Origin of the sequence: Marinobacterium jannaschii DSM 6295 (assembly GCF_000620085.1) — a bacterium.
In the GTDB taxonomy this organism is placed as follows: Bacteria; Pseudomonadota; Gammaproteobacteria; order Pseudomonadales; family Balneatricaceae; genus Pontibacterium; species Pontibacterium jannaschii.
Window position 1 is genome coordinate 16,563 of sequence record NZ_KK211065.1, and the last position, 57,671, is coordinate 74,233.

Sequence of the window (57,671 nt, forward strand, 5' to 3'; positions counted from 1 at the left end):
GGAAAGCGGAAAGCGGAAAGCGGAAAGCGGAAAGCGGAAAGCGGAAAGCGGAAAGCGGAAAGCGGAAACAGCGTGGCGGCAAAAGGCTGCCCATGCAGCCTATTGCCACCATTGATCAGATCTGCAGGATGTTCTGCGTCACCGTATTCAGGGTCTCCAGTGTCTTGGAGTTCGCCTGGAAGTTACGCTGCGCCTCAATCAGCCGCACCAACTCCTCAGACAAGTCGACGTTGGACTGCTCCAGCGCCGCCGAACGCAGCGAACCATTAAGCCCCGTGCCCGGTGGGTTCAGAGTTGCCGCCCCGGAAGTCAGGGTCGCGGTCCATTCAGTGTCCCCTACCGCAGCCAGACCCGACTGGTTCTCAAAGGTCCCCATCGCCACAACGCCCAGAGAGCGGTTCTGACCATTGGAGAAGCTCGCCACCATTTCACCTGACTCACTGAAAGACACACCGATCAGATCACCTTTAGTGTAACCATCCTGGGAGGAAGTCTTCACGATAGAGGCGGAGGCAAACTGAGTCGTGCCGGTCAGATCCAGCGCGATCGTGGTCGCCGGGTTCGCCGGGTCGGCCCCTGCTACCGTCAGTTTCGGAGCATCAGCATTTGGCGCGATGGTCGTACCGTTAATCTCACTCAACAGGCCATTGGTCGAGTTAAATTTAATAGTAACCGGGCCCGGTTCAGACGGGTTGCTTGCATCACCAAAGCCCAGGAAGCCCGACTCACCCGGGTCAACATCCTTACCAATATCCAGCAACTCACTGCCATTCAGGTAGGCATAGAGTCGATATACGCCGTTATAGCTGCTGTCACCATTAACCAGGCCGGTACGTTGCAATACCGGAACCTCGGTGCCATTGGCAGGATCGCCATCGGCATCACCCATACTCACCAGCAAGCCGGTATCGTTATTCAGGTCTCCGACTTCCGCCTTGAAGGTCAGAACCAGCTCATTACTGCTGTTAAAGGTGACCGATTCCAGATCCGGGTTGGAGTCCAGAATAACCTGCTGGAAGGAGACAATGGTTTCGTTAATGCTGGCCGGTGACGCCCCCTGAGTCAGAGGGATATCGACACTACCAATCTTGATATTGGTACGCGCAGCCAGTACACCACCATTAAAGGCAGCATCATTAAAGGAGTAGGTGTGAACCTCGTTGGCATCCAGCGAGGTCGATGAGATGTCCACATCGGTACGCAGGCTCTTATCAGTACTGTTACGTACCTGCACCGGATCGACATCCGTAGCATCGGCGCGGAAGCGCAACTGCACCTCAAACGCAGATCCGTCGTCACTTTCTGCAAATTCTATCTTCGCAATTCGCGGGTCTGCCGTGGTCAGGGCGCTCACGGCGCCACCAACATTGATGGTATTGGTCGTCACAGCACCGGTCGGGTTACCGGCAGCATCCTGCGGCTCCCATTCAGTACCAATCAGGTTAGATTGCGCAACGGCTGCGCCCGGGGCAGTACCTGCCAGGAAGGAGCCTACGGCTGGTGCCGAGCCGCGATCATCAAACTGGAACAACAACTGCTGGCCAGCCGGGTCAGACGGATCTCGCGCCACACCCAGCAGACGTGGCGTATCCGTGTCGGTATCAGGGATAGAGGCATTATATTTAGACACGATATCCGCTTCCAGCGCGCCGTCGAACAATGCAGCCAGCTCACCGGCCGTATCGTAGTTCACCCCTGGCGCAACACCGGCCGTATTGCCATTATCCACGCTGGCAGTGTAGTTAAAGCCACCAATGGTCATACCAACCGTGATGGTATCAGCATCTGCCGTACCCGCATCCAGCCGTACCGCACGCACCTGCCCCACATCACCGGCACCGGCTGGCAAATCAATCATCTTCTGCAGCGTCAGCAGGTTTACTGGCGTGCCGCTGATATCCACACTGGAGTTGTACTGGTAGTCAGCAGTGTTAGCCTTGGCAAACGCCAGCGCCTGAACTTCACGGATTGGCGGCTGCTCTACCAGGTTATATTTGATGGTATGCTCATTACCCAGGCTATCGAAGGTACGAATGGTCGAACTGTAGGTAAAGGAGCCGGATTCGTCCTTATTGTAGGGCTGCTGCAAGGTACTGGCATCGGCACGGCTATCGATATTGAAGGACAGATCAATAGACTCAGTCGACTTTGGCGGACTCTCTTTCTCAGAAACCTGCAGATTTCCGATCGGCAACTGGTTACCCTGGCTATCTAAACCAAACCCCTGCAGAAACTTACCGTTTTTGGAAACGATAAAGCCATCTTTATCCAGCTCGAAAGAACCGCCTCGGGTATAGGTTACGCCCCCGAGACCATCGTCCAGCTGGAAAAAGCCGGAACCATTGATAGCCAGGTCCAGGTTATTGTTGGTGAACTCGATAGTACCGGCTTTAAAGTCCTGCGCTATATCACTCACCGTTACACCTGAACCGGCCACGTTTGCCGAGCCGTTACCCACAACTGCGGTAGCGTAGATATCGCCAAATTCGGTACGAGAAGCCTTAAAGCCAACCGTACTGGAGTTCGCAATGTTGTTACCAACTACATCCAGACCGGTTGTCGCCGCTTTCAGACCGGTAATTGCTGTATTAAATCCTGCCATTTATCTGTCCTCAAACTCCGATCTGTCGGATTTTACTGCTGTCAAAAGTACCGGCACTGGTGTTAACGCTCATACCAATTCCGTTTTCACCCAGGGTCACGCTATTTACCCGGAACGCCAGCTGAACATCGTCAACGGCTTCCCAGACACCATCATTCGATTGCGTCTCTACCAGAAAACGATATTCACCAGGTTCGCTGACGCCATTTTCAGGATCGGCCGAAAGCCCCCAGTAAAATTCATCCTCACCTGGAGGCTTAGCCCCGAGCTGAACAGAATCCACCAGCTCGCCATCTTCATCGAAGACCTTAATACGTACATCAGATGCCGATTCTTTCAGATTGAAAGAGCCGCGGGCAAAGCTGTCATTGCCATCGATACCCACCGGAGCCGTATCCTGCGGCACGAAAACAGAGCGCCCAACCATCGACGAAGCCTGCAATGCTGCCTGGCTGGTCATCATCGAGCTGGTCAGACTGCCAATGGATGATTGCAGGTTATTGATACCCTCCACCATCGACATCGAAGAGATCTGCTCCATGAACTGGCCGGTATCAGCAGGGCTGGTCGGGTCCTGGTTTCCCAGCTGCGCCACCAGCAGCTTCATGAACATATCACTGTCCTGCTGTGCCTGACTCTTTTCGGTCGATGCAGTGGACTTGCTCTTGTTGGTCTGGTTTATCTGCTCGAATACATTCGAGTTAACACCATCGATACCACTCATGGTCGCCACCCTGATATCTGATCAGTCATTAGCCCTGCCCCATCTGCAGCGTACGCTGCATCATCTGCTTGGCTGTATTCATTATTTCCGCGTTAATCTGGAAAGAACGTGATGCGGAAATCATATCCGCCATCTCCTCCACCACCTGAACATTCGGGTAGTAGACATAGCCCTCTTCATCAGCCATTGGATGAGTCGGGTTGTATTCAGGACGCAATTCAGCGTCACTCTCGACAATGCCAAGTACCTGCACCCCCTGCCCTGCAGGCAGGCCATCCGGATTCTCTATAGGCGCATCCGGCTCTGTCGGCTTTAGGGCAAAAACCGGCTTACGCGCACGATAGGTCTCATCAAGACTGGAGCTGACACTCTCTGCGTTAGCCAGGTTACTCGCTGTTGTGTTCAAGCGGATGGTTTGCGCACTCATTGCCGAACCGGCAATCCCAAACACATTAGTTAGTGACATAGTTATTCAGCCTTCAGTGCTTTGATGAGACCCTGAAACTTTTTGTCCAGGAAGGTAAAGGAGGATTCGTAGGCAAGGGAGTTATCGGTATAGGATGCCATCTCCTGATTGACCTCAACGGTATTGCCGTCGACCGATGCCTGATGCGGAATACGGTACATAAGCTCCGCTGCCATATCAGGACTGGCCAGGCCCGGCTGATGGGATGCGTCTGTCACCGCCATCTGAATCGGCTGCTCCATCTCGCCGTTAAGAATCGCCTTAAAGTCGATATCGCGCGCCTTGAAGTTAGGCGTATCAGCGTTGGCAATATTGTTAGCCAGCACCTCTGCCCGACGCGCACGCAATAGCAGTGCATCGTCATGTATTCCAAGCGCGTTATCGAAACTGATAGACATACCTTTGCCCCTTATTTACCTTGAGGTAATAAATGCAAAGCATGTGCCAAAAAGAAAAAACCCCGTAAATACGGGGTTTCTGGTAGAGAATGATCGCTCGCTGCGGCAAAGCGGCAAAGCGGCACCGCTTATATTGCCGCCTGACGGCAATCAGATTGCCTTATAGATGATGCCGGGACGGCAATGGATCATCTGATAACAGTCACTCAATCCGGACAGGGACTCAGAGGCCCCCAACAACAGATAGCCCCCCGGCCTGAGCGCTTTATGCATTTTACGGAGTATCTCAGTCTTTCGTTCTGCGGAGAAATAGATCAGGACATTGCGACAGAAGATAATATCAAACTGACCAAGCCCCGAATAACTCCCCAGAAGATTCAGATTCTGAAAGCGAACCCGGGACTTTATAGGCGCCTTTACGCCCCAGCACCCATCTGCCTTTTCATCAAAATAGGTCTCCAGGCGGGAACGGGAGAGCCCTCTCCCTAGCGCAAGCGTTTCATAAACCCCCTGACGCGCCTGTGCGAGAATATCGGTCGATATATCGGTAGCGACGATCTCCTCACCTCCTTTTAACAAGGTCGGATTTCGCTTCTTGAACTCATCGATCACCATACTGATCGAATAAGGCTCCTGACCACTGGAACATGCTGCCGACCATATCCGGATTTTGCCAAAGCGACTGCCCTCCGCCACCTCTGGCAACAGACGCTTGGACAATATCTCATAAGGATGATTATCCCGGAACCAGAGAGTCTCATTGGTTGTCATCGCATCGATAACCTGATCTCTCAGGCGATTGCCGGCAGGCCCGTTCAGGCGCTTAACCAGATCAGGCAACACCTCGCAGTTCTGTTCCTGCATTATCCGGCCAAGCCGACTCTGCACAAGATACTGCTTATGTTTTGCCAGCAGAATGCCGCAGCTATCCTCCAGAAAGCGACTGAAGGTCTCAAAGTCGCTTTCGCTGATATGAAAGCTGCGCGGCGCTACCCTGCCTTTTGACAACGTATCAGACACCAGGCTCAGTTCCTTCCTTCTAACTGCCCTATACGACTTACCACTGCCGCCGCCAGGTCATTCGGGTTGAACTTAGCCAGGAAACCATCAGCCCCGACCTTCTTAACCATCGAGACATTAAAGCCACCGGAAAGGGAGGTGTGTAATACGATATGCATACGCTCCATACGCGGGTCTTCACGAATCATTGCGGTCAGGGTGTAGCCATCCATCTCCGGCATCTCGATATCTGAGATAATCATCAGATAGTGATCCAGCACATCAACACCGCGATCGGCCATGCCACAAAGAAGGTCCCAGGCAATCCGGCCGTTATTGGCCGACGTAACCTTTAAGCCAAGACCTTCCAGGCTGCGCTGCATCTGATTACGAGCAACAGAAGAGTCATCGACAATCAGCACATGGTGCTGCTTCGCCCGCTCCCTGACCTCTTCGTTGGCCACTTCGCGACTAACATCTGTCGACATCGGATAGAGATCAGCAAGGATCTGCTCGACATCAAGAATCTCGATCAGCTTGTTTTCGTGTTCGAAGATCGCTGTCAGGTAGTTTTCGACACCAATTTCGGTGGGCGGCGCCATAATCTGATCCCACTGGGTATTCAGGATACGATCGACCTGACGCACCAAAAAGGCCAATGTGCGCTTGTTATACTCCGCTACGATCAGGAAGCACTTATTGCGCTCACTCTGAGGCACAGAGGAGCGACCTATCGCTTCCGACAGGTCAAGCACCGGGATGGTTTCTCCGCGGATATGTGCCATCCCTTTGATGGCAGACGTCTGACGCGGAACTTCAGTCAGCTCAGGACATTGCAACACTTCGCGTACTTTAAATACGTTAATGCCGTACTGCTGCTCTGTCTCAAGACCGAACAACAGCAACTCCAGACGGTTTTGCCCCACCATCTGCGTCCGCAGGTTTACACTATCTAGGATACCTGACATGATTTACCAATCCCGTGGATATTACTGGACTCATTATTTAAACAGTTATAGTCCCGCGGCTTACAGGAAGCCAACGTGAGTATCATTAATTTAACACGTCTTTTTCTGCTAACCACTCTTTTCATCGCAAATTGGCTTCACGCCGGGCAGTTGAGTGATATTGAGCAAGAAGTATATAACCATCTGCAGCGCTACTATCAAGACAGTTACGCAAACGCCCGCACAGAGATTAAGGTAAAACCCCTCAACCAGAGCCTCAATCTTCCCCGCTGCAGACAACCTCTGACTCTTACAAAGCCTCGCGGTAAGAGTTCAAGGGTTTCAGTCAAGGTCTCCTGCAGTTCTCCCCGCTGGAAACTCTATGCCAGCGCAACCCGCCAGCATCTGCTCCCTGTTCTGGTTGCGGCAAGAGCCCTGCAACGAGGAAAAATTCTCACCGCAGACGACATGGTGCTCAAAGAGACTGATATTACTGCACTTAAGGGCGCGTTCTACACCGATAAAAACGCGCTGATCGGATGGCAGGTGAAGCGTAGCACCAATCGGGGCAAGCTGCTTAAGCCCAGATCACTGAGCGAAGCACCGGTCATTCGTAAGGGAGACAGCGTCATTATTGAAGCCCGTCGGAACAGCCTGAGCATCAGAGCCAGCGGCACGGCTCTGGAGAATGGCAAGAAGCGACAGCAGATCAGAGTTCGTAACAACAAATCAGGCCGGGAGATCAAAGCGATCGTCATAGCGCCCGGTCAGGTACGCACTCCCTGACTCTGATCTGGCCCGGCTATCTTTGAGGCCCCGCGCATTCTAGATCTCAGGCACCGCTTACTCAGAGGCAATGATACTTTTTACCGGCTGCTATACTGATCAAAAATTGTTAAATTATTTCTAAAGCCCGGCGTAAACCTGCCGATACCTGTTCACAGAGCAAATGTTTGAGGATTAGACTCATGGTTACAGATCTCACGAGCCTGTCATCGTCCCAGGCGACAAGCACTCGTGGCCGGGTAACTGAGCACAGCAATACTGCCGCGCGTAGTACAAATGACAGCGGCCAGCCCGCTGCATCACCTAGCGGCGACACTGTTAAGTTGAGCAGTGCAGCCCAGTCACTGCAGAATGTGCAAAGCAAACTCGCAGACACGCCGGACGTAGACCAGAACAAGGTTGAGCGACTTAAAGCCGAGATTGAAAGCGGCAACTATCAGGTTAATGCCGAAAAAGTCGCTGCGGGTATGATGTCGTTCGAAGATATGCTTAAGTAATACGCTTAAGTATTTGGATCTGATATGACGACTGAACACCTGAATCAGTTTAATGCCCTGCTTTTGCAGGGCATTAAACTTTTGCACAGCCTTGATACCCTGATGGATCAGGAACTGGACGCGGTTGCCCGCAGAGATACTGCCCTGCTTGAAACCACCTGCATGCAAAAGCGCACAGTGCTTGAAGAGTTTCAGCACAACACTTTTGAACGCGCAAAGATTCTCGGTTTCATGCAGCTGGAGAATAAAGAGTCCGGCGTACAGAAACTCATCAGCCAGGCTTCTGAAGCAGCTGCCACGCAGCTAACGGATAACTGGGAACAGCTGAAAAAGGAACTACATTCAGCCAGCGAGAAAAACCGCCGAAATGAACAAGCGGTACTGCGCAATAAGCACAATGTAGATAAGCTTCTTTCTATCATCCGCGGACAGAAGACCCAGGACAGCATCTACAACACCCAAGGTTCTGCAGGACATTATCGCGCCCAAAGCCGCATCGGCAAAGCCTGACCCGCCCGAACACCGACAACCTTATTTGTTTATCAAAAATTTACCTGGCATTGCCATTATAGATAGTGACTAGCGCGGGCAATGTCAGTAGAATTTCGCGCTACTATCTGCAGCGTCCCAGTAGCTCAGGTGGATAGAGCGGTCCCCTCCTAAGGGACAGGCCAGGGGTTCGAATCCTCTCTGGGACGCCATTCTTTACCTCACTTCATAGAAAGAACCTGCCCACGGCTAATCAAGCCAGCAACTCCCCCAGACTTCCGGCAGGAAGATGCTCTATATCTGAACCCCGTAGCTTTCTGAGCCGAACCATCTTTGCGTGACCTTCCGCGTCCAGCCGATGGCCTGAAGCCAGCTTCAGGTAGCGGTCAACCATACGCAGACGCTCCTGACGCTTTTCAGTATTGTCACGCGCAGATTCAAGGAACACTTGCGCCAGATTCAGCGCAGCACGACTATTTGTCAGGTCGTACTCGATAGCAAGCCCGAAACACTTGAGAGCCTGCGGCATTTTTCCGCCAACATAGTGCTGAACGCCCAACCCGTTTACTTTAAGGCTCATATCATGAGCCTTAGAAACAGGCGGCTTATCCGACTTACTTGCGACCGGTTCCGGTGGCTTTTTACCTTCACCACCACGCAGCAGACTAGCCCTTTGCTGCTCCAGATCGAGCGCCTGAGACAACTCCTCATTCGCAATCTGCGCCAAGCGCAGTTGCCGGGTGGCCTCATCCGTATCGCCCACTTCCTGAAATGCCTCGCTGCGCAGCAGTGCTGCCTGCACCACCAGAGACTGATCGCCACGAAAGCGCTTAACCGAATGATCCAGTAGCTGATCCAGCTCTCCCATCAGCTCCTTCTGTTTTACACCTTCAGTATTTCTTAACTCAAGGCGGCGTATATTAGCCAGTCTCAGATAAGGCTCCGGCGTACCGTAGCAGCTGCGGCTCCCCAGCTGGATAGACTTCCTGTAGGCACCCGCAGCCAGCTCATACTCATTGGTGTGCGCCGCCAATCGCCCCAACTCCATCTGCCTGGGTATACCGAATGGCGAACGCCTGGCCGCCAGCTGGATGGTATCTCTGGCAACGACCACCTGCCCCTGAATCTCCTGCACTTCAGCCAGCAGATCGTATGCGGGTAAAAACAGAGGGTACTGCGCCAGAAGCTTCTCCAGCTCTTCGATCGCCTCTGCATAACGATGCTGTCGGTAGATCGCATCTGCCAGGGCTAAGCCAGCCTCTTTATTTAAAGTACGCCAGTAGACCTGCTCTGCCAGCCGCTCTGCACGGGATAACTCGCCGCTTTCTATCAGTAAACGACAAGCCAGCACCTGAGCCTCCTCGGCACTGTCATCGTATCGATCAGCCGCTGCTAAACACAACCGAAGAGCCTGCGCATCATCACCCTGCGCCCGGGCCTGATAGATCGCTTTCATCCCCTGCTTACGCTCCAGGAGCTGATCAATCCGCTGCTTCAATTCATCGACAGAGAAAGGCTTAGTCAGCAGAAAATCAATTTTGCAGTCAATCGCATGCAGTACGGTCGCCTGCGAGGCATCGCTGGTCATAAAGATCCAGCCGGTTTCCGGCCCGCTCAGTTGTCTGAATCGAACCTCTTCCAGAATCTGCATGCCATTAAACACGTCGCTGACGTTATAACCCAGCAAAACCACGTCAAACTCGCGCTCTTCAAGCAGTTCAAGAACTCTGCGGCTGGCAGTCACTGCCACAAGGTTATCGATACCCAGACCACGCAACATATGAGAGATAGCAGAGCGCATATTGCCACTACTCTCCACCAACAGGACGTGCTTATCAGAATAATCGATACGGGACACTGCCACTCAACCAGCCCAGCCATATAAATTGCTAAAAAAGAACCCAGGCGCTAAGTATACTGCCTCACAGCCAATTCAAGGAACAGAAGCGGCGCTGAGATCAGTTATATTGGAAAGTAGTGGCTCAGAACGGAAGTTACAGACAAAAAAAAGCACCGAGTGTAGGGTGAAACACGCGGTGCCAAGACAGTTCTATGCTGTGGAATCAATCCTAACCGCTGAGTGCGGTTTGACTAATGACACAGATCAAGAAACCACCAGCGGCACATGGTTTATAACTGAAGAGTAGACGATTGATCTACATAACGTAACCAAGGACTTGGTTACACTAACCAAAAATAAAATACAGCAAGGGATTATGACTACAGCATATATCACCCACGATGACTGCTGCCTTCATAACATGGGGCCAGAACATCCGGAAAGCCCGGTAAGACTGCAGGCCATCAGAAAAGTACTGGGCCGCACAGGTCTGCTGGACGAACTGCAGCAGCAAACATCCGTGCACATATTGCCCGACCAGATCCAGCTTGCGCACGCCAACCTGCACCAGAAGCGCCTCGAACTAAAGCTTCCGGAAAGCGGTGTCGTCTATACCGACGAGGATACGGCGCTCTGCCCCGACTCCCTGCATGCCGCCAGCCTTGCAGCAGGCTCCGGTATACTCGCCGTAAACCGGGTATTAGCAGGCCATAGCAAGAATGCCTTTTGCGCTGTTCGCCCTCCCGGTCATCATGCCGAGCACAATATCCCAATGGGGTTTTGCTTCTATAACAACATCGCCATCGCGGCGATTCACGCCCTGCAACAACCCGGCATCAACCGCGTTGCCGTGGTCGATTTCGACGTCCATCACGGCAACGGCACTGTGGATATCTTTAAGGACAGACCAGAAGTGCTGGTCTGCTCAACCTTCCAGCATCCTTTTTATCCTGAACGCTACAGCGAAATCCTGCGCGACAACATCATCAACTGCCCGATGGATGCACACAGCGGCAGCCTGGAGTTTCGTAACCTGGTCGAGGGCCGCTGGCTACCCGCCCTGCAGCAGCACAAACCGGACATGATCCTGATCTCTGCCGGATTCGATGCCCACGCCGAAGACCCGATGGCCGATATAAACCTCGGTGAAGAAGACTATCGCTGGGTCACTCAGATGCTACTCGATACTGCCCGCACCTATTCCGACAACCGGGTTATCTCGATGCTGGAGGGAGGCTACAACCCGGTATCTTTGGCGTTTAGCGTACAGGCACATATTGAAGTTCTGGCTGGCCACTGACCTCTGTGGCTGCCTTTATCCCCTAATGGCAGCCTGCTTCCTCCCCGTACAGCAATCTGGAAGAACCCCACCTGAGACGCCCTTCGCAAGCTGACCCGACAGTAACCGGCGAGCACAAAAAAGGCTGCCCGAGGGCAGCCTTTTTTCGTTCAGCGAGCTGATTAGCCAACGAACTTGATCATCACACCTGCCGCAACAGCTGAACCGATTACACCGGCCACGTTAGGGCCCATCGCGTGCATCAGCAGGAAGTTCTGCGGGTTAGCTTCCAGACCCAGCTTGTTGGATACACGTGCCGCCATTGGTACTGCAGATACACCTGCAGAACCGATCAGCGGGTTGATCGCGTTACCACCCTGCATACGGTTCATGGCTTTCGCCATCAAGACACCACAGGCAGTACCGATACCGAAGGCAACAATACCCAGTACCAGGATACCCAGAGTCTCTACGTCCAGGAATTTATCTGCAGACAGCTTGGAGCCAACAGACAGACCCAGGAAGATAGTTACGATGTTGATCAGCGCGTTCTGAGCGGTGTCGCTCAGACGGTCAACCACACCACACTCACGCATCAGGTTACCGAAACAGAACATACCCAGCAGTGGTGCCGCATCCGGCAGCAGCAACGCAACCAGAATCAGCAGCAGGATCGGGAACATGATCTTCTCAGTCTTGGTGATGTGACGCAGCTGTACCATAGAGATCTTGCGCTCTTCCTCTGTAGTCAGAGCTCGCATGATCGGCGGCTGAATCATCGGCACCAGCGCCATGTAGGAGTATGCTGCTACAGCGATCGCACCCAACAGATGTGGAGCCAGCATGCTTGCTACATAGATAGCAGTAGGACCGTCCGCACCACCGATGATACCGATCGCGGCAGCATCCTGGATGCTGAAGTCCATGATACCCAGCGTGCTCAGCAACACCGCACCCAGCACAGTGGCGAAGATACCGAACTGCGCCGCAGCACCCAGGAACAGAGTCTTAGGATTCGCCAGCAGCGGACCGAAATCGGTCATCGCCCCTACACCCATAAAGATCAACAGTGGCGCAGCGCCAGATGCAATCGCAATGGAGTAGAAGTTGTACAGCATGCCGTTGTTATAGCCATGATCCATTGCTGCATTAGCCGCCGCTGCGTGAACAGTTGCGTTAGCGCCGTGGTACGCATGTGCCACATCGTGTGGATCAGTAGAAGCAATACCCAGTACTTCAGCCAGGTGTTTCATCACTTCCGGTTGCGCGAAGTGCACCGCATTCTCTACAGCAGAGAATGCCAGGCCCGCTTCAGGGATATTCGCCATAATACCGCCGAAGCCGATCGGCACCAGCAGCAGTGGCTCGAAGTTCTTACGGATGGCCAGGAACAGCAGAAGCAGGCCAACCGCGATCATTACAAGCTGACCGAACCCCATATTGTAGAGGCCGGACGCTTGCCATAGCTCAAGCAGCTTATCCATTCGAGCTTACCCTTACGCCAGTGTCAGCAGGCTATCGCCCACCTGAACGGCATCGCCTTCTTTAACGTCAACAGAAACAACGGTACCAGCACGTGCAGCACGTACTTCTGTTTCCATCTTCATCGCTTCCAGGATAACCAGCACGTCGCCTTCCTGAATAGCCTGACCTGCGCCAACCTGTACTTTCCAGATGTTACCTGCCAGAGGAGCTGGAACCGCTTCAGCATCACCCGCAGGAGCCGCTGGTGCAGCCGCTGCAGGAGCAGCCGCTACAGAGGAAACGTCACCACCTTCGGTTACCTGAACTACATAGTTCTGACCGTTAACAGCGATAGTGTAAACTTCTGGGCCGGATTTCTTAGGTGCAGCCATTGCTTGTGCGTCCTCTAGAGTCGGTGCAGGTTCAAATGCATCAGGGTTGTTACGGTTTTCCAGGAATTTCAGCGCAATCTGCGGGAACAGCGCATAGGTCAGAACGTCATCAATTTCGTTCTCACCGGAAGCCAGCTCAATGCCTTTTTCCTTAGCCGTTGCACGCAGCTCTTCAACCAGCTTATCCATTTCGGAGTTCAGCAGATCAGCCGGACGACAGGTGATAGCCTCACCACCATCCAGAACACGCGCCTGAAGTTCAGCATTGTAAGGGGCCGGCGCAGCGCCGTACTCGCCTTTCAGGATACCCTGAACTTCTTTGGAGATCGTTTTGTAGCGCTCACCCATCAGAACGTTGATAACCGCCTGGGTACCGACGATCTGAGAAGTAGGTGTCACCAGTGGAATCAGACCCAGGTCTTCACGTACACGAGGGATCTCAGCCAGTACTTCGTCGAACTTATCGGCAGCGCCCTGCTCTTTCAGCTGGTTTTCCATGTTGGTCAGCATGCCGCCCGGAACCTGAGCAACCAGGATACGGGAGTCAGTACCACGCAGAGAGCCTTCAAATCTGGCGTACTTCTTACGTACTTCACGGAAGTAGGCAGCGATCTCTTCCAGCAGATTCAGGTCCAGACCGGTATCACGATCGGTACCTGCCAGTGCGGCAACTACGGATTCGGTCGCGGTGTGACCATAAGTCATAGACATGGAGGAGATAGCGGTATCTACACGGTCGATACCTGCTTCTACAGCCTTCAGGATTGTCATATCAGACAGGCCGGAAGTTGCATGCGCGTGCAGTTGAACCTCAAGAGAGGTCTGAGCCTTCAGTCGGGATACCAGATCAAAAGCATCGTAAGGCGTCAGGATGCCTGACATATCCTTGATGTTGATGGAATCTGCGCCCAGATCTTCCAGGGTCTTGGCATACTCAACCCACATATCAGTGGTATGCACTTCACTCTTGGTATAAGAGATTGTGCCCTGTGCATGCTTGCCGGTTGCTTTTACCGCCTTGATCGCGCGTTCCAGGTTACGTGGATCGTTCATCGCGTCGAAGATACGGAAAACATCTACACCGTTGACTGCAGCACGTTCTACGAACTTGTCTACAACGTCATCTGCGTAGTGGCGGTAGCCCAGCAGGTTCTGACCTCGCAGCAACATCTGCTGCTTGGTGTTTGGCATCGCCTGTTTCAGCAGACGGATGCGTTCCCACGGGTCTTCGCCAATAAAACGGATGCAAGAGTCAAAAGTAGCACCGCCCCAGCTTTCAAGGGACCAGTAGCCTACTTTATCCAGCTTCTCCGCGATCGGCAGCATGTCTTCAACTCGCATACGAGTAGCAAACAGAGACTGATGTGCGTCACGGAGTACTACATCTGTGATGCCAAGAGGTTTCTTTGCGTCGGACATGGGTAATGGCCTTCTGTCGATTTAATGCAGGTTATTCGTTATTACGCCGTTCTTATTACTTTGAACGGTATTTATGAACCGCAGCGGTCAATACTGCGACTAACTCGTCATTGCTTCCACCTGCCTTGGACGGTGCAGCTGCAGCACGGGGCTTAGCAGGCTGTGGCGCTGGCTCTGGTGCGTACTTGGCGACGAACTTTGACATTCCGCCTGTAGCAAATACGAGCAACGTCAGAAAGACGAAGACGAAACCCATACCGAAGATCATCAAAGTGAAACCTTCTGATAACAGATTTTCCATCTATGGGTGCTCCTGTTGTTAACGATACCCATTCGCCGTGCGACCTTTGTAAGGTATGAAACTGCCCCTATAACAGTTACTTCACGACGGATGCACTGGTTGCAAATGGATCACAATTAAACCCGAAAAGGAGAAATCAGGCAACAAGAACGGCTTTGATTTCGCGCAATACAGCAGCAATATCGGCTGAATTGTCGACGATTGTAAGGGGAATTGTCGTATTGGTAGAGAAGTGAAAACCGGGCGACAGAGCACCCGGCATGGAAATATTATTCCGGACGATACACTTTGATATTAAGCAATCCTTTATCCTGCAGCTGCTGAGCATGGAGCTGACTCATCACACCCTTTTCGCAGTACAGTAAATATTCCCGCTCGGATGAAAAGCTTTCAATCGCACCGGACAGGCTGTAGAACGGGATCAGTTCAATATCGCACCCAGGCATGTTGAGCGGCTTTTTCTCCTGCTCCTGCGGTGGACGTATATCAATTATTACCTGATTAGCATCCACCTTACTCAGGGCTTCCACTTTGGCGTTTGCATTGACATCCTCGACAATCTCATCGATGGAGATCACCTGAGCCTTCTCCAGTGCCGCATCCAGTACATCAAAGTCGAAGTTTTCCTCTTCCTCCTCGACGCGCTCCTGCCTGGCACAGGTGGTTGGGCGATCAGAGATCACACCACAGTATTCCGGCATGCTGGCGGCAAATTCATAGGTTCCGAGCTGCTTAGACAGATCCACGATCTCCTGCTTATCCATCACCACCAGCGGACGCAGCACCAGCTTATTCGTGGATGCGTCGATCAGAGAGAGGTTAGGCAGCGTCTGACTGGAGACCTGGGCGATACTCTCACCCGTGACCAGTGCACCGACTTTCATCCGGTCGGCGACCTGCTCACCGGCACGCATCATCATACGCTTAAGGATCACTCCCATATGCGAGTGATGCACCGACTGCAGAATCTCACCAACCACTTCCTCAAACGGCACGGTGACAAACTTCACACGGGCTGAGGAGCCATATCTCTGCCACAGATGGAGCGCAACCTGCTTAACGCCAATCTCGTGCGCCTTGCCACCCAGGTTAAAGAACAGGAAATGCGTTTTGCAGCCACGACGCATCGTCATATAGCTGGCAACAACGGAATCAAAACCACCGGAAATCAGGGACAACACAGCTTCCTGACTGCCGAGCGGATAACCGCCCAGTCCGGGAATAATCTCCTGAACGATAAAGAGCTTGTCTTTAACGACTTCCAGATCGACCCAGACCTGGGGCTTACGCACATCGACACCCGCAGCCTCGGTATGCTGACGCAGCCCTCCACCGACATAACGCTCCAGCTCCACTGACGTAAAGTCGTGATCTCCTGAACGGCGCACACGCACTTTAAAGGTCTTGCCCTTAAGGCGCTCCTTATAGGCGTCACGGGTGAGCTCATAGACGTTGTGGAAATCCCCCAGCGGATGTTCATGGACATCGAGGAAGTGCTGAATACCGGGCGTCCGGCTAAGGACACTGATGATCTGTTCCCGCAGCAGCTGATCGTTGCCGGGCGCGATCACTTCAACCTTGTCCCACAAGCCCCGGACTTTGATCTCGCTATCGACGCGCAACAACATATTGGCAAGATTCGACTGCAGCCGCTGAATCAGGCGCTTACGAACAGGTTTGCTTTTGATGGTTATCTCTGGAAAGAGCTTAACAATGAACTTCATGGAGGAATGCCCCGGAATGACGATCAGTTCAGAAATTATAACGATTAATTGCAGCAAGGAGGGAGAGGAGATTAAGTGGCGCGCCCGAGAGGATTCGAACCTCTGACCGCCTGGTTCGTAGCCAGGTACTCTATCCAGCTGAGCTACGGGCGCAATACTTAAGGTGTGATCTTTTGGAAGGTGGCGCGCCCGAGAGGATTCGAACCTCTGACCGCCTGGTTCGTAGCCAGGTACTCTATCCAGCTGAGCTACGGGCGCTTTACTAAAATGGCGGTGAGAGAGGGATTCGAACCCTCGATACCGTGAGGTATACGCCCTTAGCAGGGGCGCGCCTTCAGCCACTCGGCCATCTCACCGCGACAACGAGGGCGAACTATACAGACATGTTTTTGATAAGCAAAGTCTTTTTCTTATTTTTTTTAAAAAAAGTTTAAATTTCTATTCGTTACCCTGCTCACCTGCCTTTTCACGCTGGATGCGCTGGTAAATTTCCTCGCGATGCACAGACACGTCCTTAGGCGCATTGACGCCAATACGTACCTGATTGCCTTTGACACCAAGTACAGTCACAGTGACGTCATCACCGACCATTAAAGTTTCGCCTACGCGGCGGGTAAGAATTAACATGTGTAGGATCTCCTTAGTTCTTCCTGTCTTACCAGATTCGGCCTGAGGGGGCCGAGAGGGCGCGCGATGACATATCGTCCAACTCCTTGCCAGAGCACACCCATAAATAGCGCCTGCAGGTCTAACTATAGACCAGCAAGCAATTATTCGCTTACAGCTTCAGCTTTATCCAATTCAAACGCAGAATGCAGCGCCCGAACGGCAAGCTCGAGATATTTTTCAGCGATAACCACTGAAACTTTAATCTCTGAAGTCGAGATCATCTGAATATTGATATTTTCATTTGCCAGGCATTCAAACATCTTACTGGCAACCCCGGCATGAGATCGCATGCCGACACCAACAATAGAAACCTTCGCAATCCTGTTATCTCCGACCACTTCCCGGGCACCGAGTTCAGCCGCAACCTGATTGAGAATTTCCTCAGCCCGGACATAGTCATTTCGGTGTACGGTGAAGGTAAAGTCGGTGGTTTTATCGGCGGCCACATTCTGGACGATCATATCGACCTCAATATTGGCACGACTGACCGGGACCAGAATCCGTGACGCCACACCTGGGATATCAGGTACGCCAACAATCGTCAGCTTTGCTTCATCACGGTTAAATGCGATTCCTGAGATAACGGGTTTTTCCACGGCGTTTTCTTCCTCTATGGTGATCAGGGTTCCCGGACCATCCTTAAAACTGGAAAGTACGCGCAAGGGCACCTTGTACTTTCCTGCAAACTCAACAGAACGGATCTGCAAGACCTTAGAGCCGAGACTGGCCATCTCCAGCATCTCTTCAAAGGTTATCTCGCTGAGACGCCTGGCGCCCTCCACAACGCGTGGATCAGTGGTATAGACCCCATCCACATCGGTATAAATCTGGCACTCGTCAGCCTTGAGGGCTGCTGCCAGGGCCACACCGGTGGTATCAGAGCCTCCACGACCAAGGGTGGTTATATTGCCTTCAGCATCCGCCCCCTGGAATCCGGCCACAATAACAACACGCCCGGCATCGAGATCTGTCCGCATACGCGACACTTCGATATCCTGGATACGCGCCTTGCTATGAGTGTTGTCCGTCAGGATTTTCACCTGGCTGCCGGTATAGGAGCGAGCCGCCACGCCACGCTTTTCCAACGCCATCGCCAGCAACGCAATCGTGACCTGCTCTCCGGTCGATAGCAGTACATCCATCTCACGGGCACTTGGCTTATCCTGAATGGAGTTAGCCAGACCGATCAGGCGGTTGGTCTCACCACTCATCGCAGACACAACAACGACCACATCGTGGCCGCTCTCGCGAAAGCCGCTCACCTTATCGGCGACGGCTTCAATGCGTTCGACGGTACCTACAGAGGTACCGCCATACTTTTGTACGTACAGAGCCATACATTCCCCTACTCTCTGTCGCCCCTAAAGGGCTGCCTTAACAGGCAGCCTCCACCATGCTAACTACAGATTCCAGCGCCTGAGGCAGTGCTGCAGTGTCTGTACCGCCACCCTGGGCAAAGTCCGGACGACCGCCGCCTTTACCGCCCAGTTTAGCGGTCAGCTCGCGCACCAGATCACCGGCCTTAACCTTAGCGGTCAGATCTTTGGTTACCCCGGCAGCCAGACTGATCTTGCCGTCAGCCTCGGTAGCCAGAACAACCACTCCGGAACCCAGCTTGTTCTTCAGCTGATCGATGGTATCGCGCAGGGCCTTCGACTCAACCCCTTCCAATTTGGCCGCCAGCACTTTCACACCCGCCACTTCGACGGCATTGCTGAGCAGATCAGCGCCCTGAGAGGCCGCCAGCTTAACCTTAAGCTGTTCCAGCTCCTTCTCCAGCTGACGGTTGCGCTCAGCCAGATCCTGCACCTTCTCGACCAGATTATCACGGGAGCCTTTCAGCAATGCGCCCAACTGAGCAATCTTGCTATCAGACTCTGCCGCCCATTCAGCCGCAGCCTGACCAGTTACCGCTTCAATACGACGAACCCCGGCAGCGATACCGCCTTCAGAAACCACTTTCAGCAGGCCAATGTCACCGGTGCGCTTGGCATGGGTACCACCACAAAGCTCGACAGAGAAATCGCCACCCATGGAGAGCACGCGTACCACATCACCGTACTTCTCACCGAACAGCGCTGCTGCGCCCTTCTTCTTGGCGTCATCGATCGCCATCTCCTCGGTTTCCACCGAAGTATTGAGGCGGATCTGCTCATTCACAATCGCCTCAACCTGAGCCAGCTGATCGGCAGTCACGGCCTCAAAGTGGGAGAAATCAAAGCGCAGACGCTCGGCGGTTACCAGCGAGCCCTTCTGCTGAACATGCTCGCCCAGCACAATGCGCAGAGCTTCATGCAACAGATGGGTCGCAGAGTGGTTCAGTGCCGCCGACTGGCGTTTGGCCTGATCTACTGCCGCAGAAACACTGTCACCGACTTTCAGAACACCTTCAGATACCGCACCATGATGCAGGTGGTTACCGGCATCCTTGGTGCAGTCCGCCACCGCAAACTGGCCTCGGTCCCAGTTCAGAGCGCCCTGGTCACCGACCTGGCCACCGGACTCAGCGTAAAACGGCGTATTGTTCAGCACCACGATGCCGCTTTCTCCGGCAGACAGCTGATTGACCGCTTCGCCCTCTTTAAACAGCGCGACAACGGCGGAGCTGTCTTCCAGCACATCGTAACCGGTGAAGGCAGTTTCACCTTCAAGATCCAGCTTGTCATTGTAGTCAACAGAGAAGTTGCCACCGGCCCTGGCACGGGCACGCTGCGCATCCATCTCCTGCTCAAACCCAGCCATGTCGATGGTCAGCTCATGCTCTCGCGCCACATCAGCAGTCAGGTCAACCGGGAAGCCGTAAGTGTCATACAGCTTGAACACCGTATCACCGGAGATCACAGATCCCTGCAGCGCTTTAATGCTCTGTTCCAGCAACTTCATGCCGTTATCCAGCGTCTTGGCAAACTGCTGCTCTTCCTGCAGCAGTACACGTTCAATCTGAGACTGAGCCTTGCTCAGCTCTGGATAAGCTTCACCCATTTCACTGACCAGCGCCGCGACCAGCTTATGGAAGAAGACTCCCTGGGCACCCAGTTTGTTACCATGACGAACGGCACGACGGATAATACGACGCAGAACGTAACCCCGCCCTTCATTGGATGGAATAACCCCATCCACGATCAGGAATGAGCAGGAACGAATATGATCTGCAATAACGCGCAGTGACTTGCTTTCCAGGTCAGTAGTGCCGACGGCTTCTGCAGTCGCCTTCAGCAAACGCTGGAACAGGTCGATCTCGTAGTTTGAGTGAACGTTCTGCATCACGGCAGCGATACGCTCCAGGCCCATCCCGGTATCCACGGACGGTTTCGGCAGCGGTGTCATCTCGCCATCGGCGGAACGATTAAACTGCATAAACACCACGTTCCAGATTTCGATATAACGATCACCGTCCTCATCCGGGCTGCCCGGAGGGCCGCCAGCCACTTCAGGACCATGATCGAAGAAGATCTCGGTACAAGGGCCACAAGGGCCTGTATCACCCATCGACCAGAAGTTATCTTCATCCAGCTTGGAGAAGCGTTCCGGATCGATACCCATCTCCTCTTTCCAGATGCGCTCAGCTTCGGAATCAGAATGATGAACCGTCACCCACAGTCGCTCCTTCGGCAACTGCATCACTTCCGTCAGGAAGCCCCAGGCAAAGCGAATTGCTTCAGCTTTAAAGTAGTCACCGAAGCTGAAGTTACCCAGCATTTCAAAGAAGGTATGGTGACGGGCGGTATAGCCGACATTCTCGAGATCATTATGCTTACCACCGGCACGCACACAGCGCTGCGAGGTGGTCGCTCGGGTATAGGCTCGCTTTTCATCTCCCAGGAAAACATCCTTGAACTGCACCATTCCCGCATTGGTGAACATCAATGTCGGGTCGTTTGCAGGAATCAGGGAGCTGCTGGATACGACCTGGTGGCCGTTTTGCTTAAAGTAATCCAGGAATGCCTGGCGAATTTCAGCACTTGTCATGTATTTCATAGGGAGAACCGTCTGTATCCGTTCAGTTCAGGCCAGCGGCCGGAGCTACAGGTTTTATTTACCCGCTAAATGTCGCATATCGGGGGTTGTTGGTCAGCCAAAGCTGAGCGAAAACCGCGTCAAAAAAGCGCAATAGTATATATCGTGCCTGAAAATTGTACGACTATTTTTGCCGCAGGGGGGAATTAGTGGACAGCGGAGAATGGCGTGCGTTACGGTTCGGGGCAGCTCGGGCTTAATGCGGAATTACCGAAGCCGCGCTTTATATAATCAGCGCAGAAATAGCAGGGATAACAGCTTCAGTCCGGGGATATTTCACCCGGACACCAGCTTCACTCATCGTCACGCCCGGCAGAAGCGATTGCATGGCGACTTTCATCCATCCCAAAGCCACGCTGCGTCAGGTAGCGCATCTGCTTTGCATAGAGCTTGTGATCTCCCGCCGGAGGCTGGCGGAACTTACGCTGCCAGGCATCAGCTGCCAGCGTATACCAGTCCGGAGCCTGCTCTTCCAGGGCCTCATCAAGCAACTCGGAGGCAATCCCTTTCTGGCGAAACTCAAAGCGGATACGCTGCAGGCCATAGCCTTGAGCAATGCGGTTTCGGAGAAACACTTCAGCGAAGCGACTATCTGACAGATAACCATCGGCCTCAAGCTGCTGTAACGCCTGCTCAAGCTGGACCTCATCAAACCGACTACGGTATTTCTGTTCCAGCTCATGGCGACTGTATTCGCGACGCCCTAACAGCCTCAGCACCACTTGCTTAATCTCGCCGATCTCATCGCTACTCATCTGCACCCCCTCCCGGAAAGTCATTCTTTCAGAGACCAAAAAGGGCCGCAAGCGGCCCTTAATTTCCTGACAAATCTACCGTATCAGGACAGATTCAGTTGCTGCTTATCCTCAGCAGACTCAGCATCAGCGGCAGCGGCAGGCTTGGGTACGTTCAGCAACCGGGCGCGGATCTCACCTTCAATCTCAGCAGCGATCTCAGGATGCTCTTCAAGGTACTTGGCAGCATTGGCCTTACCCTGACCGATCTTATCCCCTTTATAGGCATACCAGGCACCTGACTTATCCACCAGCCCCTGCTGAACACCCAGATCGATAACCTCACCCATATGATAGATACCGGCACCATACATAATCTGGAACTCGGCTTGACGGAATGGTGGAGAGACCTTGTTCTTCACTACCTTAACGCGGGTTTCGTTACCGACAATCTCATCCCCCTGCTTCACGGCACCGGTACGACGGATATCCAGACGCACAGAGGAATAGAATTTCAGGGCATTACCACCGGTGGTGGTTTCCGGGTTACCGAACATCACGCCGATTTTCATACGAATCTGGTTGATGAAGACCATCAGGCAGTTGGCATTCTTCACATTACCGGTCAGCTTACGCAGTGCCTGAGACATCAGACGAGCCTGCAGACCAACGTGAGAGTCACCCATATCGCCTTCAATCTCAGCTTTTGGTGTCAGCGCCGCCACAGAATCGACGATGATCACATCGACAGCACCGGAACGCACCAGCATGTCACAGATCTCCAGCGCCTGCTCACCGGTATCAGGCTGAGATACCAGCAGCGCATCGACATCCACACCCAGCTTTTCAGCGTAGATCGGATCCAGCGCATGCTCAGCATCGACAAAGGCACAAACCTTACCCTGTTTCTGGGCTTCAGCCACTACCTGCAGTGTCAGCGTGGTCTTACCGGAGGATTCCGGACCATAGATCTCAACGATACGACCAAAAGGCAGGCCTCCTATACCGAGCGCAATATCCAGCCCGAGGGAACCTGTGGATACAGATGGAATAGCCTCGCGGGGCTGATCGCCCATGCGCATAACGGTGCCTTTACCAAACTGTCTTTCAATCTGGGACAGCGCTGCATCCAGCGCTTTTTTGCGATTTGCGTCCATCTTCAACCCTGTTAGCTGCGTTGAAATAATACTGTATGTTTGGACAGTATTATTTCATAACACGGCTCGATTGCAACCACAGTTGCATGAAATTTCCACAGTCATACAGATAGCTCCTGCTGTCACGCCACCTGCAACAGCATGACGAATTCTATTCGGGTTCAGATAAGACTCCGATTACCGTAAAATGCCTGACGCCCGTGTGAATCCCAACACGGGTTACCTTTCTTTTAATACTCTTATGGATTTGCCAGCGCCGTTATGACAAGTCAGTCCAGCTCGTTTCAGAACCACACTCCGATGATGCAACAGTACCTGCGCATCAAAGCCCAACACCCGGAACAACTGGTGTTTTACCGCATGGGTGACTTCTACGAGTTGTTTTTTGATGATGCCAAAAAGGCAGCGGAACTGCTCGATATCTCGCTCACCGCTCGTGGCAAGTCCGCAGGAGAGCCGATCCCCATGGCCGGCGTACCCTTTCATGCGGCCGAAAACTATATAGCTCGCCTGGTAAGAGAGGGAGAGTCTGTTGTAATCTGTGAGCAGATTGGCGATCCGGCCACCAGCAAAGGTCCGGTGGAGCGCGCCGTTGCACGTATCGTCACCCCTGGCACCCTGAGTGACGAAGCCTTTCTGGATGAACATCGCGACAACCTGCTGATAGCAGTCACTCAGTCCGAAGCGCAGTATGGTATTGCATTGGTTGATATCAGCAGTGGCCGCTTCAGCCTGCTCGAAGTCAGCGGTGATGAAGCGTTGCAAAGCGAGCTGGAACGACTCAAGCCTTCCGAGATCCTCTACAACGAGGAGAGCCTGCTAAAGTCCCTCCTGGGCGACCTCAAAGGCATACGCCCCCAGGCCCCCTGGCATTTTGAACTCGAGTCCGCTGAACGTCAGTTGTGCCAGCAATTTAATGTCCACGACCTGAGCGGTTTTGGTTGCGATCACCTTAAACTGGCCCTGGCGGCCGCCGGCTGCCTGCTGCAGTACGCCAAGGACACCCAGCGCAGCGCGCTGCCGCATATCCGCCGTATCCAGATCGAACAGCGGGCCGAGAGTGTGGTACTGGACGCGGCCACCCGAAAAAACCTTGAGCTGGACAGCAATCTCAATGGCGGCAAAAAAGGTAGCCTGGCATCGGTAATCGACAAATGCCGTACGCCGATGGGTAGCCGGATGTTGCGCCGCTGGATAAACCGTCCGCTCCGCAACCGGGATACCCTGCTGGCTCGTCAGGACGCCATTCGCTGGTTACTGGAAGGGTATGGCTACGAAGACCTTCGTGATCAACTTCGCCAGATCGGCGACATGGAACGCATCCTTTCCCGTATCGCCCTGGCCTCAGCCCGTCCGCGGGATCTTGAACGCCTGAAACTCTCCCTTCAGGCGCTGCCGGAGATTCAGCTGTTACTGCGCCAGAGCGATGCCGCCCGCATTGCCGAGCTTTCCGATCAGGCTGCAGAGCACAGCAATCTTGCCAATCTGCTGGAAAAAGCCATCGTCGAAAATCCCCCGGTGGTTATCCGCGATGGCGGCATGATCAATCTCGGATATGATGCCGAACTGGACGAACTGAAAGGGCTGAGCGAAAACGCCGGTGCCTACCTGGTCGACCTGGAAAACCGCGAGCGTGAACGCACCGGACTATCGACACTTAAAGTCGGTTATAACCGGGTACACGGCTACTACATCGAACTGGGTCGCAGCCAGTCGGAGCAGGCTCCGGTTGAATACATCCGCCGCCAGACACTGAAAAACGTCGAGCGCTTTATCACTCCGGAGCTTAAGGAATTTGAAGACAAAGCCCTGTCGGCGAAAAGCCGGGCACTGGCACGCGAAAAAGCCCTGTATGAAAAGCTGATCGAAATTCTTGCCCAGCACCTGCCCCAGCTGCAGGATTGCGCCAGCGCACTCTCCGAGCTTGATGTACTGACCAATCTGGCAGAGCGGGCCGCCAGCCAGAACTACACCGCGCCCAAGCTGACAGAAGAGCCTCAGATCAGCATCTGCGGAGGCCGCCACCCGGTGGTCGAAACGGTACTTGATACGCCTTTTGTCGCCAATAACCTGGAGCTGTCCGAACAGCGTCGCATGCTGATCATCACCGGCCCGAATATGGGGGGTAAATCCACCTATATGCGCCAGGCCGCACTGATCACACTGCTTGCTCATATCGGTAGTTACGTGCCGGCCGATAGTGCCACGATCGGCATTGTCGATCGTATCTTTACCCGCATGGGATCATCGGACGACCTGGCCGGCGGGCGCTCAACCTTTATGGTTGAGATGACCGAAACCGCTAATATCCTGCATAACGCGACCGATCGCAGCCTGGTCCTGATGGATGAAGTGGGTCGCGGCACCAGCACCTTTGACGGCCTGTCACTGGCCTGGTCCTGCGCCGAACATCTGGCCCGCAATGTCGGCGCCTTTACCCTGTTTGCCACCCACTACTTCGAAATGACCAGCCTGCCTGAGATGGCTGATCATGTCTTCAACGTGCACCTCAACGCCGTCGAACACAACGACCACATTGTCTTTATGCACGAGGTATTGGAGGGACCGGCCAGCCAGTCCTACGGCTTACAGGTCGCCAAGCTGGCTGGCGTGCCGCAGAACGTTATCCACAATGCCCGGGGCAAACTGCTGCAGCTAGAAGAGAGCAGCCAGGAGCAAAGCCAGCCGATTACCGCCTCACTCCCCCCTCAGCCGCTGCAGAACGACCTCTTTTCCAGTCAACCTCATCCAGTGGTGGAAAAGCTCAACAGCCTGTCACCGGACGAACTGACGCCGCGTCAGGCGCTGGATCTGCTCTATGAGCTCAAGGGGGCGCTCTAACGCCTTCCCTCACAGAAGACCGTCCCGCGGCAGCGGGATGGTCTATGCTGTTTCATACTGAGTCCACTGATTCAGCCAACACAAAGCCTCGCCACAGTGGCAGGCACAGGAGGGAATCTTGGCCTATATCGTGACCGAAAACTGCATCCTCTGTAAGTACACCGACTGCGTTGAAGTCTGTCCGGTAGATTGCTTCTACGAAGGGCCGAATATGCTGGTGATTCATCCTGATGAATGTATCGACTGCGCCCTGTGCGAGCCGGAATGCCCTGCCGATGCAATTATTCACGAAGACGAGCTGACAGACAGTCAGCAGCCGTTCTATCAACTCAATGAAACGCTGGCCGAACTCTGGCCAAACATCTGCGAAAGAAAAGACGCCCTGCCGGACGCAGACAGCTGGAATGGTGAAGCAGATAAACTAAAACGGCTCCGCAAAGAGTAATCCTTGACGAAGCCGTACATACTACAGGGAGAGTGTAGCTCTTAGCGTAATAAGTCCTCGCCGCTGAGGCCGTTTTTCTCAACAATTTCGCGCAACTTACGCAGCGCTTCGACCTGGATCTGACGCACACGCTCTCGCGTCAGCCCGATCTCACGACCGACCTCTTCCAAAGTACTCATTTCATAACCGCGCAGGCCAAAGCGCCGGGAGAGAACTTCTGCGTGCTTCTCAGGCAGCATATCCAGCCATTTATTCAGATTGCCGCTGATATTGGTATTCTGCAGCAACTGCTCTGGGTCAGAGCTGTCCAGATCTGGAATTGTGTCCAGCAGGGACTTATCAGAGTCTTTCCCCATCGGCGTATCGACCGAGCTGACCCTTTCATTCAATCCCAGCATCCTCTCGACATTTTCCACCGGCTTATCCACCAGCATCGCAATCTCTTCAGCCGATGGCTCATGGTCGAGTTTCTGAGCCAGTTCGCGCGCAGCGCGCAGATAAACGTTAAGCTCCTTGACCACATGTATTGGCAGGCGTATAGTGCGCGTCTGGTTCATGATCGCGCGTTCAATTGTCTGCCTGATCCACCAGGTGGCATAGGTCGAGAAGCGAAATCCTCTCTCAGGATCAAATTTTTCAACAGCACGAATCAGGCCAAGGTTACCCTCTTCAATCAGGTCCAGCAGAGACAGACCACGATTGATATAGCGCCGTGCAATTTTAACCACGAGTCTCAGGTTACTTTCGATCATTCTCTTACGGGCAGCCTCTTCTCCCTTCAGAGCTTTGCGCGAATAATAGACCTCCTCCTCAGCCGTCAACAGCGGGGAGAAGCCGATCTCGTTCAGGTAAAGCTGTGTTGCATCCAGAGTTTTAGCGTTTAGCAGATCGTTATGTGCGACACTGCCACGACCGCGGCCACTCTTAATCAGATCCGGCACTTCAGACCCCTTGTCCTTTGCCGGCTTTGTGTCACTATCAGCATCTGAGTCAGAATTGCTATCTAATAGCTCCTCGTTTTCTATGCTGACGTCCTCTACAGCTTCATAATTTTTATCGATACTATCCATAATTTCCCAGCCCCTTTGTGCCCACCTATCTCGCCAAACATTATTGTGATTATCGTTTTGGCAGATATCGCAGTGGATTAACCGGTACGCCATCACGGCGTATTTCAAAGTGCAGCATCTCCCTGCTTGTACCACTTCTTCCAATTTCAGCTATTTTCTGACCTCCTTTAACCATATCACTTTCTTTTACGAATATACGACTATTATGCGCATAGGCACTAAGAAACTTTTGATTATGATTAATAATGATAAGGTTGCCGTAACCCAGCAATCCGCTGCCTGCGTAGACCACTTCACCAGGCGCAGAAGCATAGACAGGGTCTCCTTTTTTCCCCTCCAGATTCAGTCCCTTATTTACCTGACCACTGGTTCTGAAGCCAGCGATGATACGTCCCCCGGACGGCCAGCGCCAGGTCAGATCAGGCGCCTTTGATACAGGTTTCACGGGGGCCTTTACTGCTGCAGAAGATACCTTCTGCACTGTCGCTACTTTTTTAGCGGCAGGCGCTGCAGACACTTTACGCTTTTTTACAGCCCTGGAGGGGGAAGCCGCAGTCACTTTGCGCTTAGCCACCGGCTTTGCAGCCTTGAGCCTGAGTCGCTGACCGGGAAATATCTGATAGTTTTTGCTGATTCGGTTGCGAGCAGCAAGCTGGCGGTAGTCCAGCCCGTAACGCCATGCAATAGAGTAGAGGGTATCACCACGCTTTACCCGGTAACTTTCGGGAACCGGTGAAATTTTCCTGCGGGTCTTTTTTATGCGTGAAACAGGCTGAGTGTTGCTGACCTTACTGCCAGCCGCCCCCAATGAACGCTCATCCACCTGCACCCGGGAACGGCCACTGCATCCCTGGAGAAGCAGGGCTGCAGTGATCAGGATACAGATAAAGCGCCATATCGCCGGCATAGGCTAACCGTTGGCAGATCGGGTGCTTCGCTCCAGCAAAACCACCAACGCCATCCCCAGCAACAGCATAGCGACAGAACCGCCAAGAAATGCGGCCTGCCCGGTCATGACTTCGTAGCTTCCCGGCAATACATTTTCCTGCACCAGGGGCACTTCATTGCCATGACGGTTAATGACGTAAGAGGTCGTATACTTCCAGGGCCAGACTTTGTTCAGTGAACCCAGCATAAAGCCACCCAACAGGGCCAGCGTCACAGTGTGGTAATGCTGGAACATCCAGTTAAGCACCCGGGAAAAGCTGAGCAGACCAATAACACATCCCGCCCCGAAGATAGCGATAAACATCAGATCAAAGCCTTTAATCGCCCCCATCACCGGAGCATACATGCCGATCAGCAACAGTATAAAGCTGCCGGATATTCCGGGCAGAATCATGGCACAGATGGCAATCATACCGGCCAGGAAAATAGACAGCGGCGTTGCCTCAATCGTCGTCGGAGCCAGGGTGGTAATCAGGTAGGCCAGTATGGTGCCCGATATAAAGGCACTCACGGCATTACTGCTCCAGCCCTGTATCTGCTTCACCAGCAGCCAGCATGAAGCCAGTATCAGCCCGAAGAAAAAGGACCAGAGCAACTCGGGATAGCTGGCGAGCAGATACAGCACCACCCGGGCAAAAGACAGTAATGCCAGCAAGACACCACCAAACAGCGCCAGCAAAAAATTGCCATTGATATGCTGCCATGCCTGTCGCGGCCCCTGCCTCAACAGGACCTTCAGCGCTTCCGGCCCGCACTGATGCAGAGAAAAGATCAGCTCTTCATAGATTCCGGTCATAAAAGCGATAGTACCGCCGGAAACGCCAGGCACTGCATCGGCAGCGCCCATCATCATACCTTTGCCGGAGAGTGCCAGATAATCCCTCCAGCCACGTGAATTCTGCATTCTTCTTCCTTAACGAACAGTACCACTGAGCAGTGGTACAAACTTGCAGGCTTCTAATACCTGAGTGTCAAACGTCTCTTCATCCAGCCGACGTACCAGCCTGAGTTCCTGACTGCCACCACCAACCGGTATCACCAGGCGGCCACCGATTGCCAGCTGCTGCAACAACTCAGGCGGCACTTCATCCGGCGCCGCAGCGACCAGTATGCCATCAAAAGGAGCCTTTGAAGGCCAGCCCATACCGCCATCCGTATGCAGCAGCTGGGCGTTGCGCAATTTCAGCACCTGCAAACGCTGACGCGCCTTTTCCTGCAGCGGCCTGATTCGCTCCACACTAAATACCTGATCAACCAGCTGGGCCAGAATCGCCGTCTGGAACCCCGATCCGGTACCCACTTCCAGCACCCGGCTGACCGGCCCATCCTGCAGCAATACTTCTGTCATACGCGCCACAATGTAGGGCTGCGATATTGTCTGGTTATATCCTATCGGCAGGGCCGTATCTTCATAAGCCCGATGAGACAACGCCTCGTCGATAAAAATGTGCCTCGGCGTATCCCGCATTACCTGCAGCACCGCCTCATCATCAATTCCCTGCTCACGCAACCGGGAGACCAACCGCTCCCGCGTGCGCTTTGAAGTCATTCCAATACCCTGAAACCAGAGCTCATTCACTACAACGCCTCCAGCCAGCACCCCAGATTATCCATTCCGGAATACTGCGTCATATCCACGTGCAGCGGTGTAACCGAGACATAACCTTCATCAACAGCAAAAAAATCCGTCCCGGGATCACGATCCGCCACATCCCCCACACCTGCAATCCAGAACCGCTCTTTCCCACGCGGGTCCTGTGTCGACACAGGCCTGTCCCCTAAATGCCGATGCCCCAGCCGTGTCACCTGAACCCCCTTCAGTTCAGATAGCGGCAGATCCGGAACATTAACATTCAATACTGTCCGCGGCGCCAGGTTCAGCGAGCGGATATCCGCCAGCAGATCCCGCACTACCGCCGCCGCCGTCTCATAATGCTTCGGCTGATATGCGGCGACCGATACCGCGATGGCCGGCAGAGGCAGGTGTCGCCCCTCCATCGCGGCAGCAACCGTACCCGAATAGATTACATCACAGCCCATATTGGCACCGGCGTTAATACCAGAGACTACAATATCCGGTGCCATCTCGAACAGTCCGGAAGCCCCCATATGCACGCAATCGGTTGGCGTCCCGTTAATGCCGAGAAAGCCATTAGCATGACGGTTTGCTTCCAGCGGCCGATCCAGTGTCAGTGAATTGCTGGCTCCGCTGCGATTGCGGTCTGGTGCGACCACCAGTGTCTGATGCTCCTGTTCCAGCAGCTCCGCCAGCGTCTTAAGTCCCGGAGCAAAAACTCCATCATCGTTTGAGATCAGAACTTTCATACTAAATATACCTTGTTACGATGCGGACTCTATCAACGCAATTTCCCGCAACACACTGGTTGCAAACGCACCGGATGGCAGGTCAAATTCCAGCCACCAGGTATCATCCGACTCCGCTGTTGCCTGCAGATCCACTGGCATCAGTCGCAGGGCGCGGCGCTCCTGTTTCAGGCCTAACGCCTCCAGCCCTTGCCGGATCTCAATCCAGTCTGACAGCTGTGCCAGCTCCCAATCCCGGGACGGCCCCTGAGACATCAGTTCGCCGCGCCCCCACATCGGCCCGGTCAGATGGATATCTGCCTGTAACAGGCGATCGGTCTCTGCTTCAGGGTTATCGGCCACAAAGCAACTTTGTGAACCTGCCAGCATCATGGCGTCACCAGGCTGCAGCGTCTGCCACATATTCTGCCCGATACGGGCAGAAAGCAGCTGGTTAAACAGCCAGGAGCGCACGGCTGAGATATACAGTCCTTTCTTATGCCGCTGTCGCTCTTTGAACTCACCGCGCATCAGGGCAATCCCTTTGTCGAGATTGCCATAATCAAAGCCAAAACGCTGCTCACCAAAGTAGTTCGGTACGCCCTGGCGCACCATCGCCAGGCGTTTTGCCAGATCATCCGGATCAGTGACATTGCGTAACCGCAGGCCAAAGCGGTTCCCCTGCAGCGTCCCCAGCCGAAGCTTCCGTGGATGCCTGACCGCTTGCAGAACCTCTACAGAGTCACCTCCAAACAGGCTCCAGGTCAGGCTGCGGCGCATTGGAAACTTAACGCAGAACCACTGCTCCGTCACCGCATGGCGATCTTTTTTACCGGCATAGCTGACATCACGTGGGCTGACCTGAGCAAAGTTGGCCAGCTGGCGTGCGACCCAGTCGGTATTTTCACCACGCTTACGGATATAGAGAAAGACATGCTCGCCCTCGCCTTCGGGTTCGAAACCAAGCTTCTCAGTTACACAAAAATCTTCAGGAGATGTACGAATTGTCGCCCGCGAGAGGGGCTTACCGTATAGATAGGAGTAATCGGTAGGGAGTGATGTCACAAATATTTACCGCCCGTTGTCGGGCTCAACCAGCTGATAATAGGTTTCTCCGTCCTGCACCATGCCCAGCTCGCTTCTGGCACGCTCCTCCAGCGCAGAAAGACCGCTTTTCAGGTCTTTAACCTCCGCCTCAAGCTGGCGGTTACGCTGACTGAGGCTATCGTTCTCGGCGCGCTGCTGATCAATCTGATGCTGAAGCTGCATAACCTGACGCAGATTCGCCTCACCAAACCAGAGACGGTATTGCAGCGAAAGAATCATAATCAGCAGAGAGATGATTAACCAGCGAAACACAAAAAACCTCGCGTCAAAAAAGGGGGCACAAGCCCCCTTTTCTTTAAGCTAAAAGCGCAGGCTTATGCCTGACCTTTAATCTCGGACAGACCGTTGTAAACAGCCTTATCTGCCAGCTCTTCTTCGATCCGCAGCAGACGGTTGTATTTCGCTACACGGTCGGAGCGGCACAGGGAACCTGTCTTGATCTGACCGGCTGCAGTACCGACTGCCAGATCGGCAATAAAGGTATCTTCAGTTTCACCGGAACGGTGGGAGATCACGGCAGTGAAGCCGGCATCTTTCGCCATCTTGATCGCATCCAGTGTTTCGGACAGGGAACCGATCTGGTTGAACTTGATCAGGATAGAGTTACCGATGCTCTGCTCGATACCACGGGCCAGGATCTTGGTGTTGGTAACGAACAGGTCATCACCAACCAGCTGAACCTTATCACCGATCTTACGGGTCAGGTAAGCCCAGCCATCCCAGTCAGACTCGTCCAGACCGTCTTCGATAGAAACGATCGGGTAGTTCTCGGTCAGGTTCGCCAGGTAGTCTCCGAAACCTTCCGCATCGAATACCTTGCCTTCGCCGGACAGGTCGTACTTGCCGTCTTTGAAGAACTCGGAAGCGGCACAGTCCAGCGCCAGGGTGACATCTTTGCCCAGCTCATAGCCCGCATTGGAGATTGCTTCTTTGATCACCACCAGCGCTTCTTCGTTAGACGCCAGGTTAGGTGCGAAACCACCCTCATCACCCACTGCAGTATTCAGGCCTTTCGCCTTCAGAACCGCTTTCAGGGCATGGAAGATTTCAGCACCACAGCGCAGGCCTTCAGAGAACTTATCGAAGTTCACCGGCTGCACCATAAATTCCTGAATATCAACGTTGTTGTCTGCGTGCTCACCACCGTTGAGGATGTTCATCATCGGCACAGGCAGAGAGAACTGACCGGCAGTACCGTTCAGGTCAGCGATGTGTGCGTACAGAGGAATCCCTTTCTCGACGGACGCCGCTTTAGCTGCCGCCAGAGAAACAGCCAGGATTGCATTCGCACCCAGGGTTTCTTTGTTTTCGGTACCGTCGAGTTCCAGCATTTTGTTGTCCAGCGCGCGCTGGTCGGTAGCATCCATACCGATCAGGGCTTCGCGGATAGTTACATTTACTGCAGCTACCGCTTTCTGTACACCTTTGCCCAGGTAACGGGACTTGTCGCCGTCACGCAGTTCCAGCGCTTCACGTGAACCCGTAGATGCGCCGGACGGGGCGCAGGCAGAACCGACTACACCGGAAGCCAGAATTACATCGGCCTCAACGGTTGGGTTACCGCGGGAATCCAGTACTTCACGCGCTTTAATATCAGCGATCTGTGCCATTGATAAACTCCAGAAGTTAATGATCTCTAATCTTTACTGCTGCTTGGCCTGTTGAGCCAGTGCGGCCTTGATGAAGCCTGTGAACAGGCCATGTCCATCGCGTGGCGTAGAGGTAAACTCAGGGTGGAACTGACAAGCCACAAACCACGGATGGTCTGCCACTTCAACAACTTCCACCAGCTCTCCATCGACGGAACGACCCGCGATACGGAGACCGGCTTCCTCCAACTGTTTTACGTAGTTATTATTCACTTCATAACGGTGACGGTGACGTTCCTTGATCTCTGTCGCACCGTAGCTCTCAGCAGATACAGAACCTTCCGCCAGATGGCAGATCTGAGCGCCCAGACGCATAGTACCACCCAGGTCATCCTGGGAGCCGCGCTGCTCGACATCGCCCTCTTCCGTTGTCCATTCGGTAATCAGACCGATAACCGGATGCTCCGCTTTCTCATCAAATTCCGAGGAGGTCGCACCGGCAATGCCGGCTACGTTGCGCGCATACTCAATAACCGCGACCTGCATACCCAGGCAGATACCCAGGTAAGGCACCCTGTTCTCACGTGCGTACTGTACGGCTTTAATCTTACCTTCCACGCCGCGCTCGCCAAAACCACCTGGTACCAGAATCGCGCTGGCATCTGCCAGAATCTCAACGCCTTCGCGTTCAACCCGCTCGGAATCGATATACTCAATGCGTACTTTATGCTTGAGGGCGATACCTGCGTGGGAGATCGCCTCGATCAGGGATTTGTAGGCATCCAGCAACTCCATGTACTTACCCACCATGGCGATCTTCACTTCGCCTTCAGGGTTCAGGTGCGCATCTGCCACCCGGATCCATTCACCCAGATCAGCAGGCTGCGCATCCAGATGGAAGCGCTCTACAACGATATCATCCAGGTGCTGTTCGGCCAGCATCTCCGGAATATTGTAGATAGTGTCGGCATCCGGCAGGGAGATAACGGCACGCTCTTCCACGTTGGTAAACAGAGACAGCTTACGACGGGAAGAATCTGGCAGCGGACGCTCGGAGCGGCACACCAGGATATCCGGCTGGATACCGATAGAGCGCAACTCTTTAACCGAGTGCTGGGATGGCTTGGTCTTGGTTTCACCGGCCGTTGCAATATATGGCACCAGAGTCAGGTGCATAAACATGGCACGGGAGAAGCCCAGCTCGGCCTTCATCTGACGGACCGCTTCCAGAAACGGCTGGGATTCGATATCACCTACAGTACCGCCGATCTCAACCAGCGCCACGTCGGCATCACCGGCACCTTCAATCACGCGACGCTTAATTTCGTCGGTAATATGGGGAATAACCTGCACTGTACCGCCGAGATAATCTCCACGACGCTCTTTACGCAGCACATGCTGGTATACACGACCAGACGTAAAGTTATTACGTTTGGTCATAGTTGTACGAATAAAGCGCTCGTAGTGACCTAAATCCAGGTCAGTCTCCGCACCGTCTTCGGTAACAAATACTTCACCGTGCTGGAAAGGACTCATGGTACCCGGATCGACATTAATGTACGGGTCCAATTTCAGCATGGTGACTTTTAAGCCTCGTGCTTCCAAAATGGCAGCAAGTGAAGCAGATGCGATGCCTTTGCCCAAAGAGGACACGACACCACCAGTGACGAAGATATAACGCGTCATGCGGAACCTGTTTGATCGTGGTTAAAAGCGAGGGAATTTCAAATCAAGATGGCGCTACAGGATAGCAAATCAGCCTCTCTCAGACAACGCAAAGGCGCGCCAAGATAGGACGAATGATCGGCCTTTTTCACCCTGCCAGTTTTCACATACGGTAATACCCGGTACTGCGACCACTTCATCCCCCGCCATCAATAGGGGCCAGCGCTGCCGCAACCAGGGAGGAACATGATGTTCCTGCATCAATTTTTTCACACTGCAACTGCCGCCGCGTCCACAGGGACGACAACGCTCGCCACCTTTTCGACGTACAAGCCGGACCCCATCCAGGGTCTTCAGGCCTGAATCACCCCGTTCGATAGACAGGATACCATCCGCCAGGGGCAACTCTCCGGGTTCAAGCTCCGGCAGCGTTTCAGCCACCTCAAGCCCTGTTTCGGCCGGCACCAGATAGAGCCCATTACGAAAGCGACGCAGACGCCAGCCGGGCAGCTGAAACAATGGCTGGGCATCCTCTCGGGCGGCAATCACTGTCGCTGCGATCTGCTGCAACTGTTCAGCGTTCAGCAGCAGACCGGCCCTGATTTGCACCCAGCGCCGCAGCAGATGCGAACGCCTGATCTCATCAAAGGCCCCGATAGCCTCCAGGCGCAACTCGTCGAAAGATCCGGTCAGCGACTCAAGCTCAGCGTCCAGATAACGGTTCAGCAGCTGATCACTATGCTGCAGCCGGGTCGCCGTTTCGCCCCACTGCTGTGCCAATCCGGGCCAGCGCTGCTTCAGCCGGGGAATAATCTCATGCCGCAAATAGTTACGATCATAGTCATTCTGTTGATTGCTCGGGTCATCGACCCAGTCCAGATGCTGCGCCTGCGCCCAGCTTTCCAACTGCTGACGACTGCAATCCAGCAACGGCCTGAGCAGAACACCCCGGCCAAGCTGTCGCCGAACCGGCATCGCCCCCAGGCCATGCAATCCGGCACCGCGCAACAGGCGATACAACAGTGTCTCGGCCTGATCATCCGCATGCTGCCCCAGCAACAGGCAGTCTCCGGACTGTAGCAACGCCTCAAACGCGCCATAGCGGGCATTCCGCGCGGCCTGTTCCGAATTGGACTCCGGACAAACCCGGATACAGCGAAACGACAGACCAAGCAAACGGGCCTGACTGTCTGAAAATGCCTGCCACTGACCGGCATCGACCTGCAACTGGTGATTAATATGAAGCACCAGTAATCGATCAGCAGGTAGAAGCTGCGCTGCCAGATGCAGCAGCACTTGTGAATCAAGACCACCGCTGTGAGCAATTACCCAGCGGCGGATCTTTGTCTCCGGCGCCAGGGCTGCGGCAAATCGAGCCAGCACCCCAGCGTCTCCGGAGCAATGTGGATTACTGCTCTTCGCCACCCAGGCCGTAAGACATCAGGCGCTCGTAACGGCGCTCAAGCAGTTCTTCGGAGGTCATACCCTGAAGTTTATCCAGTGAATCCACCAGATGCTTCTTCAGGTTAGCTGCCATCAGGCCCTGATCGCGGTGTGCGCCGCCCAGTGGCTCGCTGACGATTTGATCGACCAGGCCCAGCTCATTGAGACGGTCAGACGTGATACCCATCGCCTTAGCAGCATCAGAAGCCCGCTCGGCACTCTTCCACAGGATTGAGGCACAGCCTTCCGGTGAAATTACGGAGTAGGTACCGTACTGCAACATCATCAGTTCATCGCAGACACCGATCGCCAGTGCGCCACCGGAACCACCTTCACCGATGACGGTAGAGATGATAGGCGTATTCAGGCGAGACATCTTCAGCAAGTTGTAGGCGATCGCTTCTGACTGACCACGCTCTTCTGCGTCGATACCCGGATAAGCCCCCGGCGTATCGATAAAGGTAAACACCGGCAGCTTGAAGCGCTCAGCCGTTTCCATCAGGCGCAGAGCCTTACGGTAACCTTCCGGCTTTGGCATACCAAAATTGCGACGCACCTTCTCTTTGGTCTCGCGTCCCTTCTGGTGGCCGATAATCATGACCGGCTTGCCATCCAGGCGCGCTGTACCACCGACAATCGCAGGATCATCTGCGAAGTGGCGGTCACCGTGCATTTCATCAAACTCATCAAAGATGTGCTCGATGTAATCCAGCGTATAAGGACGCTGAGGATGACGGGCCAGCTGGGACACTTGCCATGCCGTCAGATCGGAGAAGATAGACTCGGTCAGAGTGCGACTTTTTTCCTCAAGCTTTTCCAGCTCGTCGGAGATATTCAGCTCAGCATCATCGCCAACCAGCCGCAGTTCCTCAATTTTGGCCTGCAGCTCAGCGATAGGCTGTTCAAAATCCAGGTAGTTCGGATTCATGAGTACTCGTTCTTAAAAAATACGATACAGAAATCGGGTAAAAAATTGGCACCAAGTGTACCCGCTTGGAGAACTGATAACCAGTCAATCAGTAACGCATACGCACGGCGTTACCACCAAAGCGATCCATCAGCGCCAGCAGCAGATCATCATTCGCCTGTACAGCCCACTCCGGCGCCAGCTGCAGCGAAGCAAGCGCATCTTCGCGACGGTATCGAAGCTGAATCGGCAGGGTCCCATCACCGTGATACTGGCGCAGCAGATCAGACAGTTCGGTAATGCGACGTCCGGCCAGCTGCGAACGATCACAGCTGATCTCAATACAGGTGGCATACTGAGCCCGGGCCTGGGCGATATTGAGCACTTTATTGCCACGCACCTTAAGCCCCCCAGAAAAATGGTCTTCCTGCACCTCGCCTTCAACCACGATCACCTGATCCTTATCGATCAGGTTACGGGCCTGATCAAAGGTGTCGCCAAACAAAGTGACATCGATACGGGCACTGCGGTCGTCCAGCGTGACAAAGCAGAGGTTATCGCCCTTCTTGGTCTTTTTCAGGCGCATATCGACTACCAGCCCGGCCATCTTCTGGGTACTGCCACGCATCGGCTGGATTTCGACAATCTTCTTGCTGATGAAGTTACGCAGTTCGGCCTCATACTCATCGATCGGATGACCGGTAAGATAGAGTCCCAGCGTGTCCTTTTCACCGCCCAGACGCTCTTTATCGGTCCACTCCCTCACCCGGCGGGCATAATCGGCATAGGGATCACCGCCGGCATCGGACTCGACCTCGCCAAACAGGTCGAACATCCCGGCGTCCTGATTGCGCTCAGACTGATCGGCAGCCTTCAGCGCATCAGGTATCGCCTCAAACAGAATCGCCCGGCTCGGACCAAGATTATCCAGTGCCCCGGAACGTACCAGCGCTTCCAGCACCCGCTTATTGAGTTTTTTACTCCCCACCCGCGCACAGAAATCGAAGATATCCTTGAAATCGCCATCACCATCCTGGCGCGCCTGCACGATGGCATCGATCGGCCCTTCTCCGACCCCTTTGATCGCCCCCAGGCCATAGACGATATGCCCCTCATCGTTGACGGTGAACATGTATTCGCCACTGTTCACATCCGGTGGCAACGGAGCGTGCCCCATATTGCGGCACTCCTCAATGAAGATCACCACTTTTTCGGTGGTCTGCATATCAGAGGACATTACCGCAGCCATGAACGGTGCAGGATAATGGGCTTTCAGCCAGGCGGTCTGGTAGGAAACCAGGGCATAGGCGGCGGAGTGGGATTTGTTAAAGCCGTATCCGGCGAACTTTTCCACCAGGTCAAAGATATTACCTGCAAGATCACGGTCGATACCGTTCTGCTCACTTCCCTCGAGGAAGCCCACTCGCTGCTTCGCCATCTCTTCAGGCTTTTTCTTACCCATCGCACGACGCAGCATATCAGCACCGCCCAGGGTATAACCCGCCATCACCTGGGCGATCTGCATTACCTGCTCCTGATACAGGATGATGCCGTAGGTTGGCTCCAGTACCGGTTGCAGACTGTCGAGCTGGTAATCCGGGTGAGGCCAGGCCATCTCCGCCCGACCATGCTTACGGTTAATAAAGTCATCCACCATGCCCGACTGCAGCGGCCCTGGACGGAACAGGGCCACCAGGGCGACGATATCCTCAAAACGCGATGGCAACAGGCGTCGAACCAGGTCTTTCATACCGTTGGATTCCAGCTGGAATACCGCGGTCGTCTCGGCCGACTGCAGAAGATCGAAGGTTTTCGGATCCTCCAGGTCGATCAGGGCAATATCGAGTGGCTCCTCACCCTCTTTGGCGCGGACCTTATTGATGGTATCCAGCGCCCAGTCAATGATGGTCAGGGTTCGCAGCCCCAGGAAGTCGAACTTAACCAGCCCGGCCTCCTCCACATCGTTCTTATCGAACTGGGTCACCAGACCATTGCCTTCCTCATCACAGTAAGTGGCGGCAAAGTCGGTCAGCTTGGTGGGGGCGATTACCACACCACCGGCATGCTTACCTACGCCTCGGGTGATCCCCTCCAGCTTGTAAGCCATCTCCATGATCTCCTGGGCTTCTTCGCTGTTATTGACGAAGTCACGCAGCAGCTCTTCCTGCTCCCAGGCTTTTTTCAGGGTGATCCCGACTTCAAACGGGATCGACTTGGACAGCTTGTCACCGAGACCAAAGGGCTTACCCTGCACTCGGGCGACGTCGCGCACCACTGCCTTAGCGGCCATGGTACCGAAGGTGACGATCTGGGATACCGCATCACGGCCATAAGTGCGGGCTACGTAGTCGATAACCTTGTCGCGGTTATCCATGCAGAAGTCGATATCGAAGTCGGGCATGGAGACACGTTCCGGGTTAAGGAATCGTTCGAACAGCAGATCATACTCGAGCGGATCAAGATCGGTAATCTTCTGTGCGTAGGCCACCAGGGAACCGGCACCGGAGCCTCGCCCCGGCCCGACCGGGACGCCGTTTTCCTTACCCCACTTGATGAAGTCCATTACGATCAGGAAGTACCCCGGGAAACCCATCTGGATAATGATATCCAGCTCGAACTCAAGACGTTCGATATAAGGCTTCCGCTTGGCCTCGTAATCAGGATCATCCCTGTCCAGCAGGATTTCAAGACGCTCCTCCAGGCCATCAAACGAGACTTTGCGGAAGTAGTCATCCATCAGCATCCCTTCCGGGATCGGGTATTTCGGCAGGTAGTAGGTGCCCAGCTCGATATCTATATTGCAGCGTTTGGCGATCTCGACGCTGTTATGCAGGGCACTGGGGATATCCCTGAACAGTTCCGCCATCTCTTCGGCAGAACGAAAATACTGCTCATCACTGTAATCATGCGGACGGTTAGGATCTTCCAGCGTCACACTCTGGTTGATACAGACCCGGGCCTCATGGGCTTCAAAATCCCCGGTCTCGATAAACATCACATCGTTGGTCGCGACCAGCGGGCAGCCGGTCTCACGGGCCAGTTCTACACTGCCGTGCACCACCTCTTCATCACCTTTACGGCCGGCGCGCTGAACTTCAAGATAGAACGCATCAGGAAAGATCCTACGCCAGAAATCCAGAGCCTCACGCTCTCCCTTGCCGGCCAGTATCGCCCTACCCACTTCACCCGCTTTTGCCCCAGAAAGGGCGATCAGTCCTTCGGACTTCTCAACGATCCACTCTTTGCGGACCAGAGCGCGACCGGGAATAAAGTTCTGGCCGTCACTGTATGCCAGCGAAACCAGCTCCATCAGGTTGCGATAGCCCTTGCCGGTACGAACCAGCAAAGTCAGCCGGTCTGGCGCCGCGGACTCATCCTGATCGTTCAGAACCCACAGGTCGACACCACAGATAGGCTTAACCCCAGCGCCCACGGCAGCCTTGTAGAACTTAACCAGTGCAAAAAGGTTTACCTCATCGGTCAGCCCGACCGCCGGCATACCTTCCTGTTTGGCTGCATTCACCAGCCCTTTAACACGGATCAGGCCGTCAACCAGGGAGAATTCAGAGTGAGCACGCAGGTGAACGAAGTTAGGGTCTGCCATAACGGTTACCGATCAGGATTCAATGATTTCTTTAACAGGACGAAAGCTACGGCGATGCTCATTCAGAACGCCATGCGCATTCAGGGCAGCGAAATGCGCTGCGGTGGGGTAGCCTTTGTGACGGGCAAAGCCGTATTCCGGATGTTTCTTATCCAGCTCGACCATCTGCCGGTCACGGTAGACCTTGGCCAGAATGGAAGCGGCACTGATCTCAGGGATTTTACTGTCCCCTTTAATGACCGCCTCCGCCGGGCAATCCAGTACCGGACAGCGGTTGCCATCTATATAGACATACTCGGGTTTCACAGCAAGGCCGGCAACCGCCCGCTGCATGGCCAGCATAGTAGCATTGAGGATATTCAGTTCATCGATCTCAGCCGCGCTGGCTTCGGCGATACACCAGGCCAGCGCTTTCTCCTGAATCTCAACAAACAGCTTCTCTCGCTTTGCTTCGCTGAGTTTCTTGGAGTCATTCAGGCCCGCAACAGGCCTGGCCGGATCCAGTATCACCGCAGCCGTCACCACACTGCCGATTAGCGGACCACGTCCGACCTCATCGACACCGGCAACATTCTGACGTGGCGCGAAGTCGAATGTTATTGCGTCCATCAGTTAACCTTTTCCAGTAATCCCATCACGGCATCCGCTGCCCTGTCACTCGCCCCCTGGCGCAGTTCATCGTGAATCCGCCCAAACACCACTTCCAGACGCTGGCGATGGGCATGATCCTCCAGGCAACGCAGTACTTCGGGCCCGAGCACTTCGGGAGTTACCTGCTGCTGCAGGATCTCCGGCACCAGCGCCTCCCCCGCCAACAGATTCGGCAACGACACATAGGGGCTTTTAACCATCCGCGAATAAATTGCATAGGTCAGGCAGGACATCTTATAAGCAACGACCATCGGCTTTTTCAACAGCGTCGCCTCCAGCGTGGCGGTACCGGAAGCGATCAGAATCGCATCCGCCAGTGCCATAACCTCGCGGGAGTGCTTCAGTACCAGGCTGATGTTCAGATCCTGATAGTCGGCATCAATCAAAGCTTTCAACTGCTGATAGCGTTTATCATTTGCCGCCGGCATCAGAAAACGGATGTGCCCCAGACGCTGTTGCAGCCAGCGCGCGGTATCCAGAAACGGTCGCGCCAGGTACTTTATCTCACTTCCGCGGCTACCGGGCAGCAACGCGATGGTGGTCTGTTCGGAGTGCAGCGGTGTAAGCTGGGACTCGAGGCCATCAAAGCTGATGGTTTCAGGAATCTGATCCGCCAGCGGATGCCCGACAAATACCACATCCTGCTTTGTTGGCTGATAATAACGGGCTTCAAAGGGAAACAGCGCCAGCAGCCGGTCGGTAGTCTGCTTGATCTTATAGATACGCTTACGCTTCCAGGCCCAGACTGACGGACTGACATAATGTACCGTAGGAATCCCGGCCTGCTTCAGCCAGCCTTCCATCTTCAGCGTGAAATCCGGTGCGTCGATACCAACAAACAGGTCCGGTGGATCAGCCAGAAAATAATCGGTCAGCTGGCGACGTTCCTTCAGCAGCTCTCTCAGCCTGCCAAGCACCTCGACCAACCCCATCACCGAGAGTCGCTCCAGGGGGTAGAGCGAACGACATCCGGCCGCCTGCATCAGCTCGCCGGCAATGCCTTCAAATTCAAACTGAGTGTCGGGATAACGATGCTGCAGAGCCCTGATCAGGCCTGCGCCAAGAATATCGCCGGAGGCTTCCCCGGCGACAATACCAACTCGTACTTTTGCCTTCACGGCAGATCCACCTAGCGGATAATGCCGCGATTGGAAGCTTGCAGGACGCTGATCATAGGCTCCAGTTCCGGCACATCAACGGCCATTTCCTGAAGAGTCTCCACCGCCTGTTCGAGTGTCAGTTTCTGACGATAGATCACCTTGTAGGCACGCTTAATCGCCATAATACTGTCAGCACTGTAGCCGCGTCGTTTCAGGCCTTCACTATTGATGCCATGCGGCTGAGCACTGTTACCGTTGGCCATAACATAAGCCGGAATATCCTTCAGCACGACAGAACCAGCGCCGCACATCACGTGCGCCCCGATATGACAGAACTGATGAACGGCTGTAAAACCACCCAGAATCGCCCAGTCGCCGACATGAACATGCCCGGCAACCGCGACATTGTTTGCCATGATGATATTGTCACCAATAACGCAATCATGGGCCACATGGGCATTTGCCATAAACAGGTTATTGCTGCCAATAATAGTAATACTGTTGTCCTGAACGGTGCCACGGTGGATAGTGACCCCTTCACGAATCACATTATTATCACCGATAACCAGTTCCGTCGGTTCACCAGCATACTTTTTGTCCTGGCAATCTTCGCCGACTGAGGTGAACTGAAAGATACGGTTATTCTTACCGATCCGGGTCGGTCCACGCACTACGGCGTGCGGACCGATTACCGTTCCTGAATCAATTTCGACATCCGGCCCGATAATGCTGAATGGACCGATCTCGACATCGGCAGCAATCTTTGCAGCAGGATCTACTATGGCGCGGGAGTCAATCAAGATCAGACCTTCCTATCAGCACACAAAATGGTTGCAGAGCTGGCTTTCTCACCGTCGACAGACGCGACGACATCGAACTTCCAGATACCTCGGCGCTCGGAAACAACTTTTGCTTCCAGGCGTAGCTGGTCACCAGGTACGACAGGGCGCTTGAAGCGCAGATTGTCCGCACCTACGAAGTAATAGATGGAACCGTCCTGTGGTTTTTTATCCATGGTTTTGAAACCGAGAATACCAGCAGCCTGAGCCATCGCCTCAACAATGAGTACGCCTGGCATTACCGGCTGATCAGGGAAGTGTCCGTTGAAGAATGGCTCGTTTACGGTGACATTCTTCAGCGCAACGATGGATTCCCCTACATTCAGCTCAACCACGCGATCAACCAGCAAAAACGGGTAGCGATGCGGCAAATATTCCCGGATTTCTTTAACATCCATCATCAATTATGACCTTCAAACTTATCTAGTTTAGCTTCGACAACTTTCAGTCGTTTTGCAAGATTATCAAGCTGCCTGAAGCGAACGACATTTTTTTTCCAGGAACTGTGCGGTTCGGCCGTGGTTCCTGAAGAATAGGCTCCTGCACCGGTGATCGATTTCGACACCAGTGTCATAGCCGTAATATGGGTTCCTGAAGCGATCTCCAGATGTCCGGTAATTCCTGAACAGCCGGCGATTGTACAGCGGTCGCCAATTTTAGTGCTTCCTGCCACGGCGGTACAGCCAGCAATGGCCGTGGAATCACCTATTTCTACGTTATGGGCAATCTGAATCTGGTTATCCAGCTTCACGCCGCTTCCGATCAGGGTGTCGCTGAGCGCGCCGCGGTCGATTGTCGTATTTGCCCCTACCTCGACATCATCACCAAGGGTGACACCTCCGAGCTGCGCAATCTTAACCCAGCGACCTTTTTCGTTGGCGAAGCCGAAGCCATCGGCGCCGATCACCGCTCCGCTGTGGATAATACAGTTACGACCGATTTTCACATCGGCATAAAGCGTCACGCCGGGATTAATATGCGTACCTTCGGCGACATTACAGCGTTCGGCGATAACCGTGTTGGCACCGACCACACAGCCTGCTGCAATCTCCGTATCCGCGCCCACAACCACATTGGCACCGATCACCGCAGCAGCATCGATTGTCGCCGTCGGGTCTACCGTTGCACTGGGATGAATCCCCTGGGCAGCGGTATCTCTTGGCGCAAACAGGCTGCTCAGTTTGGCGTAGGCCAGATAGGGATCTTCGACCACCAGTGCATTTACCGGGCAATCGTCCCGGTGCTGCTCAGCGACCAATACAGCCCCGGCAGAGGTTTGATGCAGCTGGCTCAGATAGCGACTGTTGGCAAAAAACGCAAGCTGATCAGAGGTAGCATCTTTAAGCGTGGCAATGCCACTGACCCGAAAGTCAGGGCTACCTGCCACATCAGCACCTACAACGCCGGCCAGTTCAGCCAGCGTGTAGTCGCCGCAGGAAGTCTCACTGCGCATTCAGCAGCTCAACCACTTTAGGTGTGATATCCAGCTCTTTCTTCGCAAACAGAGTCGCCTGTTTGTTGACGATCATATCGTAGCCATCTTTCTCGATCAGGCCACGGATTACCTTATCCAGCTTAGGGCGCATCTCCAGCAGGAACGCCTGCTCTTTCTGCGCACGCTTCTGCTGCAGCGCCTGCCCCTTACGCTGGTACTGGGCGAACACTTTCTGGAACTGTAACTGCAGCTTTTTAAACTCAGCGTCAGACACCAGGCCTTTGTTCTTCGCCAGTTTTTCCTGTGCTGCTTTTGCCTGCTTCTCCAGACCCGCCACTTCAGCTTCCTCAGCAGAAAGCTCGTTACGTAATTGGTTACGAAACGCCTCGGCGGCCTTTGAAGCACGCACAGCCTGATCCACACCCAATACAGCTACTTTTTCGGCCAGTGCCTGCGTACTCATCAACGTTACACAGAGTAAAACCACATTACGCAGTAATTTCATCATATCTCCTTAGAAAGTTCGGCCAAAAGTAAACTGGAAGCTTTCTGTTTCGTCACCGTCTTTCTCATTAAGCGGTGTCGCCAAAACAAAGGAAAGAGGTCCCAGCGGCGTCAGCCAGCTCAGTGCCAGGCCAGTACTGTAGCGTATCTCTTCCAGCTCTACCCCTTCATCACAGCCAGTAGAACCCGTCGCACAATCCGTACTGAAAACGTTACCGGCATCAATAAATGCCAGTGTCCGCACTTTGCCACTTCCGGCAGTAAACGGAGTCGGGAAAATAAGCTCCAGACCGCCCGTTATGAGTAGATTGGCACCGAAAGGTTCCGCTTCATTGCCTGCCGTGGGAGTATCTTTCGGCCCCAGAGTATTGGCTTTAAAGCCTCGCACCGAGCGCATACCGCCGGCAAAAAAGTGCTTATAGAACGGATAACGGTTAGAACCAAACTCACCACCATAGCCCAGACGGCTCCAGCCGGTCGCAATCCAGGTTTCATCTTCATTGATCGGCTTATAGGCCTTCAGGTTGTACTGCAGCCGGTAGTAGCTCAGGTCACTGCCCGGCAGCGCCAGCTCCAGGCTGGTGCTCTGGGAATAGCCCCTGGTTGGTAACAGACCACGGTTCAGGTGGTTGTCACGCCAGCTGAACTTACCGATCAGATTGAGGTAGTTATCCCCCTCACTCGCAAGAAAGTCAGTTACTTCCTGTGGCGTCTGCTGCGCGGTATTGATCGACACCTGCTCCAGCGTGGCACCGAAGTTCAGACGCTGGAAATCATCTATCGGGTAGCCAAAGTTCATACCGGCACCGATCTCATCGGTGGAATAGGCACTGGTATCGTCTTCGTCAAAGTCACGCTTACGGTAGTAAACTTCGTAACCCCGGCTCACGCCATCGACCGTATAGTACGGGTCGCGGCTCTTAAAGCTGTATTCAGTGGTTGAATCCGTACTGGTAATACTGATACCAATGTTCTTGCCGCTACCCAGGAAATTATCCTGCTCAATGCTGAACCCCAGCAGAACGCCGTCGCCCTGAGAGTAGCCGACACTGGCGGCCAGGGAGCCCGATTGCTGCTCCACCACCGAGTAGGTTAGATCGACCTGGTCTTCAGTACCGGTCACCGGCAGGGTTTCCACATTCACCTCGGCGAAGAAGCCGGTTTTTTCCAGTCGCACTTTCGACTGTTCGATCTTCTCGCTGGAGGCGATAGCCGCCTCCATCTGACGCATCTCGCGGCGAATCACATCATCGGTAGTGCGGGTATTGCCTTTGATATTGATACGACGGACATAGGTCCGCTTACCCGGGTTAAGGTAATAGCGGATGGAAACCGTTTTGTCATCATGCACTTCCGGAACCGGTGAGACATTTGCAAACAGATAACCGTCGTCTCCGATGCGCTTGATCAGCGCATCACGCCCCTTATTCAGTTCTTTACGCGAGTAAATATCTCCGCTTTCCAGTCTGAGTAGCTCAGCCAGTTCGGATTCCGGCACTACCATCTCACCGGCAATATCCACATCCCGTACCGTATGCAGATCACCTTCGCTTACATTGATGGTAATAAAGATGCTCTTATTATCCGGAGAGATAGAAACCTGGCGGGAATCGATAGAAAAGTTGACGTAACCACGATCGAGATAATAACTACGCAGGCGTTCAAGATCACCTTCGAGTTTTTCCCGCGCATAGCGATCTGACTTGGTATAGAAAGACCAGAAGTCAGGCAATTCCATCTCAAACAGCTCTTTCAGCTCTTCGTCAGAAAAGGCGTTGTTACCGACAATATTGATATGCTGGATGCGGGCTTCGTCGCCCTCATCAATGGTCAGGTTCACCGCAACACGGTTGCCGGGCAGCGTCTCCACCTCAGTGCTGACATCAGCACCGTAGCGGCCCTGATTGGTATAGATCTGCACCAGATCCAGACGGATACGATCCAACGTCGCGCGTTTAAAGACTTCGCCCTCTTTCAGGCCACTCTGTTCCAGCCCCTTCATCAGGTCATCATCTTTGATAACACTGTTGCCTTCCAGACGGATCAGACTAACGGCCGGCCGTTCACGCAGCTGCAACACCAGCACATCACCATCGCGGGCAGCACTGACATCATCAAAATAACCGGATTTGAACAGTTTGCGGATAGCCTCGGCCAGACGACCATCCGTTATATGATCGCCGGTATTGACCGGAAAGTTACGAAATACCAGTCCCGGCGAAACCCTTTGCAGGCCCTCAAGCCGGATATCGGAAACCGTGAAAGAAACCAGTGCCTGAGCAGTAGCAGTCCATAGCGCAAACAGCAGCGCCGCGAGAAATCCAAGTCCACGTTTCATGAATACGTCTTCTGTTATCCTTTCACGAAGCCTTTCGGCCTATTCAGAGTCGCATCACATCATTAAAGATGGCGACTGTCATCAGGGTGAGCAGCAGTGTCATGCCAATCCGCAGACCGATCATCTGCACCTGTTCGGTCACAGGCTTACCACGCACGACCTCAACCAGATAGTAGAGCAGGTGGCCACCGTCCAGCATCGGAATGGGCAGCAGGTTGAGAATTCCCAGACTGATGCTGAGATAGGCCAGAAAGCTGACAAAGTCCTCAAACCCAGAGGCCGCCGAGGCCCCGGCCACTTTAGCAATGGTTATAGGGCCACTCAAGTTTTTTACCGAGATAACCCCTTCAATCATTTTCCAGATCGATTCCAGGGTCAGAGTGATCATCTGCCAGGTTTTCGCAAATGCTACTGAGATAGCTTCGACTACACCGTAGCTGATCTGTCGCACCATATGATCCGGCATCTGAAAGGCCTGGACTCCGGCTCCGACATAGCCAATGAGACGGCCATCCGGCAGCGTCTTCTCAGCAGGGATCAACTGAAGCTGAATCTGCTCGCTATCGCGTTCGATACCAACCACAAGGTTAGCACCCGGGCTTTGCTGGATTCTTTCAACCAGAAGCCGCCAGTCAGCAATAGGTTCAGCGTTGATAGACAGTATCAGGTCCCCGCTTTGCAGGCCGGCCTTCTCAGCCGCACCTTCAGGCACCAGGTGACCAATGACCGGCGGGATCTGAGGGCGCTCAGGGGTCAGACCAAAGGCCGCAATCGGTGACTCAGTTTCCAGATCCGGTGCCCAGCCATCCAGCTTAACGCGGTGTTCCTGGGGCAGACTGCTGTCCGGATAGCGCACCAGAACGGAGAGAAATCCTTCATCACCAATCCGCGAAGCCAGACGGAGGTTCACATCCTCCCAGGAAGCGGTCAGTCGCCCATCCAGGCGAATAATTTCACCCCGCGGCTCGACACCCGCCTGCTCGGCCAGAGAGGCCGGCGCAACGGCCCCGACAAGCGGTACAGAAACGGTTACACCGCTGACAAACATCACCCAATAGGCGAAGACAGCGAAGATCAGGTTAACGGCAGGCCCGGCGACGACAATCGCAATACGCTGCCAGACGGACTTATTATTGAAAGCCTGGTCACGTTCGTGAGGCTCAACATCACCCTCACGCTCATCCAGCATGCGCACGTAGCCCCCCAGCGGTATCGCCGCCAGGGCATATTCGGTACCACTGCGTTGACTGGTCCAGCAATAGAGCGGCTTACCGAAGCCGACAGAGAAGCGAAGAACCTTAACCCCACACCGGCGGGCAACATAAAAGTGCCCCCACTCATGGATAGTTACCAGAACTCCCAGAGTTACAAGCGTCGCCAGGATGGTATGGAGTAAGGCCATAGAAAAGATATGCTCAGCTAAATGGGATAAATTGGATACCTACGACAAACAACGGCGCAGCAGCGGTCAGGCTGTCGATCCGGTCCAGAACACCGCCATGTCCGGGCAACAACTGACTGCTGTCCTTTATGCCTCGGTGACGTTTCAGCATACTCTCAAACAGATCACCCAGCACGGAAATCAGCCCGGTGACAAACGCCAGCGCTATCAGATAGACCTGTGCGATCGGCTCCAGTTCAAACCAGATAGAAAATCCGGCGCCGACCAACAGACAGGTTGCCAGCCCCCCGTATAAACCTTCGCGGGTTTTCCCCGGGCTCACGGCGGGAGCCAGCTTATTGCGGCCAAGTGATTTGCCGGCAAAATAGGCACCGACATCCGCCCCCCAAACCAGCAAGAGCAACATCAGTATCAGGGCATCACTCTGGCCACTGATTTTCAGCAGCTGCAATGCGGGCCACACCGGCAGTATGACGACAAAGCCAATCAGTGCGCGGACATTACCGGATGCCCAGCTGCCGATATCGGGATATTTGATGACCCAGCGAAGTATCAACAGCCAGAATGCGGCAACTACCCCCAGCACCCAGAAGGCCGAAGACCCATCCCAGAACCAGTGCATCGCACTGAGCAGCACAGCGGTCATGGCGGTATAGGCCAGACGCGGCAGGATCTCTTTTAAGCCAGAGAGGTTAGCCCACTCCCAGGCAGCAAGCAGCAAGGCCAGGTCGACAAAATAGTAGAAATAGCGGTCAGAAAGACCAAACAATACAAATAACGCCAGCGGCGCCAGTACAGCCGCTGTAATCAATCGCGCTTTAAACACTCTTATCTGCCTCTACCTGCTCACTGGTGCGCCCAAAACGCCGCTCCCGACCACAAAAGCTGTCGACAGCATCCGCCAGGCGCTCCTTACCAAAGTCAGGCCAGAAGCAATCGTCAAAATAGAATTCAGTGTAGGCAAACTGCCAGATGAGGAAATTACTGATCCGCTTCTCGCCACCAGTACGGATACAGAGGTCCGGCTCGGGAAGGTCAGCCATCGAAGTCAGACCGTGCAGCATTGCCTCATCGATCTGTGCCGGATCAAGCTGACCGGACTGACAACGCCGCGCAAGTTCCTGCGCTGCATTGGCAATATCCCAGCGACCACCGTAGTTGGCGGCGACATTCAGTGTCAGGCCATCACAGTCTGCAGTCAGCGCCTCTGCGGCTGCAATGCGCTTTTGCAGACTCTCGCTGAATCGCGACTTATCCCCGATAACGCGCAACCGGACATTGTGCTTATGCAGCTTTTTAACTTCACGATCCAGCGCGAATTTAAAGAGCTCCATTAACCCCTTTACTTCCAGAGGCGGGCGCTTCCAGTTTTCGGAACTGAAGGCGAACAGCGTCAGAACTTCTATGCCCTGGTCCATACAGCCGGAAATAACCTGGCGTACCGCTTCCACACCGGCCTTATGTCCTGCCAGTCCGGGCAGGCGACGTGCCTTGGCCCAGCGATTATTACCATCCATGATAATCGCCACATGGCGAGGCGGCGGATTTTGATTAGCGTTAGCTGTGATATTCTTATCAGACATAGGCAAATAGTCCGGCGGGGCAAGCCCCGCCAGCAGGCATCAGATTTCCATCAGATCAACTTCTTTCTGCTCCAGCAGCTGATCAATCTCAGTCACAAACTTATCAGTCAGCTTCTGGATACGATCTTCGCCGCGGCGCTGGTCATCTTCCGTGATTTCTTTCTCTTTCAGCAGATCTTTCAGGTCACCGTTAGCATCACGACGGATGTTACGGACAGCAATACGTGCATTCTCTGCTTCGCTGCGTGCCTGACGGATGTAGCCCTTACGGGTTTCTTCGGTCAGCGCAGGCATCGGAACACGGATCGTATCACCGGATGTCGCCGGGTTCAGACCCAGGTCGGACTTCATGATCGCCTTTTCAATCACCGGCACCATAGGCTTTTCCCATGGAATAATTGCCAGCGTACGGGCATCTTCAACGATGACGTTTGCCACCTGCTGCAACGGCACATCAGAACCGTAATAGGACACCTGTACTGTATCCAGAATACTTGGGTGAGCACGGCCGGTACGGATCTTCTTAAAGTTATTTACCAGCGATTCAGTGCTTTTCTGCATGCGCTGTTCGGCGTCTTGCGCAATCTCATTCAGCATACTTTTCTCCTACTGTTTCAGCGCAGTCTATCAATGTCCCTTCGTCACCACCAACCACCAGATTGGCCAGTGCGCCCGGTTTATTCATATTAAATACCCGGACTGGCATATCATGGTCACGGGTCAGACAGATAGCGGTCAGGTCCATAACGCCCAGCTGACGCTCCAGCACCTCATCATAGCTCAGGTGCAGGTAACGCTTAGCGGACGGATCCTTCATCGGATCGGCCGTATAAACGCCATCAACTTTAGTACCTTTCAGTACCACATCCGCTTCGACTTCAATGCCACGCAGACAGGCAGCAGAGTCGGTGGTAAAGAACGGGTTACCAGTACCTGCTGCGAAAATCACCACATCGCCCTGACTCAGGTAACGCATAGCGTGACGGCGGTCATAATGGTCAACCACACCACTCATCGGGATCGCAGACATCACACGGGTCGCAATATTGCTGCGTTCCAGTGCATCGCGCATCGCCAGAGCATTCATAACGGTCGCCAGCATACCCATATGGTCGCCGGTAACGCGATCCATACCGGCGGCATTCAGTGCTGCGCCGCGAAACAGGTTACCACCACCGATCACCATTCCAACCTGAACACCAATCCCAACCAGCTGGCCGATTTCCAGCGCCATCCGGTTTAACACTTTAGGATCAATCCCAAAGTTTTCATCGCCCATCAGGGCTTCGCCACTAAGTTTCAGCAGTATCCGTTTGTATCTGGATTGTTTTTCAGTGGAAGGCATCTACAGAGTCTCCGCTCGAAATGAGGTGAAATGAGTCTAGCAGGATAAGAACGGGTTGTGCATGCGTGCGCATGCACAACCGGGAGGGAGGATTGAAAGATCAGCCTTTCAGCTGAGCCGCAACTTCTGCTGCGAAATCAACCTCTTCAACCTCAACACCTTCACCCACTGCGATACGGGTGAAAGATTTAACCACTGCGCCCGCTTCTTTAGCGAACTGACCGATTTTCAGGTCTGGGTTTTTAACGAACGGCTGCTCAACCAGGCTGTTTTCAGCCAGGAACTTGTTGATACGGCCGATAACCATCTTCTCAGCGATTTCGGCAGGCTTGCTAGCCATGTCCGGCTGAGCCAGGATGATCTCTTTCTCTTTAGCCACAACGTCTTCAGGCATGTCGTCTTTGCTTACAACCTGAGGGTTAACAGCCGTTACATGCATCGCGATATCTTTTGCTGTTTCAGCGTTACCGCCTTCCAGGCAAACGATAGCAGCAGTTTTGTTATCGCTGTGAACGTACGCATCAACCACATCACCTTCTACGGTGAAGATGCGACGAACTGTGATGTTCTCACCGATTTTCTGAACCAGTGCATCACGCGTGTTGTTCAGCTCATCAGTCATCAGCGCTTCGATAGTGTCCGCTTTAGAAGCAACAGCAGCTTCTGCAACTGTGTTTGCGAACGCTACAAAGTTGTCGTCACGTGCAGCGAAGTCTGTTTCAGAGTTCACTTCAACAGCAACTGCAGATTTCTTGTCAGCAGCAACTTTAACAACAACGATACCTTCAGCAGCTGTACGACCTGCTTTTTTAGCAGCTTTCATGCCAGACGCTTTACGCAGCTCTTCAATTGCAGCTTCGATGCTACCGTCAGCAGCTGCCAGAGCTTTTTTACACTCCATCATGCCCAGACCGGTGCGATCGCGCAGTTCTTTAACGTCTTTAGCAGAGAATGCCATGGTGAATACCTCAAAAAAGATTCAAGCGTTAATCAAAAAATTCAAAAAAGGGGAGCATCGCTCCCCTTCAAAAGTGTCCGAAGAGATTACTCGGCGCAGTTGACAGACCGATTACTCGGCTGCTGCGTCTTTCTCTTCTACTTCAACGAATTCACTTTTGCTGCCGGCAGTTTCAGAGCCTTCAGCGCAGGCATCAGCCGCGGATTTAACGTAGATCTGGATAGCACGCAGAGCGTCATCGTTACCCGGAATTACGTGATCGATGCCATCTGGGTTAGAGTTGGTGTCAACAACACCAATTACAGGGATACCCAGCTTGTTAGCTTCGTTTACAGCGATGCGCTCGTGATCAACGTCGATTACGAACAGAGCGTCAGGCAGACCGCCCATTTCTTTGATACCGCCGATGGAGCGTTCCAGCTTCTCCATTTCGCGCTGACGCATCAGAGCTTCTTTCTTAGTCAGCTTATCGAAAGTACCGTCCTGGCTCTGGGATTCCAGATCACGCAGGCGACGGATAGACTGACGAATAGTTTTGTAGTTGGTCAGCATACCACCCAACCAGCGGTGGTTTACGTATGGCATACCAACGCGAGCAGCTTCTTCTTTAACGATTTTGCTTGCGGCGCGCTTAGTACCAACGAACAGAACTTTGTTCTTGTTGGAAGCCATGTTCTGAACCACGTCCAGAGCACCGTTCAGTGCTGGCAGAGTGTGCTCCAGGTTGATGATATGGATCTTGTTACGTGCACCGAAAATGTATTTGCCCATTTTCGGGTTCCAGTAACGAGTCTGGTGACCAAAGTGTACGCCTGCTTTAAGCAGGTCGCGCATGCTGATTTTTGCCATTTTAGCGATTCCTAGTAGGGTTAGACCTCCACGTACCCCATCATCCAACCCTGTTTCCAGAGCACCCTGAATGACGTGTCGGCACGTGTGTGATGTATTTTGCGCTGAGCGCAATTTTCGAGCGCGGGATTTATACCATATCGCCCCTGATAATTAAAGGCCGCTTTCGCTGCACCTGCATGGGTTGTTACAATCTGTGTTTGCATTAACTTATTCCTGCCTGATTGCTGCAGCGTGCAGCCACCACAGGCAAAAATGATCTGACGGATACCCTTTAGCCATGACCATCAAAATCAAGACCCCGGAAGAAATCGAAAAGATGCGCGTTGCCGGTCGCCTTGCCGCCGAAGTACTGGAGATGATCGCACCGCACGTTAAGCCGGGTGTTACCACCAACCAGCTGAATCAGATCTGTCACGATTACATCGTCAATGAACAGGACGCCATTCCTGCGCCACTGAACTACCACGGCTTCCCGAAGTCGATCTGCACCTCAGTAAACCAGGTGGTCTGCCACGGCATCCCGAACGACAAGCCACTGAAGAACGGCGACATCATCAATATCGACATCACCGTCATCAAAGACGGCTACCACGGCGATACCAGCCAGATGTTCTTTGTTGGTAAAGAACAGCCACACCTGAAGCGCCTGACCGAAGTCACCCAGGAATGCATGTATAAAGGTATTCGCCTGGTAAAACCCGGCACCCGCCTGGGCGATATCGCCGCCGTAATTCAGCAGCATGCTGAAGCCCATCACTACACCGTGGTGCGCGAGTACTGCGGCCACGGTATCGGGGCGGAGTTCCACGAAGACCCGCAAGTACTGCACTATGGCAAAGCAGGCACCGGCGAAGAGCTGGCCGAAGGCATGTGCTTCACCATCGAACCGATGATTAATGCCGGCAAACGCCATGTAAAACTCTCCAAGCACGATGGCTGGACAGTGGAAACCGTAGACCGCCGCCCCTCTGCACAGTGGGAACACACGATACTGGTCACCGCAGACGGCTATGAAGTCCTGACCAAACGCAGTGACGAAGAGATCTAACTCAGGGAGTCATCATGTCGACAGCTTTCCAGCCCCAAGCCTCAGGTGATGAACTGCTTGATCTGAGCAGGTTTCATCAGCAACTGGCGGCATCCAGCGCCCCCATCAAGGTGTTTAAAGACACCATGCAGGAAGCCCAGGCGCTGCTGGACCAGCGTTTCCGGGACGGCGAGGATATCCGCAAACTGATCTACGGACGGGCCTGGGTTGTCGACCAGATCCTCAAGGCGGCATGGAATCTGTATGACTGGCCGGCAGAGGCACAGATATCCCTGATTGCGGTCGGCGGCTACGGCCGTGGCGAACTGCATCCGAAATCCGATGTTGATATCCTGCTACTGCTCGACGATGAGTTAGAACCGGAACAGCTACAGGAACCGATCAGTGGCTTCCTGACGTTGCTGTGGGATATCAATCTGGATATCGGCTCCAGCGTGCGTACCCAGAGCGAGTGTTATAACGAAGCCCGCTCCGATATAACCATCGCCACCAACCTGATCGAATCCCGCACCCTGGTGGGCGATATCCGGTTTCACGAAACCATGTACGAACGGGTCACCTCCGAAGGCGCCTGGACTGACAAGGAGTTCTTCCTCGCCAAGGTCAAGGAGCAGCAGGAGCGCCACAACAAGACCAATAACACCGAGTACAATCTCGAACCCAATCTTAAGAACTCGCCCGGCGGGCTACGCGACCTGCAGACCATCGGCTGGGTTGCCAAACGGCACTTCGGCGCCACCTATATCCGCAACCTGGTCGAACACGGCTTTGTCACCGACAGCGAGCTCGACAGCCTGAACAAAGGCGAGCTTTACCTCTGGACAGTGCGCTATGCGATGCATATGCACTGCAACCGGCGCGAAGACCGGCTGTTGTTCGATCACCAGCGCACCCTGGCCGAATTCTTTGGCTACGAGGACCAGGACGGCGCCCTGGCGGTCGAGCAGTTTATGCATAAGTACTACCGGGTCGCCAAGGCGATGTCCGAGTTCAACGACATGCTGCTGCAACACTTCGACGAAGCGATCCTGCGTCAGGATGACGAACAGCGCATCCGCCCGCTCAATAAGCGCTTCCAGATCCGTAATGATTACCTGGAAGTCACCTACGACAAGGTCTTCGAACACCACCCCTTCGCCCTGATGGAAGTGTTCGTGCTACTGGCCCAGAACACCGACATTAAAGGCGTGCGGGCCAGCACCATCCGCCAGATCCGTGACCACCGCCACCTGATTGATGATGAGTTCCGCAGCGATATCCGTAACACCTCGCTATTTATGGAGCTGTTACGCTCGCCGGAACGGGTGTCGACCGAACTTAAGCGGATGAACCGCTACGGCATTCTCGGTCGCTACCTGCCGGAATTCGGTCATATTATCGGTCAGATGCAGCACGACCTGTTCCATATCTACACGGTGGATGCCCACACCCTGAAGGTGATCCAGAAGAGTCGCCAGTTCCGGCACAAGGATTTTCGCGAACAGTTCCCGATCGCCCATCGCATCGTCAACCAGCTGCCGAAGATCGAACTGCTCTATATCGCCGGGCTCTACCACGATATTGCCAAGGGCCGCGGTGGCGACCACTCCCAGCTGGGCGCCGAAGATGTCTACCTGTTTTGCGAGCGCCACCATCTCGGCAAATGGGATACCCACCTGGTGGCCTGGCTGGTGCGCAACCACCTGCTGATGTCGATGACTGCACAGCGCAAGGATATCTCCGACCCGGAAGTGATCCACGCCTTCGCCCAGCGGGTTGGTGACATCATGCACCTGGACTATCTTTATGTGCTGACAGTGGCCGATATCAACGCAACGAACCACAGCCTCTGGAATAGCTGGCGCGCCACGCTGATGCGCCAGCTTTACACCGATACCAAGCGAGCCCTGCGCCGCGGACTGGAGAACCCGGTCAATCCGGATGACCGTATCGAACAGGTTCAGAATGAATCGATGGCACTGCTGTCGCGTTATGGCCGCCAGGAGAGTGATGTCCGCCAGCTGTGGAACGGCATCGGTAACGAATACTTCCTGCGGGAAACCGCCCAGAGCATCACCTGGCATACCCAGGCTATTCTGGAGAGCCATAGCGAAGAAAAGCCGATCGTGCGGATCCGCCAGACTTCGCACCGGCTGCACGAGGGTGCGACCGAAATATTCATCTACCTGACCGATATTCCGACCCTGTTTGCGGCGACGGCTGCCACACTGGATCAGCTTCACCTTAACATTCAGGATGCTCGCATCATCGTCAGTGATGACGGTCATGCCCTGAATACCTATACGGTGCTGACCGAAGATAACCAGCCGCTGTCAGAAAACCCCGGCTATATCGCCCATATCCAGCAAACACTGGAAGAGGAGCTGGATGACCCGGATGATTATTGCGATATTATTCAGCGCCGCGTGCCGCGACAGCTGAAACTGTTTGCAATGCCGACACAGGTCACCATCAGCAATGATTCTGTCAGCCAGCTGACGGTGCTTGAGGTACAGGCTCCCGACCGGCCCGGCCTGCTGGCCCTGCTGGGACGGATCTTTGTCGACCACGATGTCACCGTGCGCAAGGCCAAGATATCCAATGTTGGCGAGCGGGTAGAGGATTTCTTCTTTATTGCCGACAATCAGGGCCAGCCGATCTCTGACCCCCAGCTATGCAGCCAGCTGCAACAGGCAATCTGCACCCAGCTGGATGAACATATCCAGCTGGAGAAATAACCCAACAGCCCGGCGGAGTCCTCAACACGGGCTCCGTCCAGAAGAATAAGCGAGATACAGAACGATGGATAA

The 57,671-nt window shown here is 54.0% G+C and carries 51 protein-coding genes and 4 tRNA genes (1 of these 55 only partly in view); 10 read left to right on the forward strand and 45 right to left on the reverse strand.

Annotated elements, in window-relative coordinates; genetic code table 11:
- Nucleotides 1–115: 115 nt before the first annotated feature.
- From Q354_RS28020 to Q354_RS0117905, 6 genes are all read right to left on the reverse strand, one after another.
- A complete protein-coding gene (locus Q354_RS28020) occupies nt 116–2,602 on the reverse strand; it encodes a flagellar hook-basal body complex protein (protein WP_084332667.1) in 2,487 nt (828 codons plus the stop codon).
- Between the two features lie 10 nt (nt 2,603–2,612).
- Nucleotides 2,613–3,326, reverse strand: a complete 714-nt coding sequence (locus Q354_RS0117885; RefSeq protein WP_027858789.1) for a flagellar hook capping FlgD N-terminal domain-containing protein — start codon at nt 3,324–3,326, stop codon at nt 2,613–2,615.
- 28 nt (nt 3,327–3,354) lie between these two features.
- Nucleotides 3,355–3,792, reverse strand: a complete 438-nt coding sequence (gene flgC / locus Q354_RS0117890) for a flagellar basal body rod protein FlgC (protein ID WP_027858790.1) — start codon at nt 3,790–3,792, stop codon at nt 3,355–3,357.
- A gap of 2 nt (nt 3,793–3,794) precedes the next feature.
- Nucleotides 3,795–4,190 carry a flagellar basal body rod protein FlgB gene (flgB, locus tag Q354_RS0117895; RefSeq protein ID WP_027858791.1) on the reverse strand — a complete coding sequence of 132 codons (396 nt, stop codon included), beginning with the start codon at nt 4,188–4,190 and terminating at the stop codon, nt 3,795–3,797.
- Nucleotides 4,191–4,340: 150 nt separating this feature from the next.
- On the reverse strand, nt 4,341–5,210 hold the full coding sequence (locus Q354_RS0117900) for a CheR family methyltransferase (protein WP_281174734.1): 870 nt from the start codon (nt 5,208–5,210) through the stop codon (nt 4,341–4,343).
- A 5-nt stretch (nt 5,211–5,215) separates the two neighbouring features.
- Complete coding sequence (locus Q354_RS0117905; RefSeq protein ID WP_027858793.1) at nt 5,216–6,157, reverse strand: chemotaxis protein CheV; 942 nt, start codon at nt 6,155–6,157, stop codon at nt 5,216–5,218.
- A 75-nt stretch (nt 6,158–6,232) separates the two neighbouring features.
- On the opposite strand from Q354_RS0117905, the gene flgA reads away from it, so the two are divergent.
- The 4 genes from flgA (at nt 6,233) to Q354_RS0117925 (ending at nt 8,120) form a co-directional block, all read left to right on the forward strand.
- On the forward strand, nt 6,233–6,922 hold the full coding sequence (gene flgA, locus Q354_RS0117910) for a flagellar basal body P-ring formation chaperone FlgA (protein WP_051560302.1): 690 nt from the start codon (nt 6,233–6,235) through the stop codon (nt 6,920–6,922).
- Between the two features lie 182 nt (nt 6,923–7,104).
- Nucleotides 7,105–7,419: a flagellar biosynthesis anti-sigma factor FlgM gene (flgM, locus tag Q354_RS0117915; protein ID WP_027858795.1), complete on the forward strand. Its 315-nt coding sequence runs from the start codon at nt 7,105–7,107 to the stop codon at nt 7,417–7,419.
- Nucleotides 7,420–7,443: 24 nt separating this feature from the next.
- Nucleotides 7,444–7,929, forward strand: a complete 486-nt coding sequence (locus tag Q354_RS0117920; RefSeq protein ID WP_027858796.1) for a flagella synthesis protein FlgN — start codon at nt 7,444–7,446, stop codon at nt 7,927–7,929.
- A 114-nt stretch (nt 7,930–8,043) separates the two neighbouring features.
- A tRNA-Arg gene (locus tag Q354_RS0117925) sits at nt 8,044–8,120 on the forward strand.
- Nucleotides 8,121–8,161: 41 nt separating this feature from the next.
- Here the strand turns inward: Q354_RS0117925 and Q354_RS0117930 are convergent.
- Nucleotides 8,162–9,766, reverse strand: coding sequence for a response regulator (locus Q354_RS0117930; RefSeq protein ID WP_156948418.1), 1,605 nt, complete (start codon nt 9,764–9,766; stop codon nt 8,162–8,164).
- Nucleotides 9,767–10,124: 358 nt separating this feature from the next.
- On the opposite strand from Q354_RS0117930, the gene Q354_RS0117935 reads away from it, so the two are divergent.
- Nucleotides 10,125–11,048, forward strand: coding sequence for a histone deacetylase family protein (locus Q354_RS0117935; protein WP_027858798.1), 924 nt, complete (start codon nt 10,125–10,127; stop codon nt 11,046–11,048).
- Nucleotides 11,049–11,209: 161 nt separating this feature from the next.
- On the opposite strand, the gene Q354_RS0117940 is transcribed toward Q354_RS0117935, so the two are convergent.
- The 12 genes from Q354_RS0117940 to recA form a co-directional block, all read right to left on the reverse strand.
- Entirely contained in the window at nt 11,210–12,511 is a 1,302-nt protein-coding gene (locus tag Q354_RS0117940) for a sodium ion-translocating decarboxylase subunit beta (RefSeq protein WP_027858799.1), read from the reverse strand.
- Nucleotides 12,512–12,523: 12 nt separating this feature from the next.
- On the reverse strand, nt 12,524–14,302 hold the full coding sequence (oadA, locus tag Q354_RS0117945) for a sodium-extruding oxaloacetate decarboxylase subunit alpha (RefSeq protein WP_027858800.1): 1,779 nt from the start codon (nt 14,300–14,302) through the stop codon (nt 12,524–12,526).
- Nucleotides 14,303–14,357: 55 nt separating this feature from the next.
- On the reverse strand, nt 14,358–14,603 hold the full coding sequence (locus tag Q354_RS0117950; protein WP_027858801.1) for an OadG family protein: 246 nt from the start codon (nt 14,601–14,603) through the stop codon (nt 14,358–14,360).
- 269 nt (nt 14,604–14,872) lie between these two features.
- Nucleotides 14,873–16,327, reverse strand: coding sequence for a tRNA uracil 4-sulfurtransferase ThiI (thiI, locus tag Q354_RS0117955; RefSeq protein WP_027858802.1), 1,455 nt, complete (start codon nt 16,325–16,327; stop codon nt 14,873–14,875).
- Between the two features lie 76 nt (nt 16,328–16,403).
- Nucleotides 16,404–16,480: transfer RNA gene (locus tag Q354_RS0117960), tRNA-Arg, on the reverse strand.
- Between the two features lie 28 nt (nt 16,481–16,508).
- Nucleotides 16,509–16,585: transfer RNA gene (locus Q354_RS0117965), tRNA-Arg, on the reverse strand.
- Between the two features lie 10 nt (nt 16,586–16,595).
- Nucleotides 16,596–16,683 (reverse strand) — tRNA-Ser (locus tag Q354_RS0117970).
- A gap of 82 nt (nt 16,684–16,765) precedes the next feature.
- On the reverse strand, nt 16,766–16,954 hold the full coding sequence (gene csrA, locus Q354_RS0117975; RefSeq protein ID WP_027858803.1) for a carbon storage regulator CsrA: 189 nt from the start codon (nt 16,952–16,954) through the stop codon (nt 16,766–16,768).
- 143 nt (nt 16,955–17,097) lie between these two features.
- On the reverse strand, nt 17,098–18,333 hold the full coding sequence (locus Q354_RS0117980) for an aspartate kinase (RefSeq protein WP_027858804.1): 1,236 nt from the start codon (nt 18,331–18,333) through the stop codon (nt 17,098–17,100).
- Between the two features lie 37 nt (nt 18,334–18,370).
- Nucleotides 18,371–20,965 (reverse strand): alanine--tRNA ligase, encoded by a 2,595-nt coding sequence (gene alaS, locus Q354_RS0117985; RefSeq protein ID WP_036230675.1) that lies wholly within the window; start codon nt 20,963–20,965, stop codon nt 18,371–18,373.
- Between the two features lie 341 nt (nt 20,966–21,306).
- On the reverse strand, nt 21,307–21,768 hold the full coding sequence (locus Q354_RS0117990; protein ID WP_036230678.1) for a regulatory protein RecX: 462 nt from the start codon (nt 21,766–21,768) through the stop codon (nt 21,307–21,309).
- A gap of 83 nt (nt 21,769–21,851) precedes the next feature.
- A complete protein-coding gene (recA, locus tag Q354_RS0117995) occupies nt 21,852–22,904 on the reverse strand; it encodes a recombinase RecA (RefSeq protein ID WP_027858807.1) in 1,053 nt (350 codons plus the stop codon).
- Nucleotides 22,905–23,165: 261 nt separating this feature from the next.
- Between recA and mutS the strand changes: the two genes are divergently transcribed.
- On the forward strand, nt 23,166–25,745 hold the full coding sequence (mutS, locus tag Q354_RS0118000; protein ID WP_027858808.1) for a DNA mismatch repair protein MutS: 2,580 nt from the start codon (nt 23,166–23,168) through the stop codon (nt 25,743–25,745).
- Nucleotides 25,746–25,863: 118 nt separating this feature from the next.
- A complete protein-coding gene (gene fdxA, locus Q354_RS0118005; RefSeq protein ID WP_027858809.1) occupies nt 25,864–26,190 on the forward strand; it encodes a ferredoxin FdxA in 327 nt (108 codons plus the stop codon).
- Nucleotides 26,191–26,231: 41 nt separating this feature from the next.
- Here fdxA and rpoS read toward each other — a convergent pair whose 3' ends face one another.
- The 26 genes from rpoS to rpsB form a co-directional block, all read right to left on the reverse strand.
- Nucleotides 26,232–27,260, reverse strand: a complete 1,029-nt coding sequence (gene rpoS / locus Q354_RS0118010) for an RNA polymerase sigma factor RpoS (RefSeq protein ID WP_027858810.1) — start codon at nt 27,258–27,260, stop codon at nt 26,232–26,234.
- A gap of 49 nt (nt 27,261–27,309) precedes the next feature.
- Complete coding sequence (locus Q354_RS0118015) at nt 27,310–28,083, reverse strand: peptidoglycan DD-metalloendopeptidase family protein (RefSeq protein WP_245601084.1); 774 nt, start codon at nt 28,081–28,083, stop codon at nt 27,310–27,312.
- 87 nt (nt 28,084–28,170) lie between these two features.
- Entirely contained in the window at nt 28,171–29,112 is a 942-nt protein-coding gene (locus tag Q354_RS0118020; RefSeq protein ID WP_027858812.1) for a DUF368 domain-containing protein, read from the reverse strand.
- 9 nt (nt 29,113–29,121) lie between these two features.
- Entirely contained in the window at nt 29,122–29,757 is a 636-nt protein-coding gene (locus tag Q354_RS0118025) for a protein-L-isoaspartate(D-aspartate) O-methyltransferase (RefSeq protein ID WP_036230588.1), read from the reverse strand.
- 29 nt (nt 29,758–29,786) lie between these two features.
- Nucleotides 29,787–30,533, reverse strand: coding sequence for a 5'/3'-nucleotidase SurE (surE, locus tag Q354_RS0118030; protein ID WP_027858814.1), 747 nt, complete (start codon nt 30,531–30,533; stop codon nt 29,787–29,789).
- 15 nt (nt 30,534–30,548) lie between these two features.
- Nucleotides 30,549–31,577: a tRNA pseudouridine(13) synthase TruD gene (truD, locus tag Q354_RS0118035; protein WP_027858815.1), complete on the reverse strand. Its 1,029-nt coding sequence runs from the start codon at nt 31,575–31,577 to the stop codon at nt 30,549–30,551.
- A gap of 6 nt (nt 31,578–31,583) precedes the next feature.
- Nucleotides 31,584–31,871: a cell division protein FtsB gene (ftsB, locus tag Q354_RS0118040; protein ID WP_027858816.1), complete on the reverse strand. Its 288-nt coding sequence runs from the start codon at nt 31,869–31,871 to the stop codon at nt 31,584–31,586.
- A 62-nt stretch (nt 31,872–31,933) separates the two neighbouring features.
- Nucleotides 31,934–33,229, reverse strand: coding sequence for a phosphopyruvate hydratase (gene eno, locus Q354_RS0118045; protein WP_027858817.1), 1,296 nt, complete (start codon nt 33,227–33,229; stop codon nt 31,934–31,936).
- Nucleotides 33,230–33,262: 33 nt separating this feature from the next.
- On the reverse strand, nt 33,263–34,894 hold the full coding sequence (locus Q354_RS0118050; RefSeq protein ID WP_027858818.1) for a CTP synthase: 1,632 nt from the start codon (nt 34,892–34,894) through the stop codon (nt 33,263–33,265).
- Nucleotides 34,895–34,963: 69 nt separating this feature from the next.
- Nucleotides 34,964–36,256 carry a tRNA lysidine(34) synthetase TilS gene (gene tilS / locus Q354_RS0118055; RefSeq protein WP_051560308.1) on the reverse strand — a complete coding sequence of 431 codons (1,293 nt, stop codon included), beginning with the start codon at nt 36,254–36,256 and terminating at the stop codon, nt 34,964–34,966.
- Between the two features lie 25 nt (nt 36,257–36,281).
- Nucleotides 36,282–37,244, reverse strand: coding sequence for an acetyl-CoA carboxylase carboxyl transferase subunit alpha (gene accA, locus Q354_RS0118060; RefSeq protein WP_027858820.1), 963 nt, complete (start codon nt 37,242–37,244; stop codon nt 36,282–36,284).
- Nucleotides 37,245–37,332: 88 nt separating this feature from the next.
- Nucleotides 37,333–40,827 carry a DNA polymerase III subunit alpha gene (gene dnaE, locus Q354_RS0118065; protein ID WP_027858821.1) on the reverse strand — a complete coding sequence of 1,165 codons (3,495 nt, stop codon included), beginning with the start codon at nt 40,825–40,827 and terminating at the stop codon, nt 37,333–37,335.
- 12 nt (nt 40,828–40,839) lie between these two features.
- Entirely contained in the window at nt 40,840–41,436 is a 597-nt protein-coding gene (gene rnhB, locus Q354_RS0118070) for a ribonuclease HII (RefSeq protein WP_036230593.1), read from the reverse strand.
- Entirely contained in the window at nt 41,436–42,596 is a 1,161-nt protein-coding gene (lpxB, locus tag Q354_RS0118075) for a lipid-A-disaccharide synthase (RefSeq protein WP_027858823.1), read from the reverse strand. Before lpxB ends, rnhB begins: the two co-directional genes overlap by 1 nt.
- 11 nt (nt 42,597–42,607) lie before the next feature.
- Nucleotides 42,608–43,378, reverse strand: coding sequence for an acyl-ACP--UDP-N-acetylglucosamine O-acyltransferase (lpxA, locus tag Q354_RS0118080; protein ID WP_027858824.1), 771 nt, complete (start codon nt 43,376–43,378; stop codon nt 42,608–42,610).
- 2 nt (nt 43,379–43,380) lie between these two features.
- Nucleotides 43,381–43,818 (reverse strand): 3-hydroxyacyl-ACP dehydratase FabZ, encoded by a 438-nt coding sequence (fabZ, locus tag Q354_RS0118085; protein ID WP_027858825.1) that lies wholly within the window; start codon nt 43,816–43,818, stop codon nt 43,381–43,383.
- Nucleotides 43,818–44,870: a UDP-3-O-(3-hydroxymyristoyl)glucosamine N-acyltransferase gene (gene lpxD, locus Q354_RS0118090; protein ID WP_027858826.1), complete on the reverse strand. Its 1,053-nt coding sequence runs from the start codon at nt 44,868–44,870 to the stop codon at nt 43,818–43,820. The genes fabZ and lpxD overlap by 1 nt, the downstream gene beginning before the upstream one ends.
- Nucleotides 44,860–45,357: an OmpH family outer membrane protein gene (locus Q354_RS0118095; protein WP_027858827.1), complete on the reverse strand. Its 498-nt coding sequence runs from the start codon at nt 45,355–45,357 to the stop codon at nt 44,860–44,862. Before Q354_RS0118095 ends, lpxD begins: the two co-directional genes overlap by 11 nt.
- A 9-nt stretch (nt 45,358–45,366) precedes the next feature.
- Entirely contained in the window at nt 45,367–47,694 is a 2,328-nt protein-coding gene (gene bamA, locus Q354_RS0118100; RefSeq protein WP_027858828.1) for an outer membrane protein assembly factor BamA, read from the reverse strand.
- Nucleotides 47,695–47,737: 43 nt separating this feature from the next.
- Nucleotides 47,738–49,096 carry an RIP metalloprotease RseP gene (gene rseP / locus Q354_RS0118105; protein WP_027858829.1) on the reverse strand — a complete coding sequence of 453 codons (1,359 nt, stop codon included), beginning with the start codon at nt 49,094–49,096 and terminating at the stop codon, nt 47,738–47,740.
- A 13-nt stretch (nt 49,097–49,109) separates the two neighbouring features.
- On the reverse strand, nt 49,110–49,922 hold the full coding sequence (locus Q354_RS0118110) for a phosphatidate cytidylyltransferase (protein WP_027858830.1): 813 nt from the start codon (nt 49,920–49,922) through the stop codon (nt 49,110–49,112).
- A complete protein-coding gene (gene uppS / locus Q354_RS0118115) occupies nt 49,915–50,679 on the reverse strand; it encodes a polyprenyl diphosphate synthase (RefSeq protein ID WP_027858831.1) in 765 nt (254 codons plus the stop codon). Before uppS ends, Q354_RS0118110 begins: the two co-directional genes overlap by 8 nt.
- Nucleotides 50,680–50,718: 39 nt before the next feature.
- A complete protein-coding gene (gene frr, locus Q354_RS0118120; protein ID WP_027858832.1) occupies nt 50,719–51,276 on the reverse strand; it encodes a ribosome recycling factor in 558 nt (185 codons plus the stop codon).
- Nucleotides 51,266–52,024 (reverse strand): UMP kinase, encoded by a 759-nt coding sequence (pyrH, locus tag Q354_RS0118125; RefSeq protein WP_027858833.1) that lies wholly within the window; start codon nt 52,022–52,024, stop codon nt 51,266–51,268. Before pyrH ends, frr begins: the two co-directional genes overlap by 11 nt.
- A 100-nt stretch (nt 52,025–52,124) precedes the next feature.
- The gene (tsf, locus tag Q354_RS0118130) at nt 52,125–52,982 is read right to left on the reverse strand and encodes a translation elongation factor Ts (protein ID WP_027858834.1); all 858 of its coding nucleotides are present in this window, start codon (nt 52,980–52,982) and stop codon (nt 52,125–52,127) included.
- 111 nt (nt 52,983–53,093) lie between these two features.
- Nucleotides 53,094–53,831, reverse strand: a complete 738-nt coding sequence (gene rpsB, locus Q354_RS0118135; protein WP_027858835.1) for a 30S ribosomal protein S2 — start codon at nt 53,829–53,831, stop codon at nt 53,094–53,096.
- Between the two features lie 280 nt (nt 53,832–54,111).
- Here rpsB and map point away from each other — a divergent pair, with 280 nt between their 5' ends.
- The 3 genes from map to Q354_RS0118155 form a co-directional block, all read left to right on the forward strand.
- Nucleotides 54,112–54,882 carry a type I methionyl aminopeptidase gene (gene map, locus Q354_RS0118145; RefSeq protein ID WP_027858837.1) on the forward strand — a complete coding sequence of 257 codons (771 nt, stop codon included), beginning with the start codon at nt 54,112–54,114 and terminating at the stop codon, nt 54,880–54,882.
- Nucleotides 54,883–54,896: 14 nt separating this feature from the next.
- Complete coding sequence (locus Q354_RS0118150) at nt 54,897–57,599, forward strand: [protein-PII] uridylyltransferase (RefSeq protein WP_051560309.1); 2,703 nt, start codon at nt 54,897–54,899, stop codon at nt 57,597–57,599.
- 64 nt (nt 57,600–57,663) lie between these two features.
- Nucleotides 57,664–57,671: the beginning of a DUF1244 domain-containing protein gene (locus Q354_RS0118155; RefSeq protein WP_027858839.1), read on the forward strand. Its footprint extends 286 nt past the window's final position; the window shows 8 of its 294 coding nt (coding positions 1–8); the start codon lies at nt 57,664–57,666; the stop codon falls past the right edge of the window.

What these genes read in the sequence shown, in the direction of transcription:
- csrA (WP_027858803.1), bottom strand. Translation starts at nt 16,954, where the DNA reads ATGTTAATTCTTACCCGCCGCGTAGGCGAAACTTTAATGGTCGGTGAT.
- rnhB (WP_036230593.1), bottom strand. Translation starts at nt 41,436, where the DNA reads ATGGACGCAATAACATTCGACTTCGCGCCACGTCAGAATGTTGCCGGT.
- oadA (WP_027858800.1), bottom strand. Translation starts at nt 14,302, where the DNA reads ATGTCCGACGCAAAGAAACCTCTTGGCATCACAGATGTAGTACTCCGT.
- Q354_RS0117940 (WP_027858799.1), bottom strand. Translation starts at nt 12,511, where the DNA reads ATGGATAAGCTGCTTGAGCTATGGCAAGCGTCCGGCCTCTACAATATG.
- frr (WP_027858832.1), bottom strand. Translation starts at nt 51,276, where the DNA reads ATGCTGAATGAGATTGCGCAAGACGCCGAACAGCGCATGCAGAAAAGC.
- bamA (WP_027858828.1), bottom strand. Translation starts at nt 47,694, where the DNA reads ATGAAACGTGGACTTGGATTTCTCGCGGCGCTGCTGTTTGCGCTATGG.
- thiI (WP_027858802.1), bottom strand. Translation starts at nt 16,327, where the DNA reads ATGAAGTTCATTGTTAAGCTCTTTCCAGAGATAACCATCAAAAGCAAA.
- dnaE (WP_027858821.1), bottom strand. Translation starts at nt 40,827, where the DNA reads ATGGCAGACCCTAACTTCGTTCACCTGCGTGCTCACTCTGAATTCTCC.
- Q354_RS0118025 (WP_036230588.1), bottom strand. Translation starts at nt 29,757, where the DNA reads ATGACTTCAAAGCGCACGCGGGAGCGGTTGGTCTCCCGGTTGCGTGAG.
- rpsB (WP_027858835.1), bottom strand. Translation starts at nt 53,831, where the DNA reads ATGGCAAAAATCAGCATGCGCGACCTGCTTAAAGCAGGCGTACACTTT.
- lpxD (WP_027858826.1), bottom strand. Translation starts at nt 44,870, where the DNA reads ATGCGCAGTGAGACTTCCTGCGGCGACTACACGCTGGCTGAACTGGCC.
- tsf (WP_027858834.1), bottom strand. Translation starts at nt 52,982, where the DNA reads ATGGCATTCTCTGCTAAAGACGTTAAAGAACTGCGCGATCGCACCGGT.
- Q354_RS0118150 (WP_051560309.1), top strand. Translation starts at nt 54,897, where the DNA reads ATGTCGACAGCTTTCCAGCCCCAAGCCTCAGGTGATGAACTGCTTGAT.
- Q354_RS0117950 (WP_027858801.1), bottom strand. Translation starts at nt 14,603, where the DNA reads ATGGAAAATCTGTTATCAGAAGGTTTCACTTTGATGATCTTCGGTATG.
- map (WP_027858837.1), top strand. Translation starts at nt 54,112, where the DNA reads ATGACCATCAAAATCAAGACCCCGGAAGAAATCGAAAAGATGCGCGTT.
- accA (WP_027858820.1), bottom strand. Translation starts at nt 37,244, where the DNA reads ATGAATCCGAACTACCTGGATTTTGAACAGCCTATCGCTGAGCTGCAG.
- flgC (WP_027858790.1), bottom strand. Translation starts at nt 3,792, where the DNA reads ATGTCACTAACTAATGTGTTTGGGATTGCCGGTTCGGCAATGAGTGCG.
- Q354_RS0118050 (WP_027858818.1), bottom strand. Translation starts at nt 34,894, where the DNA reads ATGACGCGTTATATCTTCGTCACTGGTGGTGTCGTGTCCTCTTTGGGC.
- Q354_RS0117980 (WP_027858804.1), bottom strand. Translation starts at nt 18,333, where the DNA reads ATGGCTCTGTACGTACAAAAGTATGGCGGTACCTCTGTAGGTACCGTC.
- Q354_RS0117885 (WP_027858789.1), bottom strand. Translation starts at nt 3,326, where the DNA reads ATGAGTGGTATCGATGGTGTTAACTCGAATGTATTCGAGCAGATAAAC.
- alaS (WP_036230675.1), bottom strand. Translation starts at nt 20,965, where the DNA reads ATGACAAGTGCTGAAATTCGCCAGGCATTCCTGGATTACTTTAAGCAA.
- mutS (WP_027858808.1), top strand. Translation starts at nt 23,166, where the DNA reads ATGACAAGTCAGTCCAGCTCGTTTCAGAACCACACTCCGATGATGCAA.
- Q354_RS0117920 (WP_027858796.1), top strand. Translation starts at nt 7,444, where the DNA reads ATGACGACTGAACACCTGAATCAGTTTAATGCCCTGCTTTTGCAGGGC.
- recA (WP_027858807.1), bottom strand. Translation starts at nt 22,904, where the DNA reads ATGGACGCAAATCGCAAAAAAGCGCTGGATGCAGCGCTGTCCCAGATT.
- rpoS (WP_027858810.1), bottom strand. Translation starts at nt 27,260, where the DNA reads ATGGATAGTATCGATAAAAATTATGAAGCTGTAGAGGACGTCAGCATA.
- surE (WP_027858814.1), bottom strand. Translation starts at nt 30,533, where the DNA reads ATGAAAGTTCTGATCTCAAACGATGATGGAGTTTTTGCTCCGGGACTT.
- flgB (WP_027858791.1), bottom strand. Translation starts at nt 4,190, where the DNA reads ATGTCTATCAGTTTCGATAACGCGCTTGGAATACATGACGATGCACTG.
- Q354_RS0117990 (WP_036230678.1), bottom strand. Translation starts at nt 21,768, where the DNA reads ATGAGTAGCGATGAGATCGGCGAGATTAAGCAAGTGGTGCTGAGGCTG.
- Q354_RS0118095 (WP_027858827.1), bottom strand. Translation starts at nt 45,357, where the DNA reads ATGAAATTACTGCGTAATGTGGTTTTACTCTGTGTAACGTTGATGAGT.
- flgM (WP_027858795.1), top strand. Translation starts at nt 7,105, where the DNA reads ATGGTTACAGATCTCACGAGCCTGTCATCGTCCCAGGCGACAAGCACT.
- pyrH (WP_027858833.1), bottom strand. Translation starts at nt 52,024, where the DNA reads ATGCCTTCCACTGAAAAACAATCCAGATACAAACGGATACTGCTGAAA.
- Q354_RS0118020 (WP_027858812.1), bottom strand. Translation starts at nt 29,112, where the DNA reads ATGCAGAATTCACGTGGCTGGAGGGATTATCTGGCACTCTCCGGCAAA.
- Q354_RS0117905 (WP_027858793.1), bottom strand. Translation starts at nt 6,157, where the DNA reads ATGTCAGGTATCCTAGATAGTGTAAACCTGCGGACGCAGATGGTGGGG.
- rseP (WP_027858829.1), bottom strand. Translation starts at nt 49,096, where the DNA reads ATGGCCTTACTCCATACCATCCTGGCGACGCTTGTAACTCTGGGAGTT.
- Q354_RS28020 (WP_084332667.1), bottom strand. Translation starts at nt 2,602, where the DNA reads ATGGCAGGATTTAATACAGCAATTACCGGTCTGAAAGCGGCGACAACC.
- fabZ (WP_027858825.1), bottom strand. Translation starts at nt 43,818, where the DNA reads ATGATGGATGTTAAAGAAATCCGGGAATATTTGCCGCATCGCTACCCG.
- uppS (WP_027858831.1), bottom strand. Translation starts at nt 50,679, where the DNA reads ATGTCTGATAAGAATATCACAGCTAACGCTAATCAAAATCCGCCGCCT.
- Q354_RS0117935 (WP_027858798.1), top strand. Translation starts at nt 10,125, where the DNA reads ATGACTACAGCATATATCACCCACGATGACTGCTGCCTTCATAACATG.
- eno (WP_027858817.1), bottom strand. Translation starts at nt 33,229, where the DNA reads ATGGCACAGATCGCTGATATTAAAGCGCGTGAAGTACTGGATTCCCGC.